This window comes from Sutterella wadsworthensis (assembly GCF_003315195.1).
In the GTDB taxonomy this organism is placed as follows: domain Bacteria; phylum Pseudomonadota; class Gammaproteobacteria; order Burkholderiales; family Burkholderiaceae_F; genus Sutterella; species Sutterella wadsworthensis.
Map to the genome: position 1 here is coordinate 1 of NZ_QNRV01000022.1, position 50,168 is coordinate 50,168.

The following is a 50,168-nucleotide window of genomic DNA, read 5'->3' on the forward strand; positions in this document are numbered from 1 at the left end:
GGACGAGTAGCCCGCACCGTCCATGACCTTCTTGCCTTCGAAGCGGCCGCCGTTGACGTCGACCCACACGTTGACGCCCTGAGCGCGCTGCGTGATGATGGACGTACGAGCAGCAACGGTGTCAGCCATCTGGTTGACGGCATCCATCGTCACGGCCTGAGCACCCGTCGTGGCGCCGATGGCGGCGACGTCGTTCAGGATCGTGTTGAGTGTCTGGGTGTTCCACTCATATTTGCCGTTAGAGAATTGCTGGTAGGCAGCAGAAGTCTGCGTCGACACGAGATTGCGGAAGAACACGGCATTGTCGTTGCCGACATTTTCGCCGTTTTCGTACATGGCATAGATGACGCCGAAGCCGGCGCCAGTGATACCGGACTTAGCCAAATCTGCCTGATCTTCCATTTCGAAGCTGAGGACGCCTTTTTCGAGATCAGCTTTGTTGGCACCCATCAGCAGATCGCCTTCGTGGACGAGATCTGCATTGATAGAGGTACCCGACGCGGTAGCTGTCAGACTGATCTTGTCGCCGTTCTTAACGTTGTCAACGTAGAGAACGGAGTTGGCATCCATGTAGACAGGATTTACGAAAACCGACTTCTCACCCGTAGCATCAACCTTAGTTGCATCGACCAAGAGCATCGAGTTGGTACCGATGTTGACGACGTTATTAACAGTACCCTTCGTACCGTTGCCGTCGGCCTTAACGGCGCCTTCGTACTGAACACCCTCAGCGTAGACGACGGAGTTAACGGTCTTGGTATTGATCGAATACTCCTTCTTGGAGGCACTCGTCTTGGCGAGCGTGAAGCCCGTCTTGGCGAAAGCGGCCGTACCGGCGGCGACGTCACTCGTACCGACAGAAACGATCGAGGAGCGGTCAGCTTCAACGGAGGTTCCGCTTGCAGCTTTCTTCACCGCAACAAGGGAAACCGCGGCGGCAGAGCCGTCTTCCTTCCAAGTCGGATCGGCGTAAATGCTGCCGGCAGTAAGTTCACCCACCGAGAGGGAACCGGCGCTAGCAGAGTCGCCGACATAGACGGTCTGGCCGGATAGGGTGGCAGCTTCGACGGTACCGCCCTGATTGACAAGCATATCGCCATCAAGCGTCAAAGTCTTGGCAGCAAGCTTGCCGGTGACCTTGTTGACGTTGTCGAACGAGTAAGCACCATCTGCATAGGTGGCCGTTGCCTTCGAACCAAACGTCACAGCGCTGTTGGCAGCAGCGAGTTCGCCGGAGATAAGGGCGGTAGATTCATCATTATTAGCCGCAAACCCAGTCGTAACGTCATAACCCTTGCCATCCTTATCATCGGCAATCGAGAGCTTGGCGCCGGAAGCGACTTCAAGACTGTTAATCGTAACGGAACCATTGGCAGTCAGGTCGCCAGACTTGACGTAGAGGGAGCCTTTCGTAGCATCACTGCCATCACCAATCTGACCGATCTGAGCGCCTTCACCGGTGGTGACGAGTTCGGAGTCAGCGTCAGTAAACGTAATGTTGCTGAGCTTTGTGACCTTCGGATTGACTTTCGTGTCCGTGTAGGAAACGAGGTTGCCCGTACCAGTCAGCGTAAGACTGACGCCGTCGATTGTGAGGGTCTTCGCTGTCGTGCTTTCGTCCTGATCGATAGCGCCGTAGATAGCGTCGTGACCTGAGACAGTATCACCACTCTTCACAGTAAGTGACTTGATGGTGTCGTTGGTCAGACCAGCAACAAGAGCTGTTGAGTCGATCTTGCCGTTTGTAATGGCTGTCTCAACTTCGGTGATCTTGGTTGCGCCGATGTCAATAAGACCCTTAGAGGAAGTCGCAACTTTACCAGTCAACTCGCCGATCTTGTCCTTTGACACTTCCGTGACGGAACCAAGATCAAGGTCAAGGAGACTGGATGTCTTAAGGACAATCGAACCGGTTGTAACCTTACCAGCACCTGTGGTTGTCGTATCGGCACCGATAGTCTTGGTAGTAGCGTCGTACTTCAGACCGAGACCGGTAAGCGAAGTTGCGAGCGTGCCATCTTCGACGGTGACGGTGTTGGTCGCGGCTGCAGTCTTAAGCGTCGTGACGTTGAGCGTGCCGCCATTGACTTTAGCCGTACCGGCGTCCTTCACATCGAGGACCGAGAGGGTGACGTCGGCGTCATCGGTTGCGAATGCACCAGCCTTAACCTGCACGGTGTTGAAGGTCTTATCGGCCTCCTTAATGGTGAACGCACCACCCGTAGCATTGACGATGTAGTTCTGGACTTCAGCGCCGGCAGCAGTGATCTTGCCTTCGAGGGTGATCGTCTTGGCGATCTCGAGAGCGTCAGCAGGCTTCTGATCAGCAACCGCGACACCGTCAAGACGAGCGTTAAGCGAAGTCTGGAGTTCGCCAGCAGTATTGATCGTCGTCGTGGTGACGTTGTAGGTCGCGGCATCCAGCGCGGTCGAGAGAACGCCGTCAACTTCAACAGCGGCGGCCGTGATGGTGCCGGCATTTACTGCAGGAGTCCCACCAACAGCTTCAATTTTCGGCAGGTTCGTCAGCGTACCGCTAACCTTGATCTTGCCGTTTGTACCGGTGATATCACCCTGGTTCTGGAGAGAAGCGCCTTCAGCAACGACGAGGGAGGCAGTCGCGGAGTCAGCGAGATTGATCGTAGCGCCGGAAGCGTTGGAGCCTTCGCCTGTGAGGGAGAATTCACCGTCTGTGAGGGTCACCGTCCCCTGATTGGTGAGCTTGCCGACAGAGAACTTACCGGCGCCGAGCTCGAAAGTGCTAGCGTTCGTGTTCTTAACAACCGTGAGGGAAGAGGCTTCAACAGCGTTCTCGGCGTTGTTTGTCAGAGTGAAGGAACCTGCATCCGTTTCCTTTTCTTTTGTGCTGCCAACGGTAATGTCGCCGAGGGTGACGACGGCGAACTTCTTGTTGCCGGCATCTTCGTCCGAAACCGTAAGTCCGCCCTTTTTACCAGCACCGATGGTGGTAGTAGCAGCCTTCAGGGCACCCTTGACGGTAGTAACTTCATCTTCAACCGTGAGAGCCTTGACGTCAACAGTGCTGCCGTAGGCGATGGTGTTGGAAGTGCTACCCGTGATAACGACCTGATTGGTTTCCTTGGCCGTATCCGAATCCGTAATGCGAGTACCGAACTTCAAAGAATCAGCAGTGATATTGCCGCTAATAGTATTGTCGGCGGATTCGATGAAGAGGCGGCCGGCGGAAGCGGTGTAGTCGGCCTTAAAGTCAACTTTCGCATCATCTTTGAAGGTCAGGTCACCCGTATTGGCGATCGAGACCTCTTTCCCAACGGTCACGCCGGTCTTGCCGGTAACCGTCATCGTGCCGGCATTGGTGATCGTACCCTTGTTGAACGCAACGGTCTCTTTAGCCGTTACATTGAGCGTAACATCAGCGGCATTGTCGAAATCGTAAGCAAAACCAGGGTTGGTGACACTGGTTTCTCCCTTGTCGCCGACAGGGTCAGGAGCAACGCCGAATGCGAGATTCTTGCCGGTGATCGTAGCGGTACCGGCCACCTTATTGGCAGCGGTGCTGGAGCCTTCGATGGTACCGGTCTTAAGCGTGCCTTCCTTGATCGTGAGATCATTCGAGTCGGCGCCGATCGTCACGTCGCCCTTCGTGCCGTTAGATGCAGCGTTGTAGATGTTGAGGTTCAGGTCGAGCTTGGAGAAGGTTCCTGCAATCGCTGTGTAGGAGGCGCCGTTTACGGTACCCGATTTTGCAACGCTGTTGAGAGTAATCGTACCGTTGGCCTTCTTGGCATCGGTATCAGCGGCAATCGTCCCGTTAAAGGTCGTACCGTTGATGATCAGTTCGCCGCCGCTAAGCGTATAGGCTCCGGTAACGGTATCGTCCTTCGTCAGCGTACCGGTCGTGTCATCAGACTTCGTACCGACAACACCAGACGGTGTGTTGCCGTCAGCATTCACTGTCAAAGAAGCACCAGAGCCGATTTCAGCGGAAACATACTCCGCAGCCGAAGCCACGCCTGCGCCGAGAGAGAGCGCAGCGACGGCGGCGGCGATAACGGTCTTTGTACCCTTAGCCTGGACGCTGGATGTGGCTTCGTTAACCACCATCAGCGCACCACGTGCTTTAGAGAAGACCACCTTGAAATTACGATTCATTCTTTTACTCCAAGAATAATGAGGTTCTTTCTGCATCAGCGTTTACGCGCCATAAACGGAACAAGTGCGCGAAGCACTGACGGGAGTGTAGGAATGGATGTGTCAACATCATGGGGGGGGGTAAACCCTATGATGAATTTTTGAAAACGTTCTAAATGCGTAAACTTTAATGATTGGAATGGGTAGTGTTAACGCTTAAATAATGCAGTTTGCTCATATGCAACACTCAGATAAAACGTTGTAAACATGTGACTGCTGTATGCGATTTCTTACTTCGGGGCATGCCTTTGCAATGTAAACAAACCGGAGCTCCTCAAGCTAGGGAAGTCTCCACAAAATAATCGTAAACGCCCCATCGCTTCATGCTGGCGGCAAAACAATGGGGCGATTTGCATAAAACCGCCCGCTGTGAGCCTCGCTGATCCGCTTCTATGCTTACTCGTACTGGTTACGTTCTGCACAATTCCTCGGGAGCCATGTCGCAAAGTCAAAGTCTTCAAAGACTTCGATGAGGTGAGGAGAAAAGGTCCCATCGTTTTGCCGCCTGTTTTCATGCAGTGCACGAAAAGGTCAGCAAAAAATACTTTTCTTGCTGCTCCCCAGGTTTGTGCTTCCAAGATCTTCCTCAACTGAGCAATTCACCTACACTACAATGCGGTTCAGATATGTTTCCATCCATATAGAGGCATCCATGACGCATTCGCTTCGTCTCTTCTCTGCAGCGGCGCTTACAGCAGCCGTCTGTGCTGTCGGCATCGCATCAGCTTCGTCGGCCGCAGCGGCCGCGGAACTCAAAATTGGTGTCGTCAATATGGAACGTATTCTTCGGGAGTCAAAGACTGCCATTGAAGCAAGCGACCGTTTGAATGCCGAGGGCCAGCGTCGTCAGGAAGAAATTGAAGGCATCAGCCGTCGATTTAAGAGCCGTCTCGAACGCTTTGAGAAAGATGCCCCTGCGATGGATGAGACGACTCGCCTGCAGGAGCGTCGGGCACTCGCGGAAATGGAGCGCGACGTGACGCGCCGCAGTCGTGAGGCGCGTGAGGAGTTCAACCAGCGCCGCAATGAAGAAGTGCTCCTGCTGCAAAACCGTGCCGGACGCCTAGTGCAGGATCTCGCCAAACGCGAGAAGTTCGATCTTGTACTTTATGAGTACTTCTATGCCAGTGATCGGATCGACCTCACGAAGCGCGTGATTGACTTGCTCGATGCTTCATCGGACGCTCGAAAGAAATAAAACTGCAGGAGATGAGACCATAAGGGATCATCATCATCCGTCCTCGACGGGCGGCTTGGCCGTTTAGTCTCGGATTCAGAACCGGGACTTTCGACAAGTCTTCAGCCTATTTATTTGAATAAAGGATTTTCATCATCATGATGCAGACTGCCCAAATGCTGCTTTCCGAACTCGTCGACAAGGTTTCGAAGTGCTCAAAAAACCGCTTGGAAATGCAGATGGTTGGGGCGGATGTTGCGGTTTCCCGCTTTATGTCTCCCGCGGAAGCAGGCGAGGGCGATATGAGCTTTCTGACCGATCCGCGCTACGCAGAGGCCATGAAGGCGACAAAAGCCGCAGCGATTGTGCTTCGTGAACGTGATGCCAAGGCTCTTTTTGGTGAGGAGCTCCCGAACCGCACGATGCTCTTGTGCGACGATCCGTATGCCTTCTTTGCTTTTGCCTCGCAAATCTTCTATCCGGTAAAGCGCAGCCCCGGCATCCATCCGCGTGCTTTCGTGGAGGAGAGCGCCTTTGTCGATCCGACTGCTTCCATTGAGCCGATGGCAGTGGTGCAGGCTGGTGCCAAAGTAGGGGCCAACACACTCATCAGCGCTGGGGCCTATATTGGGGAAGACTGCGACATCGGCAGGGACTGCGTCATTTATCCCAATGCTGTCCTGCAGGCCGGCACAGTTGTCGGCGACGGCAGTGTCGTGCAGCCCGGCGCCGTATTGGGGGGTGACGGTTTCGGATTCGCACCCTTTAAGGGCGAGTGGATCAAGATCCCGCAGCGCGGCCGCACGGTATTGGGCGCTGACGTTGAAATCGGCGCCAACACGACGATCGATCGCGGCGCGATTGATGACACCTTTGTGGGTGAAGGCACAAAGCTTGACAATCAGATTCAGCTCGGCCACAACGTCCGCGTCGGCAAGCACTGCGTAATGGCTTCTTGCGTGGGGATCGCCGGCTCTACGACGGTGGGCGACCATGTCATGGTGGGCGGCGCCGCGATGATCAACGGCCACATTGAAATACCCTCGGGTTCAGCGGTGGGGCCGGCAACTGCCATTACGGGCTGGGGCAAGGAGCCTAAACAGTTGACGGGCTTCTTCCCGGCGCTCTCCAAGCGCGACTTCGTTCGTGCGGCGGCGCTGACTGCGCGGCTTCCCGAGATGCGCGAAGAGCTCAAAAATCTGCAAAAACAGGTCGCGCAGCTCGCCGAGCTAATCCAAAAGGCAGAAGCGGCGGATCGCTGAAAGAGCGACAATTACAGGCACTCTTTTGGCCGCGTCGGGGAAATGCACTTGTGATGTGGTATTTTCCCGCCGGTTCTGCACTAAGCTTCCCCAATTTATTCATCTACAGACCCGCAAGGAAACGTATTCATGCCGAAGAGCTTGAACATTCAGGACATCATGGAGATGCTCCCGCATCGTTTTCCGTTCCTGCTGATCGACCGGGTGGTTGAGCTCTCTGATGAACTCGACCGCGTGGTGGCGATCAAGAACGTGACGATGAACGAGCCGCAGTTCACCGGTCACTTCCCACAGGCTCCGGTCATGCCGGGGGTTCTCATTGTGGAGGCGATGGCTCAGGCCTGTGCCATCATTGCGCTTTCCCGCATTCCCGAAGAAGTGCGCAAAAAGAGCCTCTTTTATTTTGCCGGCATTGACAATGCCCGCTTCAAGCGCATCGTGCAGCCTGGCGATCAGCTCGTGATCGAAGGCAAGTTCATTCGTTCGAAGATGGGTATGGGTTGGTTTGAAGCGGTCGCCCGTGTGGACGGTCAGGTAGCCTGTCAGGCGTCGATGATGTGCGCTTGCCGTGAACCCCCCAAACATGCAAACGAATAAGGAAAGGCTCCGGCGGTAAGTTCGCCTCCAAAGGCGAGTACAGACGGAGCATTTCGATCGAGCGGCGCTGGGCAGTTTCCCAATGGAAGCTGCACTGCGCCGTTTTTCGTTTTTCTGCACTTGTGACCGATTGCAGGCCCTTCAGTTTCCCCTAGAGGCTTGTCCGTATAATCACGAGATACAGTTGTCGTGCGAAGTGTCGTGCACTCTAAGCGGCTGCAGTGCGGTCGTCGGCAGTGAACCTGAGTAATCAGGCAAACGACGCACGATTCATCCTTCCTAACCACAAAGGATTCTTTTCATGACCCAGATTCATCCGAGCGCAATCGTCGATTCTCAGGCAGAACTTGCCGAAGACGTCGTGGTCGGTCCTTTCTGTCTGGTCGGTCCCAAGGTGTGCATCGGCGCGGGTACGGTCCTGCGCAGCCATGTTGTGGTGGAGGGCTCCACTACGATCGGCGCACGCAATGTGATCTACGCGGGAGCGAGTATTGGCTGCCATCCGCAGGACAAAAAGTACCGCGGCGAGGATACGCGTCTGGTGGTGGGTGACGACAACGTGATTCGCGAAAACTGCACGATGTCGATCGGCACTATTCAGGATCAGGGCTTAACGACTGTCGGCAGCCGCAATCTCTTTATGGCCAATGCCCATGTGGCGCACGACTGTCAGGTCGGCAGCGACGTGATTTTGGCCAATAATGTGGCTTTGGGCGGTCATGTCATTGTCGGCGACCACGCCATTCTCGGCGGACAGTCCGCAGCGCATCAGTTCGTGCGCATCGGTGCTTATGCCATGGTTGGCGGCGCTGCGGGCGTGCTCCAGGATGTGCCGCCCTTTGTGATGGCTCATCTCAACCCGGCCAAAGCCGCGGGGCTCAATCTTGTGGGACTGCGCCGCGCGGGATTTACCGATGAACAGCTCCGTGCGCTGCGCAAGGCCTATGGACATTTCTATCGTGAACAGCTAACGGTGAAAGAAGCTGTGCCGCTTATTGAAGCTTTAAAGAGTGACTACCCGGGGGCGTCTGATGCGCTTCAGCTCTTTATTGACTTCGTCACAACTACCCAACGCGGCTGTGTCCGTTGAACTTCAAAGTTAAGAACACTTCCTAGGAGACCCCATTATGGGAACGAGACCGACCCCTGCGATCGACAAGAATGGCATTGCTTGGCTCGCTGGTGAAGCAAGCGGCGACTATATTGCAAGCCTCGTGCTCCCGGAAGTTGAAAAACGCTTCCCCGGCACGCCGCAGTACGGCGTGGGCGGTCCGCGCATGCGCGCTGTGAATTTTCATTCCTGGCACGATATTCGGGAGCTTTCTGTGCGCGGCTATGTGGAAGTGCTCATGCACTTGCCGCGGCTCGTGCAGCTTCGGGGCGAACTCGTGCGCAGCATTTCCGAGTCAAGCCCCCGTGTTTTTGTGGGCGTTGATGCACCGGACTTTAATCTCGGCATTGAGCAGAAACTTCGCCGCCGCGGTATTCCGACCGTGCATTTTGTGAGCCCGGCCATTTGGGCCTGGCGTCCGGAGCGCATCCACCAGATCCGCCGAGCGGTTGACCATATGCTCTTGGTCTTCCCCTTCGAGCAGGAGATTTATAAGCGCGCCGGCATTGACGCAACGTATGTCGGTCATCCCTTGGCCGGCGTAATTCCGATGAAGCCCGATACGGAAGGCGCTCGCCGTGACTATGGTCTGATGGAAGATTCGCTGCCTGTCGTGACGGTCATGCCCGGCTCGCGCATTGACGAAGTCAAAGGCTGTGCGCCGGCTTTCTTCGGCGCCATTGAAAAGCTCCTGCATCGCTTCAGCGACATGCACGTTCTTATCCCGGCAGCGGACGAGGCGGCGCGTGAGCGCATCATCTTCATTGCGGGGCAGTACGCCCGCTTGGCGCAGCGCATGATCGTGCGTGTCGGCGAAAGCCACCGCATGATCGAAGCCGCCGATGCGGTGCTCTGCGCTTCCGGGACTGCTGCGCTCGAGGCGGCGCTTTACAAGAAACCCATGGTTGTGGGCTACCTGATGCCGGCGCTTACCGGTCTCATCATGCAGAGGAAAGGGCTCATTCGCTGCGTATCGCTGCCCAATATTTTGATGGGCGAAAACGTGGTGCCGGAATTTCTGCAGTATTACTGCCGTGCAGATCAGATCTCCTGGGCGCTGCAGGATGCACTCACCAACGACGCGAAGCGTAAGGAGCTGGTTGAACGGTTTACGGCGCTCCATGAAAGTCTGAAGGCAGATACGCCCTCGCTGGTCGCTGAAGTGCTTGAATCCAGAGCGCTTCGCCGCTGGTAATGCCCACTAGCAGCAGCTCTCGCTCTGCGCGAGCTGCGGATATACCGGCGTGTCCGTCCAGATGCGCCGGTCTGATTTTATGGACTCATACTCTCTTCACTCACACACCATGCCGCGCCGCAGAGCATCTTTAGCTTCTGCTTCTCCCGAAGCTGCTCTCAGAGACAATCTTTTTTTCTGTGACGCTGAAGGTGAAGCGCATCTGCCGCTTTTAACGGCCGGCGTGGATGAAGCGGGACGCGGCCCGTTAGCCGGGCCCGTCTGCGCCGCGGCAGTGATTCTTGATCCCGAAAATCCCATTGAGGGATTGGCGGACTCAAAGAAGCTTTCGGCCAAAAAGAGAGAAGCATTGGCGCCCATCATTCGCGAACGCGCGCTGGCCTGGAGCATCGGCTGGGCCACGGTGGAAGAGATTGACCGCGTGAATATTCTCAATGCCACCTATCTCGCCATGGAGCGTGCGGTGGCGGCACTCAAGAGCCGCAGCGGGAGCGTGACGCCTGAATATATTCTGATCGACGGCAATCGCCGGCCGCCCCATCTGCCCTGCATGTCCGACACCATTGTGAAGGGAGATGACAAAGTGCCGGCTATTTCGGCCGCATCCATACTCGCGAAAACGGCTCGAGACCATTGGATGGCTGAACTCCATCAGAAGTGGCCGGCTTACGGCTTTGCCAAACATGCCGGCTACGGCACGGCTCAGCACCTCGATGCTTTGAAGCGTTTGGGACCCTGTCCCGAGCATCGAACGACTTTTGAACCCATCAAGTCCATGCTGAGCGAAAAAAAGACGCAGCATTCTTCCGATGCAGCAGCGAATCCTCTCAGCCAAGCGTGAATCATGACTTCTTCTCAGCATCTCTATATCGAAAGCGACGCCAACCCCCGGCTCAAACGCTGGAGACGGCTGGCCTTGGAGGCCAAGGCCGTCAGGCGCGAGAGCGCGACGGTTCTCGAAGGCATTCATCTCCTGCAGACCGTGCTCGAGCATCCTGAGGTGAAGATCAACGCCGTAATGCTTCCCGAAGGGCGCACGACAGCTGAAGCCAAAGCGCTCGCTGAGCGTGCGGCGCAGACTTCGGGGACTCGGCTTTATGTTTTGAGCGATCGTCTTTATGACGCCATTTCACCCGTGGAAAACGGTGTGGGCGTCATGTGCGAAATTGCTCTGCCAGCCGCGCCGGCGCCGGAAAAATGGGCCGCCGCGGATGCCCTCTTCCTTGACGGCGTTCAGGATGCCGGCAATGTCGGAACGCTGATCCGTACCGCTGCAGCTGCGGGCGTGCGAGTTGTAGTCGCGGGTCCGGGGACCGCTGGTTTGTGGACGCCGCGCGTGCTGCGCGCAGGGATGGGCGCGCACTTTGCGGTGGATTTGGCCGAAGGTATCTCGATAGAAAAATTCCGGGTGGCCTATCGCGGAAGACTCCTTGCGGCTGATGCCAGAGGCGGCGTCAACCTTTTTGAGGCGCCTGACTATACCGCCGCGGGACCGATCTGCTGGCTGATGGGGGCTGAAGGTCCGGGGCTTTCCGTGAAGGCGCTCGAGCTGGCCGACGAACGCTATTGGATTCCGATCAGCCGGTCGGTGGAGTCCTTAAATGTCGGCGCGGCTGCGGCCGTCTGCCTTTTCGATGCTGCGCGTCGTCGGCTCACTCTGCGCCATTGATATATTTCAACTGCTCTGCATTCAAGGCAAAAGGGCGCATTACGGTGAGCGCTTCGGGTTGCCGGCAAACTGTTTTCCCGTTAGCATTCCGGCCTTTCCGCAGTCTCCCAGGGCGGAGCGGTTTCACCGAATTTTTTATTAGGCGTATCAGCCGTTCACCAAGACCCACGCGTTAAGGTTCAAGATGCTCAACTTCTCCTATGCCAATCCCACCCGCCTCGTTTTCGGCCGCAGCGCTGAACATGAAGTCGGCCGCGTGATGACCTCCATCCTGGGGCGTCCGGGCAAGGTGCTGGTGCTTTTTGGCGGCGGATCGGCCCACCGCACCGGCATTCTGGGGGCAGTGGAGGACAGTCTGCAGGAATCGGGCTTCGCCGTTATTGAAATGGGCGGTGTGCAGCCCAATCCCCGGATGGGATTTGTCCGCGACACGATTGACTGGGTGCGCGATCAGGGCATTCGTGCGGTGGTCGCCGTGGGCGGCGGTTCGGTGATCGATACCGCTAAGGCTGTAGCGGCCGGTCTGGAATATGAAGGGGATGCCTGGGATTTCTTTGCCGGCCGTGCGCAGGTTGAACGGGCATTGCCGGTGTTCGCGGTATTGACTATCCCTGCGGCGGGTTCAGAGCAGTCCGTTCGAGCCGTGATCACGCATCACGGCACGAAGACCGGCATCGGTTCGGAACACATTCGCCCCAAAGCCGCCTTCATCAATCCGGAGCGTTTCTCAACGCTCCCGGCCATTCACATCAGCGCTGGCGTCTGCGACATGCTCTCGCACATCTGCGAACGTTATTTTTCCAACACCGCCGCCACTGATTTTGTGGATGGACAGGCCGAAGCGGCGCTTCGAACCATCATTAAGTTTGGTCCTAAAGTGCTTGCCGACCCTTCGAACTATGACGCCTGGTGCCAGATTGGTCTGGCCGGCTCATTTGCCCACAACGGCATCTTCGGTCTTGGACGTGAAGAAGACTGGGCGTGCCACGCGATTGAGCACGAAATCTCGGGGTGGAACGAATCCATTATCCACGGCTGCGGGCTCGCCGTTGTTATGCCGGCCTGGATGCAGCAGGTTTGCCATGTCAATCCGAAGCGCTTCGCGGATTTTGCCCGCCGAGTCATGGGCGTAGGACAGGATGCGGATGATGCCGCGGCCGCCGCGCTGGGCATTGAGGCCTTCAAAGCGTGGTTGAAGACGATGAAGCTGCCGTTAACGCTTCAGGAGCTCGGTGCGGTTGACTGTCCAATCGAAGCGCTGGCTCGCCACTGCTGCCGCAAAGGTGCGGTAGGACACTTTAAGCCGCTCGAAAAAGCGGATGTGGAAGCACTGCTGCGCGCTGCGCAGTAATCCGCTGATGGGATGATGGGAGAACGCATCATGGCGCAGCAAAATAAAGGCAAAGGCCGCTCGAGACGCAGCGGCTCGGGCAGCACGAAGGGACAAAACACCCTGCAGCACCCGGGAGCGGTGCTCGCACAGATCCTCGAAGATACGCCGACGGCGCTCGCCGCTAAATGGTTCAGTCTCAGTGAAGCGGAACTTTTGGCCGTGCTTGAAGGCCGCGCGCCGATGACTGCCGCGATGGCGCAGCAGGCCGGCGCCGTATTCGGCACGGGCTCTGCGCCGTGGTTAGAAATGCAGTCCGCATGGGATGCGGCTCATGCAGAGACAAATGCTTCGCAGCACTGATGGATTTGTCAAAAGCTGAGCGCCTTGAAAAGGATTTTCTTTCAAGGCGCTCAACTTTTACGGATACTTTGGGGTCCGAGTTTTGGGGAGCCCTCAATCAGCGCTTCAGGAGATCCGTAATCGTCATTGAAAGCAGGGGTGACGTACGCTTTTCGACTTCCGCCTGCACGAGCTTTCCGGCGAGCGATGTCAGCGTTTTTTCAAGTCCTTTCTTAGGGTCAGAGAGGAGCAGATTCATCGCCGGCTTGGGGCAGCTTTTCATGACGAGCTGCGTGAGTGTTGTCTGAGCTTTCTTCTCTACAGTCTTAATTTTGGCGGCGGGAATCGTCTGCACGGACTTAGCGGCTTCGGTGCGTCCGAGCGCTACGTAGGCCCACTGCAAAAAGGTGGTCTTGTCTTCAGCTGAAGTGTTGGCATAGAGGCAGTCGGCAAGTTCATCGGCGGCCGAAGCGGCGCAGACTGTGCCGGCGGCGCATGTCGAGAAGAGCGCGCAGAGGCAGAACTTAAAGAGAGCGGGTTGGGAACGCAGCACGAAGAAACCTCCAAAAAGCGGTTGGAATCGTTTGAGATAAGGTGCAGCGGATTATCTCGCAGCAAACCTGCCGGGAAGTATAGGCGAAGAGCGAAAGGCTACACTTCCGAGTGCATCACCGCTGCGGATCACCGTCCCGCTGTGCGCAGAGACTCCTCTTTCACTTTTCATCAAACCTGCGAACGACGCCTTTATATGTATCGCCTTATCGACAGCAGCTACACGCTTGCCGACATCGGCCGCTTTACGGAACTCTCTATCCGCCGAGGTATTCCGCTCGCTTCGGTCGTGAAGACTGAGCCCCGCGATCGCCGTGTCGTAGTGGGCGCTGCGCTGCTTTTTGTGCCAACTGTTGCATTTTCTGAGGAAACGCTCTTGCAGCGCTTTGAAGGTTTTTTGCAGGGTGCGGGCAGTTGGCTTAAGGCAGAACCGGCGGAGCTTTTGGCGTCAGCTTTGGAGGAGGGGCTCCTCGAAGCGGCCGAAGACCCTCAAGACGGTGCTCCCGCCCGATGGCGCTCGCGTCTCGAGCCGCTCCCGGGCGTTACGGCGAACCGTTTGGCCGATGAGCTTGAGGCGGCGCAGGAGATTCTCAAGCTTCGACGCGCTCGTATGCGGGAGACGCTCCAGGCTAAAAACCGCGAAGTGAATCGGCCGCCCGAACCTCCCGTTGATGCTGAGGCTGACCGTTCTTTCATGCGGATGGCGCTGGAAGAGGCACAAGAGGCCGGGATGGCCGGAGAAATTCCTGTCGGAGCCGTCGTGGTTGCAGACGGCAAGGTGATCGCCCGCGGCGGCAACGAGACGCTTCGCAGCGGAGATCCCACGGCGCATGCCGAAATCGTTGCGCTGCGTGCTGCCGCTGCCGCCCTCGCCAATCATCGGCTCACCAACACGACGCTTTACGTCACGCTTGAACCTTGTCCGATGTGTGCGGGCGCTATTGCCGAGGCACGGTGCCGCCGCATTGTCTACGGCGCAGGTGACAGCCGTCGCGGCGCTCTCGAGGGTGCCTTTCGGCTTTTTGACATTCCCGGCGTCAATCATCGTCCGATGGTGACGGGCGGCGTTATGGCTCTCGAAGGGGAAAAATTACTGACGGATTTTTTTGTCAAACGGCGCAGTGAGCAGGCAGCGCAAAAAGCTGCCGAGAGCAGCGATGCGCCGCAAAATTGCGCACAATGAGGCGGTGGTGCCGCTTTAAGGCGCTTTCATTTGCATTTTCTTGAAGTCGTTTTTTCATCATGACCACTCCTGATTTCGGTGCTTCTCATTCGCTCAACGCGCAATACGATGCTGTGCCGGAGACGAGCCTCGCGGCATACCGCGGCCGGCGGATTGTTATTCCGGCGCCCTCCTACCAATTTCTGACGAAAACGGGGGAAATCGATCATGCGCGTCGAGAAGCAGCGTTAGGGAACTTAGAGGCGCTCGGCGCAGTGCCGACGCTGATGGCAGGCGCACTCACGCAGGACGGCCGCTACGCAGGGCCTGACGAAGTGCGCGCGGCAGACTTTCAAGCGGCGCTTACCCGCGATCCGGCGGAAGCCGATCTGGTGATGCCGATTCGCGGCGGCTACGGCATGACGCGGCTCCTGCCGCTCCTTGATTGGGAGGCCATCGGACGCGCTGCCGTGCCCATGGTTGGTTTTTCCGACTTCACGGCTTTTAACCTGGCGCTTCTGGCCAAAACCGGCCGCGCCTCCTGGCATGGTCCGATGCTGGGATCTTTTGATAATCCGGACCCATACATGGTTGAGCGTTTCGCAGTGGTTTTCGGTGCCGAGCTCGATCCCATCGAATGGGAGGCTGATCCGCATCTCCTCGGAAAATGGGCTGACCAAACCGAGCAGCGCGCTGCTGGGCTCCTCTGGGGCGGGAACCTCTGCCTGATTGAAAGTCTGGTGGGCACGGCCTGGATGCCGCCCAAAGAGATGCTCGAAGGCGGCATTCTCTTTCTTGAAGACGTGGGCGAATACGCCTACCGCGTTGAACGCATGCTGCTCACGCTGCTCGACGCCGGCATTCTCGCCCGGCAGAAGGCGGTGCTCCTCGGCGCCTTTACCAATGCGGATGATTCGATCCGTTTTCCGGGCGACCATTGCCTCGCGGACTCGCTCGCATACATTCGCCGCCGGCTGCCTGCGTCCATACCGATGGTGACGGGGCTGCCCTTCGGACATATTGCCAAAAAGGCGACGCTGCCCATCGGCGTTATGGCCGAGCTCACGCTCCATGCCGGCCGCGCAGCGCTTTCTTGGAAGGAAATGCCATGACCGCAGAACCGGATCGAGATGCACGAACGACCGGTCAGACTACGACGCGGCGTTCCGTGATTTTGTTCCTAAAGACTTTTTTAAGTCTTCCGGCCTCGCGCAGCATCACGGCACATACACTGATCAAGCTCTTTCTCACCTCCATGAAGCTGATGCCGGTGGCTTTGGCCGCGCAGTGCTTCGGCATGGCTGCCATTGATGCGGTCATGAGAACCAAGCCCGAGATGTTTGAGCTGCTGCTCGTTTGGTCGTTTTTCGGCTTTGCTCAGCTCATTGCTTCGCTTGCTTTTGTTCGGAGCCTGTGGCGTGATGCACGGCGTGTGGAGCGTGTCCGTCTGTGGATTCGACGCTGGACGATCCTGGCTTCATGTGCCGGTTTGCTCTGGGGAGCGGCTGGTGCAGTCATCATGGTGCCGCTCGCGGGCGTGCAGCAGTTGGTAGCAGTAGCCGTGATCGTCGCCGTGACTTTTGCCAGCTGGCCGGTTTATTCCTGCTGGATGCCGTCGCTCACGGCTTTTACGCTTTTGTCGCTCACCCCCATGACGATTTCCGTGGCGGCGCAGTATGGCGTCAGTCAGGCGATCATGGCGCTGGTGCTGATCACCGTGACCGGCTTTATTCTCTATTCAGGCCGACGCCTCAACGAAATGCTTTTGTCGTCCATCTTGAACGACGACGAAAATCAGCGCCTCGTGCAGCGTCTGAAGGTTGAGGTGAATCGTACGGAAGCAGCGCGTTTGAAGACTCAGCACGAGAGTGAGCGACGTGCACAGTTCTTTGCGGCTGCCAATCACGACTTGCGCCAGCCCCTGCAGGCAATGGGCATCTTCCTCGAGATGCTCAAGCGCCGATCAACCCCGCAGACGCTTCCTATCGTCGAGCAGCTCGGACGCACCTCAAGCACCATCTCTACCTTGGTCGAACAGGTGCTTGAAGTCACCCGCATGGAGTTTGGCCGTCTTGAACTGCACCCGGAAGTGATCTGGCTGCCGGAATTGATGGAAGAGCTCTCACATGACTTCACGGCAATTGCTGCCGAAAAAGGACTGCGTTTTCGCGTGAAGTCCGTGCCGGCGGCGGTGTGTACGGATCCGCTCTTACTCAAGCGCGCGCTTAAAAATCTGATTACCAATGCCATCCGTTATACCGACAAACCGGGAGCGGAAGTCGTGGTCGGTGCGCGCCGGCTCGGCAGTTCACGTGTTTCGATCGGGGTTTATGACGCGGGCCCCGGGCTTACGACGGAAGACAAGGCGCGGATCTTTGAAACGTTCTATCGCGGCAGCGCCGGCAAAAAAAGCACGAGTGAAGGCTTTGGCTTAGGACTCTCCATTGTGAAGCGCATCTGCCGGCAGCTCGGCATTGAATTCTCTATGGGCTCAAAGCTGGGCCGCGGAAGTGTTTTTCGGCTGGTGCTGAATTTGACGGAGGGCGAGCAGGTTGAAATGCTCGAACGTCCGGGAGCTCCGGCTGTTATCAACAGCCGGCTCGGAGGGACAACAGCGCTTTTGGAAGACAATCCTTTTGTCAACGAGGCGCTGAGCGCAAAGCTCTCGCTTTGGGGGACAGATGTTGTCGCCGCGCCGGCATTCTCTGAAGACTTTGTCAAACGTGTGCAAGTCTCTGCCGGCAAAACCGGCCGGCTGGTATTGCTCACCGACTACAACCTCGGCGCCGGTGAATTGACGGGATTGGAGGCTTCAACGGAACTTTCTTCGCGCTTAGGGATGAACGTTCCGACCGTGCTCTTGACCGCCGTTGCCGGTGATTTGATTGAGGCAGATTGGACTCAGGCGCGAAAGAAGGGGAAGGCAGGCCGCATGCCGGAAGTGCTGCCTCAGATTCTGCAAAAGCCCGCCGACGATGTGGCGCTCAATTCAGCGTTGGTCCGAGCGGGCCGCAACGCAGCGTATTGGCGCTCTGAAGAGCCCGTTGAGAGCGATTTGGGGGCGGCTGAAGATCCTGGCGGCGACGAAGGAAAAACCGATGGCGGCGCAGCCTCTGAGGGAGCTGCATCGTCATCCTCGGGCACGCCGGAGCCTAATGAGATCGTCCGCGGCATTTGAACGCTGCGGCAAATGAACGGCAAAGGGGCGTCAGAAGCCCTAGATTCAGATGCCGCCCTCGTTAACGAGCTTCAGCAGACCGGCGTCGTCAGAGGTGCGGCTCTGATCTTTATTGGGAAGGACTCCGGCAGGGATGATCGGGACAACTTTGCCCGTTGAGCTAGGGGCAAAGAGATGCGCCAGAACACTGTGCTGCGCTACGTCTTCAAGGGTATAGGCGTTGAGCGCCTCATAAAAAACGTTCTGAGCATCGTTAAGCACCTTGATCAGTGGACAGCCGCGGCCGAAATTGCAGGGCGGATCCTTGCAGTTGATCAGACAGTCGTCACCCTCGAGCGTTCGAATCACGTTGCCCAGACGGAGCTTTCTGGCTTGGGGGTCGAGCCCCAGACCGCCGGTACGGCCGCGCTGAGTAGCGAGCCATCCTTCCTGACTCAAACGATGGACGACCTTAACGACATGATTGCGGGTCCAGCCGATGCGCTCAGCAATTTCCGTCACCGTCGTACGGTCCTGCGACGGGCGTGCGCAGAGGTACATCAGCACGCGAAGCGACAAGTCGGTGAAACGGGTAATGTGCATGGGAGGAAATGAGCTTGCAGAAAATAAAACAACGCCGTTCGGACGCAATGCCCGGAACGGCGTCGAACGCTGGGGGCGTCAGCAGACGCACCCCTGAGCGCTGAGTGTACTCGGAAAATTAATCGGCCGAGCCGGTACCGAACACTTCCGTGTGGATGCGAGCAGGGATAACACCGATGTCCTTGAGGGCCTTGGAGACATCCTGCATGAAGCCGATCGGGCCGCAGATGAAGAAGTCGGCATCCGGATCCTGGCAGAAGTTGCGGATGTTGGCGGGCGTAATACGGCCGGCAGCATCGTAGTCAACACCGAGATGGTCGGCCTGGCCCGGCTGGGTGAAGAAAATCCCCTTGGCAGCGTTGGGCATGCCCTTAATCGCGGCATCCACTTCCTTCTTGAGCGGGTAGTGCGCCAGATTCTGCGTGGTGTAGAGGAAGTGCACCTTGCGCAGCGGATTTTCAACAGCGAGCGTCTCGAGCATCGGGACCATCGGGGTGATGCCAATACCGGCGGCGATGAGAACGAGCGGGTGTTCAGACTTAGCGTCTTCAAGCGCAAAACCGCCGGTCGGAGCCGAGAGTTCGACCACATCGCCCACCTTCACGCGGTTGTGAAGGATGGAGGAGACGAGACCGTCAGGAGCACCCTGCGTGCCGAGGACAAGCTTCACGGAGATGCGCAGCATGCCGCTGCCGGCAGCCTGAGACAGCGTGTACTGACGCGGCTGGGCGATCTGCATGGCCTTCGAGAAGACGCGCACGGTCGTGTACTGACCCGGGAGATAGCTGGGAACCGGGCCGCCGTCGGTCGGACGGAAGTAGAAAGAGACGACGTCTTCGGATTCCTGAACGCGGTTGACGCATTCAAAGGGACGCCAGCCGGACCAGCCGCCTTGAGCAGCGGTCTGCTGGTTGTAGATATCCTGTTCGGCCTTGATGAGGATGTCGGCGAGCATGCCGTAGGCAGCGGTCCAGGCATCAATCAGTTCCGGCGTAGCGGCGGCACCGAGCACTTCCTTAATGGATTCAATGAGGTGGTGACCGACGATCTGATACTGCTCGGCGCGAATGCCAAGCGAGCAGTGGCGCTGAGCGATCTGCTTGACGGCGCCGAGGAGGTTTTCCGGATGCTCAATGTTCTGAGCATAAGCAAGCACGGCAGCGGCGAGCGCCTGCTGCTGCGCACCGCGAGCCTGGTGCGCCTGATTGAAGACGTTGCGCAGTTCGGGGTTCTTCGAAAGCATGCGCGCATAGAAATGCTTGGTGAGATCGACGCCGTGGGCCTGCAGAACGGGAACGGTGGCCTTGACCAGTTCGATCTGATGAGGGGTCAACATGAAAACTTCTCCTTAATTGAACGGATAATGTTGAAATTCTGGGGATTTTGGGGCTCTCGTCCTCTTGATTAGACGGGCCGCCTGATGTCTTGACGTCATAGTAGCACGCTTGCGGCGAAAAAGATGCATTTTCAATACATCTTTTTATTGCAGAATGTTTATGCCAGTTTTCAATGTATGACGCAAGAAATGAAAATTGGATTTTCGAAATGTGCAATAGGGAAGTTCCCTCAGTACATCCCTTAGGCGGTAATCGATGGGTGTATTCTTGCAATCTACTAGCGTTAACTGTATGAATAATATGTAAAAACAACATTACAATTAGAAATAATTAAATTCTGAAAGGGCTTGTGAATTCAATGTGGCGGCAGTTATACTTTCACCTGTGTTCGGACGGTTCGATCAACGTTTGGTGGTTTGGTTGATTTATCCGAACGCCGTCTGCCTAGCAGGCGAAAAATTTGGTTGATCGCGCATCGTGCGCATGCCACAGCTGGTCCCTGCGGCATGCGCTAACCGAAGGAAGACTTCGACGGTTTTCCTGAAAGCTGAAAACGGTGCGGGATAGGACGCGTTTCCGAGGGCATGCTCGAGAAATAGACGTTCCGGCTCTGAGAGGAGCTGCAAAGCCTCAGCGGCGGTTCGGGTTTTTCTCCTTTTCCCGAACCGCCGTTTTATTTGAGCGTCAGTCAAGGGTCTCCGAGAGGATGTGCTTCAAAGTCATGTTAGGCTTGGGGCGCACAACACCAACTCACTCGGAATATCTTTCATGCGGTTTTTCAGCAGGTCGGGCTGCGGCAAGTTCAGTGCTGTCATATCTGCAGGTCTTTCAGCCGCAGCACTATTGATGATCTCGGGCTGCTCAGTGGTGCAGGTCAATGGTACTGAGCGTACTGCGGATGATGCTTTATGCCTTGTGCGGCCTCAGATTGCGGACCCTGCGCTGCATAAGCTTCTGAAAGATCTGCTAGCGCGCAAACGCTTCAAAGTGACGGAACTCGCCCCGGGCACTGCACCGAACGTTTGCCGGCAGACGCTGGTGTATCGCTGGGGCGTGGAACAGTATTACATCCCGGCTCTTGTTAAACAGTATCCGGTGGCCTTTGATTTCTATGAGTCGGGCGTTAAAGTGGCCAATGCGAGCTTTGACCCGACGCGCAACCTGATTTCTCCGCACGTGAAGTTCGTGCGCAGTTCCCGCTATTGGGCGCGCACTTTGGATAAGCTTTTTCCGGGGCGGCCCCTGGTAGGCGACTAGGATCGCCGATGCGGCTGACGAGGCCGGCCTTTCATAGGCTGATAAAAAAGCGGCGCTTAGAAATGCTCTAAACGCCGCCCGCATCACGATGAATGCATCGCAATGCGCTCTGTCATGCCGCCCAGAGCTTCGGCTTCATGAGAAGTGAAGAACGGGACGGCAAATTTGTCACGCAAGACCGGTGATACGGCCGTTTTGCACGTCAATGGACATGGCCGCAGGCTTCTTGGGGAGCCCCGGCATACGCATGATGGACCCCGACATGGCCACCACGAAACCCGAACCGGCGTTGAGAATCAGACGCTCGATCGGAAGCGTAAAGCCCTTCGGAGCGCCAAGCGCCTTCGGGTCGTCAGTGAGCGAGAACGGGGTTTTGGCGACGCAGACCGGCAGTTTGCCAAAGCCGAGCTCTTCAATGCGCTTGAGATCCTTGAGCGCAGCAGGAGCAAGCTTCACGCCGTCGCCGCCGTAGGCCTTCGTGACAATAGCGTTGAGTTTGTCAACGATGGGCGCATCGGCCTCGTATGTGTGCACTAAGGGATGGAAATCTTCGGCCGCGGCAACGACTTCGCGAGCGAGCGCTTCGGCGCCTTCACCGCCCTTAGCAAAACCATCCGAGACGGCAAAGCGGACGCCGAGTTCGGCGCAGCGGGCGCGGATCACTTCGATTTCAGCTTCGGTATCCGTGTGGAAGTGGTTGAGTGCCACAACAATGTTCGGTCCGAACTGCTTGAGGTTGGCGATGTGAGCATCCAGATTGACGATGCCGCGCTTGACCGCTTCAAGGTTGGGCTCGCCGATTTCGGGAAGCGGCACGCCGCCGTGCCACTTCAGCGCTTTGGTGCTCGTAACGATGACAACCGCGGCAGGTGCGAAGCCGGCGGCGCGGCACTTGATATTAAAGAACTTCTCTGCGCCGAGATCCGAACCAAAGCCCGCTTCAGTGATGGCGTAGTCGGCAAGCTTCATCGCCGCCCGCGTGGCCGCAACCGAATTGCAGCCATGGGCGATGTTGGCAAACGGACCGCCGTGGACGAAGGCGAGGTTGCCTTCAATCGACTGCACGAGGTTGGGCTTGAAGGCTTCAAAAAGCAGAGCCAGAAGGGAGCCCGTGGCGCCTAGTTCGCCGCAGGTGTATGCCGTGCCGTCCGGGCGCAGGCCCAGAACGATGCGGTCGATGCGGCTGCGAAGATCTTCAAGGTCATTAGCGAGGCAAAGCACGGCCATCAGTTCAGAGGCTGCGGTGATGTCAAAACCGGCTTCGGTCGGAATGCCGTTGGCCGGGCCGCCAAGACCCGTGATGATGTTGCGCAGCATGCGGTCGTTCACGTCGAGGACGCGGCGCCAGTAGATTTCACGCAGCTGCACCTGACCCTGATGACGGGCGTTGTCTAAGAGCGCGGCCAGAAGATTGTTGGCTGCCGTGATGGCGTGAAGGTCACCCGTGAAGTGCAGGTTGATCGCTTCCATCGGCAGCACCTGGCTGTAGCCGCCGCCGGCGGCGCCGCCCTTCATGCCGAAGACCGGGCCCAGAGAGGGCTCGCGAAGCGCGAGCGCAGCATTTTTGCCCAAACGCTTCAGACCTTGAGCGAGGGCGATGGAGGTCGTCGTTTTGCCCGAACCGGCGGGCATGCCCGAAGTAGCGGTGACGAGGATCAGACGGCCTTTTTCCTGACGGGAAGGATCGAGCGTTACCTTCGCCTTGTCGCGGCCGTAGGGTTCGAATTCGCTGTCGGCGAGGCCGGCGGAGTGCGCGAGCTCATTGATGGGAATGAGCTTGGTTTCCTGAGCGATTTCAATATCGGTCTTCATCGAGAAAACTCCAAAAAAGTGGAAATGGATGGAATTCGATACGAGAAGGCGGCGCGCGGTGCTTACTGTCTCCATAGAGGGCGCTCGACAGCAGAGCTGGAGCAGACATCCTGCATGGTTAGCGATGAAGAGACAAGCTGTACGGCTGCACGGTCAGCGGCGTTTGATGCACCGCTGCGGGGTTGTGCGGCAGTATGCCTCAAAAGCAGAGAAAACAGGGGACGACAGGCGCCGAAAATGGAAAAAGCACCGCCAAAACAGATTGGACGGTGCCTTTGATGAATCCTCAATGCTCAGAGCGGGTCGCCCGAGAGCAGGAGGAGGCGTGCAATTTCAGCAGCGTTATGGAGTTCAAGCTTGCGGTAGGCGCTGCCGCGGTGAACCTGAACGGTTTTTTCCGAAATGCCGAATTCTGCAGCGACTTCTTTATTGGAATAACCCTGTGCCACCATGCGGATCACTTCGCGTTCGCGCTGCGTGAGCTGCTCGAGACGGGCCTTGAAATCTGCGACTTCGGCCTGATCGCGGCGGTTGGCTTTATTGCGGGCGACGGCAGCTTCAATCACATCTATGAGACGAGATTCCTTCGCGGGTTTTTCCAGGAAGTCGAAAGCGCCGTTCTTCACGGCATTCACCGCCATGTCGATGTCGGCGTGACCGGAAACAAAGACGATCGGCAGATCGCAGCCGATCTCTTTGAGTTTATTCTGAAGCTCAAGTCCGGACATGTTGGGCATGCGCACGTCGAGCAGAATGCATCCGGGACGACGGAAGTCGTTGGCCGAAAAGAACGTGTCAGCATCGCTGAATTCGACGCATTCATAGTTCTCGCCCGACAATAGGAACGACCAGGAAGAACGAACGCCGGCGTCGTCATCAATGATGCGGATAAGTGGCTTGTTGTTGTTGCTTTCCATCACGGTTGAGGCCTCGAGAGGGTCTTGGGACTGCAGATTTTCCAAACGGGGAAAACGCGGTCGGAAGTTGATTTTGAATATTCTAATATTGTGAGACCGCATAAGTGCGCAAAATTTCCAATGCGCTCAGCAAAAATCGGCTTGAATCGATCCGCGGTGAAGTTAAGGAGACCCTTGTCATGACCATTTCAGCTCAACCTCAGCGTCCCATGCGCCGTCGGGATCGAGAACTTCCCCGTGAAGAGGCGCTTCGCGCGGCCCGCGCCGCGGGTCACGCTGTGCTGAGTTTCATCCATCCCGACACCGGAGTCCCTCAGGGCGTGCCCATTAGCCCGGTGGTGACGCCTGAAGGCATTGTCTACTGGCATTCAACCAATGAAGCGAGCCTCAAGGGCGAGGGGTTAAAGAAGGATCCGCGTGCTTCGCTCACGTTTATCGCCTATGCTGAAGATCTCCCGGAGGAATATACGGTCGATTATGCGAGCACCGTCATGACCGGCCGAGCGCATATCGTCACGGATCCGCAGGAGCGGCGGCAGGCCATGCTGGAGATCTGCCGGCGGTATGCGGGTGCCGAGCGTGATGCGACATCGACGGAATATTTCGATCACGCCGGCAGCCAGATCGACGTCTGGCGCTTTGATCCCGAAATGGTTACGGGCAAGTCTCGGAGCTGGACGGAAAAGGTTTCGCACATTCTGGCCAAGCAAGGTTTCTGAGGCCTGCGCTATAGTCCGACGACAGTTCTAACGGAAGGATTTACATAGACATGATGCTCAAACGCGCTTCACTTTTTGCCGTCCTCCTTTGTGCCGGTATTGCCGCCGCAGGGTGCGCCAGTAGTCCGAAGTCGCCTGCCGAGCCGGCGGATGAGTCGGCGCAGTTTGCTCCAGTGAACTATCTCGACATCTGCCTCCTTGAAAATAATGAGGTGAAGAGCCCCAAGCTTGTTGATGCCATTGAATCGGGCTTTCGCAAGGCCGGCGCCAATGTGAAGCGCCTGCGGGCCGGTTCGGGCCCTGATGCCTGCAGCTTTGTGGTGACCTATGAGGTGCCTAACAAGCAGGGCTCCGTCAATGTGATTCGCTATCAGACCTATGAACACGGTATTCCCCGTGTAGATGCAACGGGTTCAGCCCCACAGGGCCGTGCGCTCACGGTGCAGGCTGTGGAGGCTTATTCGGCAGAGCTCTTATCGAAGCTCGCACACAAAAAAGCGGGCGTCGAAGGCGGCCAGTCCGCAGTGCCGTCTAAAGAGTGATCTTCGGACACAGCTGCCGACGGCTTTTGGCTGCGGGCGGTGCCTGCAGCCGACGGCGCCGCGGCAAAAAAGGGGGCGCCGCGCTTTGCCGCCCGCGCCCTCATCTCTCGTACAATACTGCCCGTGCGCTGGAGGTATCGAAAGCATCGGGCATGTCCCGCAGCGGCTTCGATTGAGAAACACTCCCAGAACCGGATCAAGTTCAGACTTGCGGCGGGAAGCGCTTCAACATCACTCCATTTGAGGACGAGCTGGAGGGGCCCCTAGTGCGGCCGTTCGTTCGCCCTCCGAGATGCGCACAGCTGACTTCAATTTCCTGATTAAGAAGGACCCACGCTGTGAGCACATCTTCAACTGACCCGTCTGCCCGGACTCCGATACCGCCCGTTCTTCCTGCGGAGGATTTGTCCGGTGCATCCGGTGATCTTGGTCTTTTCGCAGGGCGCCTTCCGGGCGTGCGCGAATACAGCCGATCCGCCTGCGGCGAATTAGTTCCTTTCCGTCGGGTTGATTTGGATCCGACACCCGCTTCTTTTGGCGGCGGCGTGCAGCCCGCGATTTACCTCTGCGATGTGACTGGTCCCTTTGGCGAAGGCGACGGCAGCCAAAAACCACGTCTGCGCAATCGTCCGTCTCCGGGCACACCCACGCAGTACGAGAGTGCTCGCGCGGGTGTTGTCACACCTGAAATGGCGTTTGTGGCTGAACGAGAGAATCTCAACCGCAAAGTATTTTTGGAGACGCTCGCGAAGCTCGGAAATCCCAAAGCCCGGGCGCTTTATCAGCGTGCTGCTGAGGCGCCCTTCTGGACGCCTGAAGATGTTCGTTCGCTGGTGGCCCGGCGAGAGGCGGTGATTCCGCTCAACTTCAATCATCCTGAAGCCGAGCCGATGGCCATCGGCAAGGCCTTCTCTACGAAGGTGAATGCCAATATCGGCACTTCAAGCACAAGCAAGGATTGGCATGAAGAGATCGGTAAGCTCAGAGAGTCGCTCCTTTGCGGTGCCGATACCGTGATGGATTTGTCGACGGGCAAGAGCATTGTAGAGACGCGCGAAGCGCTTTTGCGGCGTTCGCCCGTACCGCTCGGCACAGTACCGGTCTATGAGGCACTTGAGCGAGCGGGCAGTCCCGAAGCTTTGAATTGGGAAATTTTTCGGCAGACGATGGAAGATCAGGCTGCGCAGGGCGTCGATTACATGACGATTCATGCGGGCTTGCTGAAGTCTCATGTGGCGCTCACGCGAGAGCGGCTGACCGGCATCGTTTCCCGCGGCGGGGGTCTCTTGGCGCTGGCGATGAAGCTCACCGGCGAAGAGAACTTTCTTTACACGCACTTTGACGAAATTCTGGCGATTGCCAAGCACTACGACGTCACGCTTTCACTTGGCGACGGTCTGCGTTCAGGCTCTACCCATGACGGTACCGATGCCGCGCAGCTCGCCGAACTCAAAACCTTGGGAGAACTCAATCGCCGTGCGGCCAAAGCGGGCGTGCAGGTCATGATTGAAGGGCCGGGACATATCGCCATTCCGCGTATCCGGCTTAATCAAGAGCTCGAAGAAGTCTGGTGCGACAATGCGCCGTTTTATACGCTCGGGCCGCTTGTCACCGATATGGGGGCCGGCTATGACCACATCACGGCAGCCATTGGCGGCGCGATCATCGGGGCTGCGGGCACTGCCATGCTCTGTTATGTGACGCCCAAGGAGCATTTGGGGCTGCCCAATGAAGCCGACGTGCGCGAAGGCATGGCAGCCTTCAAAATTGCCGCACATGCGGCGGACCTTGCCCGCGGTATCCCCGGGGCGGATCTGCGCGATTTGGCGATCAGTGCGGCGCGCTTTGAATTCCGTTGGAACGATCAATTCCGCCTTGCCGTGGATCCGGCCAGAGCGGCGGCATTTCATGATGAAACGCTCTCGGGTTCTGGTGCGCGGGAAGCGCATTTCTGCTCCATGTGCGGACCGAAATTCTGTCCCATGAAGCTTGCTCGTGATCTTTTCGATGATGAGCCGTCTTCAGGGGCTTGAGATCTTAATGCGGCTTTGAGTCCAGTCTTGGTCACCGACAAAAATGGGTGCGGCAGCAATGCCGTACCCATGAAAACACTTCTTTCGGCCATCCGCTCATCCAACAGACGATGAGCGAGCTGCAGGCGGGCCGCGCTGTTTGTCAGTCGTTTTCGATGGTTTGGTCTGCTGCTGCGGCTTTTGCGACATCGGCCTTTGCCCGGCAGTCCTTGCAAAGCCCTTGAATAACGGAACTTTGGAAGTCGAGCTCTACGCCGTGGTCTTCGAGCAGGTGGCCGGAAAGCGCCGCCGCCATGCGTTCAATTTCGCTGCAGCGCAAATGAAAGAGCGTTCCGCAGGCGCGGCACTTGACATGGAATTCTTCGGTGTGCGGGTCGTCGAGATATTCATAGACGGCAGCAGAATTCTTATCGACCACGAATTTGCGAACCGCTCCTTCTTCGACCAATGTATCGAGATTACGGTAGATGGTGGTGAGGCCGACCGAAACGCCGAGCTTTTTCACGGCGTCAGCGACATCCTGAACACCGAGATACTGGCCGGTGCGCTCTTTGAGGCAGGCCAAAACAGCTGCTCTTTGGCGGGTCGTATAGCGAGTGGATCTCGGCATCTTGAGCTCTCCCCTCTGAAAATGCTTAGAGGTCTTTGGGCCGAATCATACAATTTCGGTGCTCTTCTTGACAGCAGCGGCCGCCGCGCAATCATGGCGGAACCGGCGAATAGCTGCTCGGCAGATGAGCACCAGCAGCAGTACGGCGACGGAGGCTAAAGCGGTTACGCCGCCGGGCGCTGCGTCAAGCAGGTAGGCGAAAATCAAACCCAAGAAGGCATCAATGATGCTGATGACGATGGCTGCGATCAGCGTTCGTTTGAAGCCCACTTTGAGCTGGAGTGCCGTAGCAGCAGGGAGCGCGATCATGGAACTCAGCACGAGTACGCCCACCATCGGAATGGCGGCGGCGACGGCAGAGGCGGTGAGCAGAGAAAAGGCGTAAGACCAGCGCCGGGTTTTGACGCCGGCCGCTCTGGCGGAATCTTCATCAAACGCGATGACGGTGAGCGTTGAGAGCCCAAAGCCTACCCAGAGCAAAGCCGCGGCGGTGATGGCGAGGATGCACCAGAGGTCGGTTTGGCTGATCGTCAGAATGCTGCCGAAGAGAAAACTCTCCGCGTTGCCTTTGACGAGTCCCATGGTGATGAGCGTGAGGGCAATGCCGACCGACAACGCCTGCACGATCGTCAGAACCAGATCTCCGTAATGACGAAAGACGCTGCGAAGCGCTTCAATCATGAGACCGCACACGGCTGTGAAGACGAAGGTCCCCACGACCGGGTTGACGCCCAAAGCCAGTGCTGCGGCTGCGCCGGCAAGCGACGAGTGACTCAGTGCGTCGCCCGTCATGGAGCTGCGCCTGAGCACCAAAAATAAGCCCATAACTGGACAGAGCAGCGACATTGCGAGTGTTGCGGCGAGCGCGCGCTGCATGAAGCTCATCTGCAGCGCCTCGAAAAGCGATTCAAACATGCTCAGCCTCCGAGCTTACGTAAGCGCGCTCCTCGGTCTCAATGCGCTTTTGGTATTCGGCCGGCGCATGGAGCGCCCATTGACCATTTTCGATTTCAAGCACGCCGGAGGAACACTTATAGACGGCTTCAAGATTGTGCTCTACGGCGATGATGGTCGTTCCGTGTTTATGGTTGAGATGCGTGAGAAGGTCATAGATTTCGTCTCTGCCTGCGCGGTCGAGCCCCGTAGACGGCTCGTCGAGCACGATGAGATCATTGTCGCCGAGGAGCGCCCGTGCAATGAGAATGCGCTGCCGCTGACCGCCGGAAAGATCGCCGAAAAGCGTATGTCTGGCGGCGCTCATGCCGACGGAGGAAAGTGCATGCTCAATCGAGTCTTTGCTGCGGATGCCGCGCATGCGCCGCCAGCTGTCGAGCACTTCTTCGGCTGTGATCGGAAAGGACGCTGCCGCAGGCGCACTCATCTGCGGCACGTATCCGACACCTTGGGCTGAAATTTCGATACGGCCTGAAGTGGGTTTGAGCAGTCCCAGCACAAGCTTGATAAAAGTGCTTTTCCCTGCGCCGTTCGGACCGACTACCGACCAGTATGCGCCGGCAGGAATATCCAGACTCAGATGATTGAGCAGATAGGGGGGCTCTTCCGTATAGGAAAAACAAAGGTCAAAAATGGAAACCATTTTCAAATTTGAAACAAAGCATGTACATCGGGTTTCCCCGTGCTTAAGAAGAGTATGCTACCACCACACTAAAAACGAAAAGCGTTTTCGTTTTCAAATTAAAGGAAGGATCATGTTGAGTCAAAAAGTTTTCGCTGCGGCAGCCAGTTCGGTGCTTTGCCTGAGTGCCGGCGCTGCTGCAGCGGCTCCGGCAGACGATCTTATCTGCAAAGATGCTGCTGCTCAGGGAAAAATTGTGGCTGCGGCGAGTTTTAATGCCATGGCGGAATTTACCCGTGCGGTGGGCGGAGATTATGTTTGTGTGGAAACGCTGATTCCGGGCGGAACGGAGCCGCATGACTTTACGCCGACGGTACGCACGGTAGAAGCGCTCAAGAAAGCGGATCTTTTGATCCTGAACGGTTTTGGGATGGAGCCCTGGGCGGAAAAAACGGCTGCGGCAGCGGCCAATGATCACCTAACGATTGTGACGGCTTCGGCCGGTGCTTCGCCCGTCAAGCTCACGGATCCAGAAGAGGTGAAGGAGCACGGGGCCAATGACCCGCATCTCTGGCTGTCGCTTTCCGGAGCGTCCTTGGAGGCTAAAAATATTGCTGCGGCGCTCGCCAAGCGCGATCCGAAGCATGCGCAGACTTATCAGCAAAATGCTGAACGCTTTGCCGCTGATCTGGACGTCCTGAAGAAACAGTTCATCAAGGAGACGGCCGATGCAAAGCGCCGTGCATTTGTGACGGGGCATGCTGCTTTCGGATATCTCGCGCGTGATTTTGGACTTGAGCAAAAGAGTATTGAGGATCTCTTTGCCGAAGGCGAACCGACGATGAAGACGCTCGCTGAACTGGCCAAATACTGCCGCAAAAACAATGTTAAGACCGTTTTTGCCGAGGAACTCGTGAGCCCGGCTGCGTCAAAGACGCTGGCTGAAGAAGCGGGCGCTAAGGTTGTGGCCATCTACACCATGGAAAGCAACGAGTCGGGGCTCTCCTATCTGGAGCGCATGAAGAGCAACCTCACGGAGATTGCAAAGAGTCTCAAGGAATGATGTGCAGCAGGTAATACCTCAGAACTGGACGCAATCGGAAGACGTACACTTTTACGCATACGTAATGATGCGGAAAATTTATCTGAAAGATTCATGATTTAATTTCTGCATCAATCCAAAAGCATTCCGTTCCTCTTTTGTGCTGCTCTTCTAGCAGTGCAAAAGAGGATTCTCCAAAGGACAAACCTCATGCAGTTGAAAAAACTCTTTGCCGCTCTCGCCGTTTCCGGCGGCCTCGTCTTTACGCTCGCCGGCTGCGGCGATAAGGCTCCGGCTGAAAAAACGGCCGCTCCGGCTCAGACCGCCGCCGTCGAATTGAAGATCGGCGTTTCGCCCGTGCCGCACGCCGACATCATCAACTTCGTCGCGCCTACGCTGGAGAAGGAAGGCGTAAAGGTCAAAGTGATTGAGTTCAACGACTACGTGCAGCCCAATCTGGCACTTGCGGAGAAGGAGCTCGATGCCAACTTCTTCCAGCATAAGCCCTATCTGGATACGTTCTCTAAGGAACACAAACTGAACCTCGCTGTACTCACCGCGGTTCACCTTGAACCGATGGGCGTTTATTCCAAGTCGATTAAGAACGTTGCAGACCTGCCTGACGGCGCAAAGATCGCCGTGCCGAACGATCCGACCAATGGCGGCCGTGCGCTGAAGGTACTTGAAACTGCTGGTATTCTGAAGGTTCGTCCGGAAGCTGGCATTCTGGCTTCGCCAGCTGACATTGTCGACAATCCCAAGCATGTGAAGATTGTTGAGGTTGAGGCTGCCCAGCTGCCGCGGGCGCTCGATGATGTGGATGCTGCCGTCATCAATTCCAACTATGCGCTTGCCGCGAAGCTCAATCCGACGAAGGATGCAATCGCTATTGAATCGAAGGATTCGCCTTACGCCAATGTGGTCGTTGTCCGCGCGGGCGACGAAAATCGTCCTGAACTGCAAAAGCTGAAGAACGCGCTTCTCACGCCTGAAGTGAAGAAGTTCCTCGAAGAGAAGTATCAGGGCGCTGTCGTTCCGGCCTTCTAATCGGCAAAGACGGGCGGGAAAATTTTTTTTCCGCTCTTCAGATGCTTTTAGCCCAGCCTTCTTTATGAAGTCTGGGCTTTATCGTACGTATTAGCCCGAAAGACCGCGGGCGTCTTTTAGGCGAAAAAGCTCGGCCGTTCCGAAGAATGCCGAGCTTTCTGATTCCGATTGACGGAAGACTTAGAAAGTCACCGTATCCGGATGGAGTCCAGAGAACGAGGTCTGCGGCATGGCCGTCAGTTCGTTGACTTCTTCGGGCGTCAGCGAGAAGTCAAAAACGTTCAGATTTTCCTGCTGATGCGCGAAAAGCGTCGACTTCGGGATCGGGGCGATGCCGCGCTCAATGCACCACCGCAGAGCGACCTGGGCAGGCGTCTTGCCGTGGGCGGCAGCGATCTTTTCGAGCAGCGCATGGCGCAGCAGCGTGCCGCGGCCGAGCGGACTCCAGGCCTGAACCTGAATGCCCTTGGCACGGCAGAAATTGACGGCGGCCGGCTGCGCATAGCCCGGATGAATTTCGAGCTGATTCACCATCGGTTTTACGCGGGCACGGGCAAGCAGCGGAACGAGGTGATGGGGGAGGAAGTTGGATACGCCGATGGCACGGACGCGCCCTTCGGTGTAAAGCTCTTCGAGCGCACGCCAGGCGCCGGCGTTCTGTGCCTGCCAGACCATGGGCTCTCCCTGAGCGGCCGGCCAATGGATGAGGAGCAGATCGAGATAGTCCGTCTGCATCTGGGTGAGGATCATCTCATAGGCTTCGCGGGCGCTCTCATAGGAGCGGTGTGAAGCCCAAATCTTGCTCGTCAGGAAGAATTCAGAGCGCGGAACATCTGACGCGCGGATCGCTTCGCCCATACGCTGAGCGTTGTTGTAAATCTGTGCGGTGTCGAACTGGCGGTAGCCGAGTTGTATCGCTGTCTGGATGGTGCTGTCAAAATTCTCGTTGATGGGAATCTGCCACGTCCCGAAGCCGATGGTCGGCATCTTGACGTCGTTGGCGAGCACGGTCGTTTCGGTAAGCGGTTGAGTCGCTGTCATTGATCTTTTTCTCCGGCCGCAGTTGGGATGCTGCGGACGTGCAGTGAAGGCAGCGGCGCAGAAAACCTGACGTCTTCAGCGGGCTGAGGGATGCTTGTTGGGAAGGAGCCGTCAGGAATGCAGTAATACTCCAAACGAACCGGCCTCAATCGTACCCGATAAAAGGCTGATCCCATTTGATCTCAGAGAAAAGATTATCGCGATGTAAAGGTTCGCAGAGGATTATCCCAATGGACAAAAAGGCTTTTTGTGTGATCTGTCCATTGTTTAACAGACACTGCTGAAGGGCATCCCCCAGCTCAACAGCATTAAGGCTCGCAGAGCACCGCTTAAAATGCGGGTGCTACTGGCAAAAGAACACTTTTAGGCGCAAGGCATGCAGCACATTGATCCGGAACTTTTCACTTGGCTCTTTATTGGGGCTGTCGGCCTCGTTGCGGGGGGTTGGGGTTTGACCCGAGCAGCGTCGCGGCGCCGCGGCGAGGCTGAGCTGAGCCGCTTGGGCAAAACGTCTGCCGCAGCGCCCCGCCGTCGGGAGCGCATTGCTGCTCGCCGTCCGGATGTGCCGAAGGCCGTTAAAAAGGAAACCGTGGAGTCCAAAGCGCCTCAGCATGGCCCTGGCCGGCCGGCTGCCTTTCTTTTGAAGTCCGCCGACGGCCGGACGATTGTTCTGCAGCGTGCGCCGGAGGCTGAGTGTCGAGAGGGGCTCGAGCGCCTTTATGCCTGCGCGGGCGACGCTGCAGCTCTCGAAGATGAGCAAAATAAACTCGACGCAGCCGCTCAGCAGCTCGCCCTTCGAGGCGGAGCGCTTGAATGGAGCGTGGATTCAGATCTCGCTCACAACGCCTTTGTTCTTTGCTGTGCAAAAACTCAAGAAGCTCCCGCCACCGCCTCTGCCGCCGCTTTGGGGACGGGCGGTCTGCTCATGGGCAACAGCTCCGCGCTCGATGGGGCGGAGCCCCTTTTCGCTGCTGTCGAAGAGGGGTTCCGGATCGCAGCCGCCCCGGAAGGCGTGCTCCTGCGAAGCCTTAATGACTGTCTCGAGAGCGCCGAGAAGCACCTGAGTCGCCTGGAGAAGCTCTCTCCTCATCGCACAGAGGATTGGCTGCAAACGGCAGACAAGATTAAAGCGCTCGGTGAAGAGGCTCAGCGCCTCACGATAAACGGGAACTGGGCAGATTGGGATACAGCGCTGACGCTCGAAGTCATTGACGCTTTGACGCAGTCGGTTGACGAGCGGATATTGAAGATTGACGCGGCGCTCGAAGCTGCCGCAGAATCTGACGCGCTGACCGCTCTTGAATCCGCTGACACTGCCTTGAAGCGCGCTTACGGACTTCTTCTCGAACGGATCAGTGCCGTATTGCTCTTAGAGGCGCTCGCGGCTTCCAATGTTCTTTATTCCACGAACTACTGCCGCGGCATGCATTCTGCCTCCCGCATCGCTTGGCGGGCGGAGGCGTTTCCCAGCACGCAAAAAATAACGAATGCGGTTCATGCATTGATTTTGCAGACGGCTGAAACCTCCGGGCGCACGATGACGCCTCAGGAGCTTGATCTTCTCGGCGCCGTCAAGCAGGATGCAAAAATGCTTGAGGCCTTGGAAAGCGCATCGAGCACTGAACTCCAAAACGGCGTAAAGGCGCTTCAGCGGGTGATGGATCGCCGCCTGCTTGCAGAGCATCCAATTGCCCGTTTAATGATCTGCATGGATGGGGACGGCGCGGCACATTTTGCCCGGCCGCTTTAGTGCCCGAAGGAGGTCACGCAGACCCCAAAAAGAAAAACCGCCGGATTCTGAATGAATTCGGCGGTTTGAGCAAGAAGCAAAAGTTAGAGCAGGTTGGCTGTGAGCTCGGCAACCATTGTGCTCGATGCGATCACGGGAACATCTACCGCTTCCGCACAGATATCGCGCAGCGTCTTGGAATAACCCATGCAGTCGAGCACGATAACCTCCGCGCCTTGATGAGCGAGCTTTCGTGCGGCTTCTTGGAGTTCTTCTTTAGAGGCCGTGTAAGGAGAGGCAGCCGCAAAGACGGGAGGCTTATCGAGTCCTTTCCATTTATTGAGTTCGCTTTGGGCTTGCTCAATGAGCGGCACCATAACGCCGACCTGCAGCGGGTTGAGGAGCGCAGCGAAAACGGGCGGAAGCAGTCTGTCGGGTTCGATGAGGCGCACTTTCTCTGTAGTCAGCCCCTCAAATTCGCCCGTGCAGAGCAGCACGATCGGGCTGCAGCCCGCTTTTTCGAGCTGATGGATCTTTTCCTGCAGAGCCTTGCGGACAGCAGACTTTCCTAAGACGACTGCGGTACCGTCAAGCATGCGTGAGGTGAGGAGTCCTTCACTTCCCACCGGAGCGAATTGCTTGTCCACTTCCGCTTTGGTCAATCCGTCGAGACATCCGGCGTGCACCACTTCTGTGCCGGCTGGCGCAATGGCATTAAATACCGGCGCCAAATCAGGGCGGGGAGCCTGACCGATGGTAAGCGTTGCGAATTTCTTCATAATTCACATCTTATTTGTGGCGAAGACCCGGAATGATGGAGGAGAAGAAGCTCAGCAGCGCGTCGCCGGCGATGAGACCGGCTGCAAGCACTTCCAGCGGACCGCGGGCATCTGGCCCCTTGATCTTAAGCACAGCGATACGAATGCCCAGACCGATCAAAACGGCCCAGCCAGCCATCGGATTGTTGATAAGAAGGCCTGTGGCCAGCAGCACGCCCATTTGACGAGACGGACCGCCGATAAACTGAATGAGGGCGCCGGGGATGGCCCAAATCAGCAGTGACTTCGCAATGTCGAAAGATACGCCAGCCTGAATAGCGGCGATATACACCTTGGCAACCGGCGGTACAAGGCCCTGCGAGAAGAAGTCCTGATAAACAAAAGCGACGACCGGGATGGCGATGAGGAAGGCCATGGAAGCAGCCAGGAACTGCTGACGGCGTCCGTCGAGTTCAAAGGCGGGGTTCTTCCCGTTGCCGCGAAGAATCCACCCGGCCTTCAGGTCATAGCCCATATCGGCAAAAGCCGGACCCGTCGCAGCGGCAAAGCCGCACAGCATGGCCAGCGCTTCCGGCGGAAAGCCGATCAGAATACCCACAAGGAGTGTAATCAGCGCTACGGCAAAGGCCGGGAACCAGCCGGAATGCATAGCGGCAAGACCGACAATCATTTCATGCACGAATGCCGCAAAAGCTGCATAGAACATGAAGGCGATGAGCCAGCCCACCGACATGTGGTGATACATGCCGCTTCCGAAAGCGATCAGGACGGAGATCAAGGCAAAACCGATGGAACCGATGCCGATCGTGCGGCCGATCTGTTCATCTTTATGTTCAGGCATTTCAACGCCATGCTTGGCGGCATGTGCCTTTTCCGCGGCTGCGCGTTCGTCGTGTGCGTCATCCTTTTTGCCGCGCATCAGGAAGATGATCTGAATCAGTGCGACCAGACCGGCGCCGGCCATGATGCCGTGCGGAATGTAGAGCGCATTGATGTCAATGCCAAAGACCGGGCTGCTGTAGCCGCGCAGGAGAAAGCCGATGCCCAGCATGCCGAGTGCCCAGACATTGCCGATAAAGGCTGTACCCAGAGCGGCCGTCGGGAACTTGAAGAAGGATCCTAAGGCGCCAAGAAAAATGCCGATGCCGAGAAGGACGGCCTGCTTGCCGCCCTGATCGCCCGCTTTAATGGACTCCGCAGCAGCAACGCCGTGCGGCCAGGCACCGGTAGCCGGGAAAAGCTTGGTATTGAAGAGCTTATAGAGCAGGAACCCGTCGAGCAGCATGGCGAGCGCGACGCCGATAAACATCGGCACGACCATGTCGGGACGGCCGAAGAGCCAGGGAATGGCAATCGGGAGCAGAAGCGAGTTGGCCGCACCGAAGGTGGCGGCAGAAGTGGCGCTCTGAGCAAGGTTTTGCACATGCACCGAGCGATAGTGGCCGAAAAACTTGAGCGGCACACGGGCCACGATCATCGCCGCCATAGCGCCGATGATGGCGGTGTTAGGCGTCACCCCGAGGCTGACGAGCAGCTGCACGCCGATGATTGCGCCGAAAACGCAAAGAATCACGAGCAGCACAAGCGTTGCAGGATCCCAGACCTTTGGGTGCTGCTGCAGCGGTGGAGTTTCTATTTCTGACATAGCTGTTCCTTAATGAGCAGTGACCGGATGCCGAATTCCGAGGTTCGGCATCCGCAATGACGGATCATTGTTGTGAATACGCCGGGCGCGGTATGGAATTAGTGTTGGCCGCTGCCCTGAAAGTGCGTCATTGAGCCGTAAAGCTTGGTGATGAGCTCAAATTCCTTCTTGTCGTAGAACGAACACTCGTTCTGCGTGAAGGCCTTGGCCACCTCAATTGAATAGCGCACGGCGTCATCGACATCGACGAGGTGTGTTGCGCCAGTGCCGCAGCCGGGGACGACGGTTTCCGTCGTGATGGCAATGCCGACGACCGGCACATGAGCAGCAACAGACGGCTGCAGGATGGAATTCATGTGGTAGAGCCCATTGCCGTAGGGCGTGATGTCCTGCTGAGTGATCGGGAAAGTGGCCGGGAGCTTCCCGGTCGTGACGCTCATAATGTAGAGGAGGTCTTCGGAAACGCGCAGGATATAGCCGTCGAGCACCGTGGGCGAGATGGCAATGCCGTTGTGGCAGATGATCTGATTGCCTTTGGTCGTGTCGATCGACAAAATGGCATCCATTGCCGGGTCAATTTCTTCCTTATTGAGAACGTCCATCGTCACAGGCGAATCCATGAAAGGAGCGGGCTTGTGCGGCAGCGTCGGCGCATCCGGACAAATGTGAGTGCCTACGATCACGTCGCCTTCGAGTTCATCACCGCGCACCGTCATGCGGGCGAGCTTGGCTGCAATGGCTGAAGCGGCAAGTGCGCCGTCGCCGTCAGACGTGAAGCCGATGCGTTCCGGGCGGGCGCCAAGGCCGCCGAGGCGGCCGACGATGCCCAGCGTGGGAGCCGTGCCGCCCTTCGTCTTGCCGTTCTTGCCCGGAATAAGGAACTTCACGAAGTCGGTGCTGCCCTTGGCGCCCGTCACCGTCGTGCAGGTGGCTTTGACATTGCCTTCGGCGGTGACATATTTGACGACATCTTCGCCGGTAACCCGGCCGTCGTCGAGAAGATCCGCGAGTTCAATGACTTGTTTGAAAGACATGATTGAATTCCTCAGGAGAAGTGTTTGATAAAAAAGTTAAAGATCAAGCGGGCCTTGTACTGACGAAACGGCAAAATACCGATCGACGGCAGCGCCGCCCGCCTCAATGGCATCAATGATTGGAACGTTCAGATCCGGGAACCAGTGAGCAATGCCCATGGTTGAGAAACCGGTGCAGGAAAACATGATGACGTCGACTTTTTTGGCGAGCTCCTCGACGCATTTCTTCGCGCCCGCACGCCCCCAGTCGGTGAGGAGGTCTCGAGTATCTTTAACGCCGTCAATGCCGACCGCTGCAACCATTCGGTCGCCGAGAATGCTGCGGGGCACGGAAGGCACGTCGCCGGCGATGAGGCTTAAAACCCCGACACGGCTGCCCATCGTGAGCGCCATGGCTGCGGCGCAGCTTCCGGCGCCGAATACGGGGATACGGCAGACCTTGCGTGCAGCTTCAACGCCCGGATCAATGGCGCAGCTCACGAGAACGGCATCTGCGCCGTCCTTTTCGGCTCGAAGGCATTGTTCGACGATGCGATCGACACAGTCCTTGGCAATCTTCTCATTGGCGATGCCTTCGGGCTGGTTGGGGATGCAATAGGTGCGGGTCGGAATGCCGTAGAGCTTTTCAATGATCTTGGCGTGCTTTTCAAGCACTTTTTGATCGGTTGAAGAAAAAACGCGGATCACGGCAAGCGTTTTGGGATGAGTCATGGCAAGCACCCTATGAAAGGATTAGGAAGCGGAAGGATTGCCGGCTGTCTGGAAGCGTTCAAGCGTGCCGTACAGACGCGTGAGAAGCGCAAATTCAGCTTCGTCAAAGAAGTGCAGCCGACCGGCGGTGAATTCTTTTGCGGCTTCAACCAAGAAGCGCACGACATCGTCAACATCTTCAACATGAGTTGCGCCGGTCGCGCAGCCCGGGACGGAGGATTCGGTCGTGATGGCCACGCCGACGACGGGAACTTTGGCGGCAAAAGCGGGCTGCACAATGGAATTCATGTGATAGAGCCCGTTGCCGTACGGTGTGATGTCCTGCTGCGTGAGCGGGAACGCAGCAGGGAGTTTCCCGGTGGTTACGCTCATCAGTGAGAGCAGATCTTCACTCATGCGCAGGATGTAGCCCTCTTTGATGGTGGGTGAGAGGGCGAAGCCGCGTTTGTTGATGATGCGGTTGCCTTTAGTGGTGTCCACCGAGAGGATGGCATCCATGGCGGGGTCGACTTCATAGCGGTTCTTAACGTATTGATCGACGCAGGAACTCATAAAGGGCACCGGCTCATGCGGACGCGTGGGGGCGTTTTCACACACTTGAGTCGTTACGATGACGTCTCCCTCGAGCCGGTCGCCGCGCGGCTGCATTTTGATGAGCTTTGCGGCGGCAGCCAGCGCGGCGAGTGCGCCGTCGCCGTCCGAAACAAAACCTTTGCGGGCCGGACGGGCGCCGACGCCGCCAAGCCGCCCGATGATGCCGAGTGTGGGGGCGGAGCCGCCGCTGATCTTCCCGCGCGTTCCAGCAATTTCACAACGAATGAAATCGGTAAAGGTGCCGGGTTTATCGCCTTCGACGCGTTTGACCGAAACCTTCGCAGAGCCAAGCGCCGAGAGATATTCGGCAACCTGCGCTCCAGTTGTTCGACCATCGTCGAGGAGCTCAAGCAAATCAATCACAGAGCGAAATGTCACGGTGTTTTCTCCATTTCAAATAAAACTAGATGCTTTTACTTACTGCAGCCCGCCAGGTGAAATTGCATCTTCCTGAGAGAGAATGAGCTTTTTGAGTAATTTTTCAAGTGTTTTCTTTTCGTTTTCAGAGAGGGTGGCAACCAGCCGTGCTTCTTTTTCGGTATGTGCTTTGTGGGCTCTTAATGCGAGGACTATTCCGTCTTTTGTGGGTTTGAGTACGGTGCCTCGACGGTCGTTGGGATCCGGCAGACGACTGATCAGTCCCTTCTCCTCAAGACGATCCAGACGACGTGTGAGTCCGCCTGAGCTCACCAGAATGCGGGTCTGAATGATCTTGGGCGTGATATCGATATGCGGATTGCGGACGAGGGCAAAAAGCACTTCGGCTTCACCGCGGTTGAGATCAAACTCGGCAAGCGTTTCGTCTACAGCGCGTGCAATGTATTCGCCCATTCGCACCAGCCGCGTTACTGACGGCACGCACTTGAAATGCATGCCTGGATAGCTCGCGTCCCACTCCAACTGAAAGGTGTCGACAAGGTCGCGTGCCTGTTCGGTCTCAGCGGTTCGGTTCTGATCAGTCATTAGATACCTCGACAGAAAGTATCTTCGTAAAAAGATACTAGGGATCAAAAAGAGTGGGATATACAAAATTACCCCACTGTTATTTCACAAAGCAAATAGTTTAAATGAACCTATTTGCGTTGCTGTTGTCGTGATTAAATGGCAAGCAATATCTGTGCCAAATTGAATAAATGAAGAACGTTCTCTGGCGATTTTGATTGTTCCCCCTTGTTTATAGATCGATTAAAAATCGAAACAAATCGCATCCCATATACGCGAAAAGAAACCGCCGAGTCCGGGAGCGATATGGACTTGGCGGCTTGGAGGGGAACTAGAGTGTCAGATTGCAGTTCGCTCGTCAGGCACCGGGGCGTTCAAAGACGAATTTTCCGTCCACCATCGTGGCATCGATCTTCGTGGAGCGCAGTTCAAGCGGGTCCATCTCAAAGATATTCTTCGAGAGCACCACAAGATCGGCGTAAAAACCGGGCTTGAGACGTCCTTTGACGCCTTCTTCAAATTCGGCGTACGCTGATTCAGCCGTGTAGGCATCAACGGCGTCATAGATGTCGACGCACTCTTCAGGATGCCAGCCGCCTTCGGGCTGACCGTCAAGACGGCGCCGCGTCACGGCGCAGTAAAGATTGTCGATCGGGTTCATATCCTCAATCGGCGAGTCCGTGCCGAAACTCATATGAATGCCGAGTTTCTTCATCGTGCCGAAAGCATAGGACGTAGAGGCCAGTGCTGCGCCGACGCGGGCGTCGACGATCTTCGTGTCGTAGTGCAGAAAGATGGGCTGCACCGCGGCCAGGATGTCGTTCTTCGTGAAGCGTTCAACGAGAGGAATGTCGGTAATCTGCACGTGATTGACGGACAGACGATAGGGATTCTTCCCCTCGGTGCAGACGGCGTCATAGGCATTGAGCACGCGTTCAATTGCCGCGTCGCCGATCGCATGAATGATCACCGAACACTTGTGATCAACGGCTTCGTTCACCAAGCCCTGAAGCTCATCCACAGTGAGTGTGGCGATGCCGCAGGTCGAAGGATCATCATGGTAGGGGCTGCGCATCAGTGCAGTGCGTGCGCCAAGACTGCCGTCAACGAAGAGCTTCAAAGGTCCGAAGCGGTTCATGGGCGAGCCTTGACCGGTAACATGGCCGGCCGCAAGGAATTCGCGGTATTCGTCAAGGTTTTGGAAGCTCGACTGATGATAGACGCGCGTGATGGGATGATCCGCTTCAACGCGGTTGAACGCTTCAAGCACCGTGGGCCAGCTCCCCGAGCGCAGATCGCAGGTCTGCACTGAAGTGACGCCGGATTCTGCAGCATGCTTCATGGCAGCACGAATAAGGTGCACATTCTGTTCAACCGTGCGGTTGCGGAAAAGCGCGGTGAGCTTGGCCCGGGCGTTTTCCGTGAAAACGCCGTTCAAATGACCGTTCGCATCCCGTTCTGCCGATCCACCTTCAGGAGGCACAAAGGTGTCGTCAATGCCGGCAAGCGCCAGAGCAGCTGAATTGGCGGTGAGCAGATGCCCGCAGGCACGCTCAAAAATGAGCGGATAGTCTGTCGAAATATCGTCGAGATCAGCACGTGTCAGGAGACGATTTTCATCGGTGAAATAGTCCTGATTCCAGCCCATGCCGTGGAGTACTGCGCCGGCAGCCGGCTGATGCTTGGCAATGTATTCACGGGCGATGCGCTTCACATCGGCAATGCCGGATGCATTCTGCAGACGAATGTCAGTGAGTGCAATGCCCGTGTTGAGCAGATGTTGGTGCGAATCATTGAAGCCGGGAACAACCAAACGACCGCGGGCGTCGTAGATTTGAGCGTCAGCAGGCGCCTGAGCCGCAACAGATTCATTCGATCCGACGGCGCGGATAATGCCGTCAACGCTGAGGAGCGCCTCTTCAAAGTGTCCGCGGTCGACATAGACGCGGGCGTTGCGGATGAGTACAGAAGACATAAGGTCAAGTCTCCAAATGCAGAAACGGTTGCCGGTCTTTTCGAAGAAAGGGTGCTGCCTTCCTTCGGCAAGGACCGGTTGATTGCAAAACACTATTGAAGGTTCTTCTTGGCGCGTTCAAGCGCATCGTGGCGGCGACGGAAGAGCAATTCGTAGATCACCAGACCAATCAAAGGAACGATCAGGCCGAGGGCGGCTGTGACCGGATCCTGCCAGATCGTATTGACGATCAGCGACAGCATGAAAATCAGTACGAGGATGATCGAGAACGGATAGAGCCAGACCTTGTAAGGACGTTCGAGCGTCGGGTACTTGCGGCGCAGGACGATGACCGAAAGGAAGGTAAGACCGTGGAAGATCAGGCCGCAGATAGCCACAAGACTCGTGAGTTCGGAAAGCGACCGGGAGCAAACGAGAATCATGGCCATCACCATGCTGGCGATCTGCGCGTTGATCGGCGTGCGGTAGGTCGGGTGGAGCTTGCCCAAGAATTCAAAGAGTGCGCCGTCACGAGCCATCGCGTAGTACATGCGCGGAAAGACCATGATGCAGCCGTTGAGGGAATTGAAGATCGCGAGCATCATGGCGGCGCCGACAATCACCATGCCCCAGGTGCCAAAGAGCGTATCGGCCGCAACCGTACCGAGGTAAAAGTTGCGTTCCGAAATCATCTTCTGGATGAGATCGTAGGGGACAACCTTGTAGACGGCAAAGTTAAAGAGGACGTAGAGAACCGCAACCCCAATGATTGAACCGATCAGCGCGAGCGGAATATTGCGCTTGGGTTCCTTGATTTCTTCGGCAATGGTGTTGAGGTTGGTCCAGCCTTCATAGGCCCAAAGCGTGGCGAGCACCGCAAAGGCCATCATGCTGAGAATCGTTCCGATGGAAGGCGTTTCTACGCCTTCGGGGAAGCTGAACCAATTGGGCGACTCATTGCCCATGGCCAGACCGCAGATGATGATGAGGGCGATCGGGAGGAGCTTAAGCACCATGAAGATGTTCTGCACCATCGAACCCTGACGAATGCCGCGGATGTTGATGAGCGTGAGGAGCAGAATGGAGCCGAGAGCGATGGCTTTTTGCGCGAGCTCTCCCATGGGCACCATGCTTGAGATGGCGGCAGCAAAGGCGAGAGCCAGTGCGGAGATGGAACCCGCTGACGACAGGAAGAAGTTCGTGATGCCGCACATGAAGGCCACACGTTCGCCGTAGGCTTCGCGCAGGTACACGTAGTAGCCGCCTGCCTTGGGCATCATGGCGCCGAGCTCCGCAAAGCAGATGCCCGAAAGGAGGGTAATCAAGCCGCCGACGGCCCATACGAGAAGCGCCAGACCGAGATTGCCGCCCGAGCGTTCGAGGACGATGCCGCCGATATAAAAGATGCCTGAGCCGATCATGATGCCGGCAAGGACGGAAATGCCGCCGAAAAGACCAACCTCGCGGCGCAGACCGATGGTTTCGGTCGAGCCGCCGGAAGCGGCGGAGGGTGTTGAGGAAGCTGCCATGATTTTTTTGTAGTGACGGATTGTTGGGGAGGGTCGAAACTGAAAAAGGCTGCGCCGCAATCGTGCGGGAGCAGCCTTCAGATCTGTAATCCGTTTGTTGCGGCGCCGCTCTTTGATAAACGCCGTACTCTGCGCGGCGTCCGTGAAAGATCGGGCGCGCGGAGACGGAAGCCGTTCATGAAGAAGCTTCGCCGCCGATAGCGCCTCCGAACGTCTGACAATGCAGCGTTCGGGAGTCATCGTCGTCTTTCGGCGATGACCAACTGACCGTCCATGCCTAGCCGGTCGTTTCGGCAGTTTGACCTTGCGACGCTCTTCCTATTTTTGGGTGCCCCCGTCGAGCGGCGTTCATTCGCACTGCGCCTCTATTCAGCATGAGTAAAAAATTACCCCCAGCGTGCGGTTCTGTCCATATTTGGTGCGGGGTAATCCAAAGAAAAGGCGCCTCTAAAAGCGCCTTTTTTTGTTTTGATCGGAGGATAGGTAGGCAAAATGCTGTACGCCGCCCCTGCGGTTATTTGCGTCCTGCTCGATTGATGCGACGCTTCCCGAAGGCGCTTTGTCCGCCGTTCTGCGCTGTCGAATTGAATTTGACGGCTAGGATGACGCCGACAAAGAATACAAAGGCCGCAAACATCAGTACGGCAGGCTGATCTTCATTGACACCGATAGCTGTCCCCATAAATCCGAGCATCCAGCAGATGGATACGGCGAATTTGGCAGCTGGGTCGAGTTTTTTGGGTTTTGCAATGACGGGTTCAGGAGCATTGGGGTTGGCCGACGACTCCATCCGCGCCAAGGCGGCTTCTCGGCTCGAATCCTGCGGCGAAGCCTTGGGCATGCCGGTTTTTCGGCGGAAGGCCGCGATCAGATCTTTGAGACTGATGCCGTCATCGGCTCGTCCGGCAGCGTTTGGCGGCAGACCGATGTGGTGATCGGCCGTCATGGGCGGCGTGATGCCGTCAAGATTTTTCTGCGAGCTGGCCTGCAGCGATTCGATGTAGTCCACAAAGTCGCCGTTTTTAGGTTCAAGGTTGAGCGGGTCTGACGGCATGCAATGAACTCCTTCCTTTGCCTTTGGCTCGACGGATGAGCGAGCCCGCGGCAGCGTTCCTACCGATGATGATAGCGGATCCGCTCTTATCGTTCGGATATTCGCGAATGCAATGCAAAAGGCAGGCTGGACGCTGCTGCCGTCCAGTCTGCCTCTGAGTTAAATAAAGGGGAAAAACAGATTTTTTAGTGTGTCAGGCAGCAGCCGTCTGAACGTGCGTCTGCGGCGCAGTGCCTGCGGCACGATCCACTTCCGCCGCCATGCGGTCGAGTTTGGGCTTCACACGCATCAGACGCATACCGTTGGCAACCACGATGAGGCAAGTGCCCGTATCGGCAAAGACAGCCATCCACATCGTCGCGAATCCGCTGATGGCGAGGATCGTGAAGATGATCTTGATGCCGAGCGCGAAAGCAATGTTCTGCACGAGCACGCTGTGGGTCATACGCGAGAGACGAACGAGCGTTGCCACCGACGAAATGCGGTCGTCCATCACGGCAATATCAGCAGCTTCAATCGCGCTGTCGGTCCCGCGAACGCCCATGGCAATGCCGATGTCGGCTTGTGCGAGCGCCGGAGCGTCGTTGATGCCGTCGCCGACCATCGCCGTAAGACCTTGTCCCTGAAGCTCACGAATGCGTGCAAGTTTGGCTTCAGGAAGCAGGTCAGCATTCACGTTCTCAAGTCCGAGCTTGCCGGCGAGCGCATGTGCGGCGCGTTCATTGTCGCCCGTGAGCAGCCAGGGCGTAATGCCTTCGGCTTTGAGCTGGGCAAGACCGCTTCGCGTATCAGCCTTGATTTCGTCAGCCATGACAAAGACTGCCAGTACGCCGAAGGTATCCGCGAGCGCTACGCTCGACATGCCGTTTTCGCTGGCTCTATTGAAGGCGTCGGCGACCTCATCCGAAGAGAGCCCGCGCTTATCAAGCGCCGCGAGGTTAAGGAGTGATGCACGTCCCGTTCCGATGCGGCCGGTGACGCCTTCGCCCGGGAGTGCCGTGAAATCAGCCACCGGCTGAATCTCAGCGTGTTCCTTCTTGGCTTCACGGACAATGGCAGCCGAAAGCGGGTGCTTATTCATGGCGCCGAGGCTGGCGGCGAGTGAAAGAACCTGTTTGCGGTCGGCGCCGCCCAAAAGCGTGATGCCGGCGACTTCAGGCTCACCCTTCGTGAGCGTGCCGGTCTTATCCAAACCGATATTGGTTAATTTGCGCGCTTCCTCAAGGAAGAGCCCGCCTTTAATCAGCAGGCCGCAGCGCGTCGCAGTAGCGAGCGCCGATACGATGGTGACCGGCGTGGAAATGACGAGTGCGCACGGGCAGGCAATAACGAGCAGGCAAAGTGCTTTGTAGAGCCAGCCGAGCCAGTCGCCGAGGAAGAGCGGCGGCACGATCGCAACGCACAAAGCCACCACGAACACAATCGGCGTATAGACCGCGGCAAACTTGTCGACAAAGCGCTGTACGGGCGACTTGGAGGACTGAGCATTTTCAACGGCTTCAATGATGCGGGCCGTCAGTGACTGGGAAGCGGCAGCCGCCACCGTGACTTCAATCGTCGACGTCAGATTCACCGTCCCGGCCCACACCGTTGCCCCCGGTCCTTTTTCTGCCGGCATGGATTCGCCCGTCACCATGGACTGGTCGAGCGTTGTAGTGCCTTCGACAATCTTGCCGTCAAGCGGAACGCGGTCGCCCGGCGCAATGCGCACCTGCGCACCAGGGCCGACGGACTCGACTTTCATCTCAACATACTTGCCGCTGCCCTGTGCGACGAGCGCCTTTTCAGGCGCAACACTCATCAGGTCGCGAATCGAACGGCGAGCTCTGGTCATGGAAAGCTGTTCAATGGCTTCGCTGATTTCAAAAAGAACGAGCACCATGGCTGCTTCCGGCCAGGCACCAATAAGGACACCGCCCGTAACGGCTACGGCCATCAGGGTGTTCATGTTGAGCGTGCCCTTCATGACACTCTGGATGCCCTTTTTGAAGGTTGTGAGTCCCACCATGAAAATGGCCAGGACGGCAAGCGCAAGGGTGATGCCTTTAACGAGGAATTCGTCAAGCGTGATGTAGCCGTTGTCGGCAGCCACCTCAAAGAATTCGCAGCCGAGCGCAATAATCAAGGCGAGGATATAGCGCTTCCAGGGGGTACGGTCTTCAAAGACAGTTTCCTGTTCACGCGCCTTCATGATGGTTGATTCATAACCGGCAGCACTGATCGCAGCCTGTGCGGCAGCCGCAGCGGCCGCTGGCACCGCAATGGTGCGGTTCATGACGTTGATTTCATAGCCCTTGATGCCGGCGGCATTGAATTCGCGTTCGATTTCGCCCGCCTCAACCGGGCAGTCCATTTCCGGAACCGAAAGGAGCGTCTGCCCTTTGGCTGTGCTCGCGGAAGCTTCGGCTTCCAGAGTGCCCTCGTATCCCGCCGCCTTCACAGCAGCCATCACGCCGTGGACGGCATCGCCGCTCGTCAGAATGCGGCGATTCATGATGTCGATTTCGTAATCGGCAATGCCGGCTTTTTTTAGTTCGCGTTCGATTTCACCGGCTTCAACGGGGCAGTCCATTTCCGGGACTGCAATGCGGACGCGATTGTCGGCTGCCGTATCCGTAGCATCGATGGAACCTTCATAGCCGGCCGAGCGGACAGCAGCCATGACGCCTGATGCAGCGGCAGGGCTCGTCAGAATGCGGCGGTTCATGATATCGATCTGATAGTCGGTGATCCCTGCTTTTTTGAGTTCGCGCTCGATTTCACCGGCTTCGACGGGGCAATCCATTTCCGGCACCGTAATGCGTACGCGGTCAAAGCTAGGATCGTCACTCCAGCCGCTCGAGGCTGCGACGTCAAAAGACTGGCCGGTCTTGCTTACTGCGGCAAGGATGGCGTTTTTTTCAAGAGGAGAGCGGTCTGGGACATTGATCTTCACGCGGCGCACGGAATAATCCGGCACGGCACGAATGTCGCTTGAGAGCGCTGCGAGGGCGTGCTCCACCGGACCGAATTCGACCGGGCAGCACATGTCGGGGAAATGCAGGGTAAGCGTTTTCATAGTTCTGACAATTGATGAGTCATCCGTATCGGACGACTGTGTTTTCCGTTTGATGAGCATTTCACACCTTGAAGTCGTTACAATGTCAAGCACTTTTTTGAAGGCAGTTTTCGACCGTGGCGCAGCGCTTCTTTTAAAGTAGTTTGCAGGCCAAGGCTGGCGAGCGCACTGTCGCTTGCACAATTACTTTCACGGAGTCCTTATGCGCATCCGAGAACTTGCAGAGTTAACGGGGAATACCCCGGAAACGATCCGCTACTACGAAAAGCAGGGGCTTTTGCCTGAACCGCGCCGTGAGTCCAATAACTATCGTCAGTACGGTCAGATTCATGTGAATCGGCTCGATTTCATCAGGCACTGCCGTAATCTCGATATCGGACTGTCTGAAATTCGAGAGCTTCTTGGAGCGCTTGATGAAGGCAGCCGAGAGGGTGCAGAACTCGCCCATAAGCTTATTCATCAGCACATGGAAGCCGTCGACAGACGCTTGAAGGACTTGCGGGAACTGCGCCGTCATCTGCTCGATCTGGAGGCGCACTGTCAGGGTAAACACTGTGATGCACGCACTTGCGGAATCCTTGCTGAACTCCAGCAGCCCGAGCCGGACTGTCCCGGACATGCAACGGCACTGCCCGGCCGACGAAACAGTGACGCGAGCGAATCGCTTCGCTGATCAGACCGTTTTTATGTTTTCTGCTTTTTTCCCCGTTTGATATGACAGAATTTTTCAACGTCCAACTTTCCTCCATGGGTATGGGCCTGATGGTGCTGATTCCCATTTTGCTGGCGCTTTTCTTTTGGGTGATCGGCCGCGTTGTGCCGCCGGCTCGTCGTCCTGCCGGACGGCCTGCAGGACTGGGCGGACTGCTTTGCGTTGTGCTGCTTATCCTTTCCGTTAAGGCGGCACTGTCGCTCTTTGAGCTCGGGCGTCAGGCGGGGGAAGCTGCCAATGTGCTTGCCGTTTCCATTGATTTTGTCGGTCCTGTTTTGAAAAGTTTGATTCCGGCGACCGTCAATGCGATTGCTATTCTGCTGGCGCTTTTCCTCTTGGCTTTCGGACGCCGTCGATTGACGCTCTTTACAGCGCTCGTCTGCGTCTGGATAGCGGGGCCAGCTTCTGACGGTCTGAATGCCGTCATCCTCGGTGTTCCTTACAACATGTCTTCAGGTTTTTACGGCATTTCATTCTTTACGATTCTGGTGACGCTTTACCTGCTCTTTTCCGAGCGTTCAGCCAATACCTACGGGCTGCATGGCCGCACAGCGCCGGAGAATCCCAAGGCCTAAGCGGCGGCCGGGCGAAAACAACGTATCTAGAAAGAATGCAGGATGCCGGCTGACGCCGGCAAGGCCTAAAATATCGGTTTTCCCGCAGAAAGCGCTTGCGGCAGTACGTCCTCATCGATCAAGAAGGATGCCTGCCGCTTCTTCATTCCCCGCTTTCACTTTATTTGACAAGAGGCACTTCACCAATGACCCAAGCCGTGCTCATCCGCAATGCGGATCTCTATGCTCCTGAACATGTCGGCATGCGTGACATTCTTATCGCCGGCGGCAAGATCATCGCCGTGGAACCGCATCTTGAAAATGTGAATATCCCCGGGATGGAAACGGTTGATGCAGCGGGTCGGCGCGTGACGCCGGGCCTGATCGACCAGCACATTCACGTCACCGGCGGCGGCGGCGAGGGCGGTTGGGCAAGCCGCTGCCCAGAGCTCAATTTCTCCTCCTTGGTCAAAGGCGGTGTGACGAGTTTCATGGGCGTGTCAGGCACCGACAGCATGTCGCGCTCAATTGAAAATTTGCTCGCCAAGGTGCGCGGACTTACCGTTGAAGGTGCTTCGGGCTGGATGTGGACGAGCAACTACGCTTATCCGCCGGCGACCATCACCGGATCGGTGAAGGGAGATCTCTTTGCCATCCCCGAATGCTTGGGCGTCAAGATTGCTATGGGCGACCATCGCTCGTCTTTCCCGACCGATCAGGAAGTCCTGCGGCTCCTTTCAGAAATCCGCGTCGCCGGCATGCTTACCGGCAAAACAGGCTTTCTGCATGTGCATTGCGGAGATTGGGGGGATGCGATTTTTGACCCGCTTGAAGCTGCGATTCCGAAGGGCATCCCGGCCAAGCATATGCGTCCGACGCATGTTGCCCGTCATCCTCAAGTATTTGAACGAGCCTGCCGCTTTGCCAAAATGGGCGGCTTTATCGATATCACCACGGGCGGCGGCTGCTGGATGGGATCCGCTGCGGACGCGCTTATCGCGGCGCTCGAAAAGGATGTTCCGCTCGACCGCATCACGTTTTCTTCGGACGGTCAGGGTTCGATGCCGCGCTTCAACGAAGCCGGCGAGATGGTGGGCTTTGGCGTTGGCTCCATTGACTGCGACTTGGAAGCGGTGCGCTCTACCGCCGAAAAGATTGGTCTTGACAAAGCGCTCCGTCCGATGACGGCAACCATTGCCGATGCACTGGGATTGACTGCCAAGGGCCGCGTACAGCCAGGCAAAGACGCCGATCTGCTGATCTTCGGTGATGAGCTTGAGCTTGCCGATGTCTTTATGAAGGGGCGCCGCATGATGCAGGACGGCAAAGTGATCGTGAAAGGTGCTTTTGAAGCGTGAGCGGCCTGCTGCAGTCCATCGTGACCGCAATAATCCGGCGTCCCAAGCGCCTTGCTTCCCGGAATCTCGGTTAACCGGTCTCTAGTCCGGGAAGCCTTCCAAACGCCCATCTCAATCTAAAGCAGCGTGAGCAATGTCACGCTGCTTTTTTATTTAAGTGCGCCCGGCAGCGCACGTGTGATTGTGTGGTGAAAGTCCACTGTCCGCCCGGTCGCGGGAAGGACTAGCAACTCGGCAGAGTCGAGGAGGCAA

The 50,168-nt window shown here is 57.0% G+C and carries 42 protein-coding genes and 1 riboswitch; of the genes, 22 read left to right on the forward strand and 20 right to left on the reverse strand.

Annotated elements, in window-relative coordinates; all coding sequences use genetic code 11:
- Positions 1–4,134 (reverse strand): beta strand repeat-containing protein (locus tag DES29_RS08890; RefSeq protein ID WP_113854774.1); only part of this gene is annotated, 4,134 nt, incomplete at its 3' end.
- Between the two features lie 691 nt (positions 4,135–4,825).
- Between DES29_RS08890 and DES29_RS08895 the strand changes: the two genes are divergently transcribed.
- From DES29_RS08895 to DES29_RS08935, 9 genes are all read left to right on the forward strand, one after another.
- Positions 4,826–5,371 carry an OmpH/Skp family outer membrane protein gene (locus DES29_RS08895; RefSeq protein WP_005430707.1) on the forward strand — a complete coding sequence of 182 codons (546 nt, stop codon included), beginning with the start codon at positions 4,826–4,828 and terminating at the stop codon, positions 5,369–5,371.
- Positions 5,372–5,508: 137 nt separating this feature from the next.
- Positions 5,509–6,612: a UDP-3-O-(3-hydroxymyristoyl)glucosamine N-acyltransferase gene (gene lpxD, locus DES29_RS08900; protein ID WP_021995257.1), complete on the forward strand. Its 1,104-nt coding sequence runs from the start codon at positions 5,509–5,511 to the stop codon at positions 6,610–6,612.
- A 129-nt stretch (positions 6,613–6,741) separates the two neighbouring features.
- Positions 6,742–7,209, forward strand: a complete 468-nt coding sequence (gene fabZ / locus DES29_RS08905) for a 3-hydroxyacyl-ACP dehydratase FabZ (RefSeq protein ID WP_005430710.1) — start codon at positions 6,742–6,744, stop codon at positions 7,207–7,209.
- Positions 7,210–7,510: 301 nt separating this feature from the next.
- A complete protein-coding gene (gene lpxA, locus DES29_RS08910; RefSeq protein WP_005430711.1) occupies positions 7,511–8,299 on the forward strand; it encodes an acyl-ACP--UDP-N-acetylglucosamine O-acyltransferase in 789 nt (262 codons plus the stop codon).
- Between the two features lie 37 nt (positions 8,300–8,336).
- Positions 8,337–9,515: a lipid-A-disaccharide synthase gene (gene lpxB / locus DES29_RS08915; protein ID WP_021995254.1), complete on the forward strand. Its 1,179-nt coding sequence runs from the start codon at positions 8,337–8,339 to the stop codon at positions 9,513–9,515.
- Positions 9,516–9,594: 79 nt separating this feature from the next.
- Complete coding sequence (gene rnhB / locus DES29_RS08920; protein ID WP_236578833.1) at positions 9,595–10,356, forward strand: ribonuclease HII; 762 nt, start codon at positions 9,595–9,597, stop codon at positions 10,354–10,356.
- A 3-nt stretch (positions 10,357–10,359) separates the two neighbouring features.
- Complete coding sequence (locus DES29_RS08925) at positions 10,360–11,184, forward strand: TrmH family RNA methyltransferase (protein ID WP_021995252.1); 825 nt, start codon at positions 10,360–10,362, stop codon at positions 11,182–11,184.
- Positions 11,185–11,368: 184 nt separating this feature from the next.
- The gene (locus DES29_RS08930) at positions 11,369–12,535 is read left to right on the forward strand and encodes an iron-containing alcohol dehydrogenase (RefSeq protein WP_021995251.1); all 1,167 of its coding nucleotides are present in this window, start codon (positions 11,369–11,371) and stop codon (positions 12,533–12,535) included.
- A 30-nt stretch (positions 12,536–12,565) separates the two neighbouring features.
- On the forward strand, positions 12,566–12,877 hold the full coding sequence (locus DES29_RS08935; RefSeq protein ID WP_021995250.1) for a helix-turn-helix transcriptional regulator: 312 nt from the start codon (positions 12,566–12,568) through the stop codon (positions 12,875–12,877).
- 97 nt (positions 12,878–12,974) lie between these two features.
- On the opposite strand, the gene DES29_RS08940 is transcribed toward DES29_RS08935, so the two are convergent.
- Positions 12,975–13,409, reverse strand: coding sequence for a hypothetical protein (locus DES29_RS08940; RefSeq protein ID WP_021995249.1), 435 nt, complete (start codon positions 13,407–13,409; stop codon positions 12,975–12,977).
- Positions 13,410–13,604: 195 nt separating this feature from the next.
- On the opposite strand from DES29_RS08940, the gene tadA reads away from it, so the two are divergent.
- From tadA to DES29_RS08955, 3 genes are read left to right on the forward strand one after another with little or no spacing between them, the layout of a single operon-like run.
- Positions 13,605–14,591: a tRNA adenosine(34) deaminase TadA gene (gene tadA / locus DES29_RS08945; RefSeq protein WP_113854775.1), complete on the forward strand. Its 987-nt coding sequence runs from the start codon at positions 13,605–13,607 to the stop codon at positions 14,589–14,591.
- A gap of 59 nt (positions 14,592–14,650) precedes the next feature.
- Positions 14,651–15,682, forward strand: coding sequence for a S66 peptidase family protein (locus tag DES29_RS08950; protein WP_021995940.1), 1,032 nt, complete (start codon positions 14,651–14,653; stop codon positions 15,680–15,682).
- The gene (locus tag DES29_RS08955; protein WP_021995941.1) at positions 15,679–17,748 is read left to right on the forward strand and encodes an ATP-binding protein; all 2,070 of its coding nucleotides are present in this window, start codon (positions 15,679–15,681) and stop codon (positions 17,746–17,748) included. The genes DES29_RS08950 and DES29_RS08955 overlap by 4 nt, the downstream gene beginning before the upstream one ends.
- 45 nt (positions 17,749–17,793) lie before the next feature.
- On the opposite strand, the gene DES29_RS08960 is transcribed toward DES29_RS08955, so the two are convergent.
- Together DES29_RS08960 and hmpA are read right to left on the reverse strand one after the other, a co-directional pair.
- Positions 17,794–18,330 carry an RrF2 family transcriptional regulator gene (locus tag DES29_RS08960; RefSeq protein ID WP_005430723.1) on the reverse strand — a complete coding sequence of 179 codons (537 nt, stop codon included), beginning with the start codon at positions 18,328–18,330 and terminating at the stop codon, positions 17,794–17,796.
- A 118-nt stretch (positions 18,331–18,448) separates the two neighbouring features.
- On the reverse strand, positions 18,449–19,666 hold the full coding sequence (gene hmpA, locus DES29_RS08965; protein WP_005430725.1) for an NO-inducible flavohemoprotein: 1,218 nt from the start codon (positions 19,664–19,666) through the stop codon (positions 18,449–18,451).
- Positions 19,667–20,435: 769 nt separating this feature from the next.
- Here hmpA and DES29_RS08970 point away from each other — a divergent pair.
- Positions 20,436–20,924 carry a hypothetical protein gene (locus DES29_RS08970; RefSeq protein ID WP_016473980.1) on the forward strand — a complete coding sequence of 163 codons (489 nt, stop codon included), beginning with the start codon at positions 20,436–20,438 and terminating at the stop codon, positions 20,922–20,924.
- A gap of 168 nt (positions 20,925–21,092) precedes the next feature.
- Here the strand turns inward: DES29_RS08970 and DES29_RS08975 are convergent, their stop codons facing one another.
- Together DES29_RS08975 and DES29_RS08980 are read right to left on the reverse strand one after the other, a co-directional pair.
- Positions 21,093–22,736 carry a formate--tetrahydrofolate ligase gene (locus DES29_RS08975; RefSeq protein ID WP_016473981.1) on the reverse strand — a complete coding sequence of 548 codons (1,644 nt, stop codon included), beginning with the start codon at positions 22,734–22,736 and terminating at the stop codon, positions 21,093–21,095.
- Positions 22,737–23,029: 293 nt separating this feature from the next.
- Positions 23,030–23,653, reverse strand: coding sequence for a response regulator transcription factor (locus DES29_RS08980; protein ID WP_005430732.1), 624 nt, complete (start codon positions 23,651–23,653; stop codon positions 23,030–23,032).
- Between the two features lie 179 nt (positions 23,654–23,832).
- On the opposite strand from DES29_RS08980, the gene DES29_RS08985 reads away from it, so the two are divergent.
- The 3 genes from DES29_RS08985 to thiC all read left to right on the forward strand — a co-directional run bounded on the left by DES29_RS08985 (position 23,833) and on the right by thiC (position 26,947).
- Positions 23,833–24,372, forward strand: a complete 540-nt coding sequence (locus tag DES29_RS08985) for a pyridoxamine 5'-phosphate oxidase family protein (protein ID WP_113854779.1) — start codon at positions 23,833–23,835, stop codon at positions 24,370–24,372.
- Between the two features lie 50 nt (positions 24,373–24,422).
- Positions 24,423–24,914 (forward strand): hypothetical protein, encoded by a 492-nt coding sequence (locus tag DES29_RS08990; RefSeq protein ID WP_005430736.1) that lies wholly within the window; start codon positions 24,423–24,425, stop codon positions 24,912–24,914.
- Positions 24,915–25,252: 338 nt separating this feature from the next.
- Positions 25,253–26,947 carry a phosphomethylpyrimidine synthase ThiC gene (thiC, locus tag DES29_RS08995; RefSeq protein ID WP_113854776.1) on the forward strand — a complete coding sequence of 565 codons (1,695 nt, stop codon included), beginning with the start codon at positions 25,253–25,255 and terminating at the stop codon, positions 26,945–26,947.
- Positions 26,948–27,089: 142 nt separating this feature from the next.
- On the opposite strand, the gene DES29_RS09000 is transcribed toward thiC, so the two are convergent.
- From DES29_RS09000 to DES29_RS09010, 3 genes are read right to left on the reverse strand one after another with little or no spacing between them, the layout of a single operon-like run.
- Positions 27,090–27,557: a Fur family transcriptional regulator gene (locus DES29_RS09000; protein ID WP_021995346.1), complete on the reverse strand. Its 468-nt coding sequence runs from the start codon at positions 27,555–27,557 to the stop codon at positions 27,090–27,092.
- 45 nt (positions 27,558–27,602) lie between these two features.
- A complete protein-coding gene (locus DES29_RS09005; RefSeq protein ID WP_005430740.1) occupies positions 27,603–28,472 on the reverse strand; it encodes a metal ABC transporter permease in 870 nt (289 codons plus the stop codon).
- Positions 28,465–29,154: a metal ABC transporter ATP-binding protein gene (locus tag DES29_RS09010; protein ID WP_046446536.1), complete on the reverse strand. Its 690-nt coding sequence runs from the start codon at positions 29,152–29,154 to the stop codon at positions 28,465–28,467. Before DES29_RS09010 ends, DES29_RS09005 begins: the two co-directional genes overlap by 8 nt.
- Before the next feature lie 112 nt (positions 29,155–29,266).
- Here DES29_RS09010 and DES29_RS09015 point away from each other — a divergent pair, with 112 nt between their 5' ends.
- Positions 29,267–30,196, forward strand: a complete 930-nt coding sequence (locus tag DES29_RS09015; protein WP_021995343.1) for a metal ABC transporter solute-binding protein, Zn/Mn family — start codon at positions 29,267–29,269, stop codon at positions 30,194–30,196.
- A gap of 189 nt (positions 30,197–30,385) precedes the next feature.
- The gene (locus DES29_RS09020; RefSeq protein ID WP_021995335.1) at positions 30,386–31,222 is read left to right on the forward strand and encodes a MetQ/NlpA family ABC transporter substrate-binding protein; all 837 of its coding nucleotides are present in this window, start codon (positions 30,386–30,388) and stop codon (positions 31,220–31,222) included.
- Between the two features lie 180 nt (positions 31,223–31,402).
- Here the strand turns inward: DES29_RS09020 and DES29_RS09025 are convergent, their stop codons facing one another.
- A complete protein-coding gene (locus DES29_RS09025; protein WP_005430744.1) occupies positions 31,403–32,263 on the reverse strand; it encodes an aldo/keto reductase in 861 nt (286 codons plus the stop codon).
- A 376-nt stretch (positions 32,264–32,639) separates the two neighbouring features.
- On the opposite strand from DES29_RS09025, the gene DES29_RS09030 reads away from it, so the two are divergent.
- The gene (locus tag DES29_RS09030) at positions 32,640–34,013 is read left to right on the forward strand and encodes a hypothetical protein (protein ID WP_113854777.1); all 1,374 of its coding nucleotides are present in this window, start codon (positions 32,640–32,642) and stop codon (positions 34,011–34,013) included.
- Between the two features lie 83 nt (positions 34,014–34,096).
- Here DES29_RS09030 and DES29_RS09035 read toward each other — a convergent pair whose 3' ends face one another.
- From DES29_RS09035 to DES29_RS09080, 10 genes are all read right to left on the reverse strand, one after another.
- The gene (locus tag DES29_RS09035; protein ID WP_005430749.1) at positions 34,097–34,771 is read right to left on the reverse strand and encodes an AroM family protein; all 675 of its coding nucleotides are present in this window, start codon (positions 34,769–34,771) and stop codon (positions 34,097–34,099) included.
- Between the two features lie 10 nt (positions 34,772–34,781).
- Positions 34,782–36,416, reverse strand: coding sequence for an OPT/YSL family transporter (locus tag DES29_RS09040; RefSeq protein ID WP_005430751.1), 1,635 nt, complete (start codon positions 36,414–36,416; stop codon positions 34,782–34,784).
- Positions 36,417–36,514: 98 nt separating this feature from the next.
- Positions 36,515–37,450, reverse strand: coding sequence for a DUF1177 domain-containing protein (locus DES29_RS09045; protein ID WP_016473990.1), 936 nt, complete (start codon positions 37,448–37,450; stop codon positions 36,515–36,517).
- A 36-nt stretch (positions 37,451–37,486) separates the two neighbouring features.
- Entirely contained in the window at positions 37,487–38,161 is a 675-nt protein-coding gene (locus tag DES29_RS09050) for an aspartate/glutamate racemase family protein (RefSeq protein ID WP_021995273.1), read from the reverse strand.
- Positions 38,162–38,182: 21 nt separating this feature from the next.
- Positions 38,183–39,133, reverse strand: a complete 951-nt coding sequence (locus tag DES29_RS09055; RefSeq protein ID WP_016473992.1) for a DUF1177 domain-containing protein — start codon at positions 39,131–39,133, stop codon at positions 38,183–38,185.
- Between the two features lie 39 nt (positions 39,134–39,172).
- On the reverse strand, positions 39,173–39,718 hold the full coding sequence (locus DES29_RS09060) for a MarR family winged helix-turn-helix transcriptional regulator (RefSeq protein WP_016473993.1): 546 nt from the start codon (positions 39,716–39,718) through the stop codon (positions 39,173–39,175).
- Between the two features lie 337 nt (positions 39,719–40,055).
- Positions 40,056–41,672: an amidohydrolase gene (locus DES29_RS09065; protein WP_021995272.1), complete on the reverse strand. Its 1,617-nt coding sequence runs from the start codon at positions 41,670–41,672 to the stop codon at positions 40,056–40,058.
- A gap of 92 nt (positions 41,673–41,764) precedes the next feature.
- A complete protein-coding gene (locus DES29_RS09070; protein ID WP_016473995.1) occupies positions 41,765–43,180 on the reverse strand; it encodes an APC family permease in 1,416 nt (471 codons plus the stop codon).
- Between the two features lie 190 nt (positions 43,181–43,370).
- A riboswitch (Lysine riboswitch) is annotated at positions 43,371–43,556 on the reverse strand.
- Positions 43,557–43,694: 138 nt separating this feature from the next.
- Positions 43,695–44,234 (reverse strand): hypothetical protein, encoded by a 540-nt coding sequence (locus DES29_RS09075; protein ID WP_005430765.1) that lies wholly within the window; start codon positions 44,232–44,234, stop codon positions 43,695–43,697.
- Positions 44,235–44,427: 193 nt separating this feature from the next.
- Positions 44,428–47,292 carry a heavy metal translocating P-type ATPase gene (locus tag DES29_RS09080; protein WP_236578832.1) on the reverse strand — a complete coding sequence of 955 codons (2,865 nt, stop codon included), beginning with the start codon at positions 47,290–47,292 and terminating at the stop codon, positions 44,428–44,430.
- A 202-nt stretch (positions 47,293–47,494) separates the two neighbouring features.
- Here DES29_RS09080 and DES29_RS09085 point away from each other — a divergent pair, with 202 nt between their 5' ends.
- The 3 genes from DES29_RS09085 (at position 47,495) to iadA (ending at position 49,916) form a co-directional block, all read left to right on the forward strand.
- The gene (locus tag DES29_RS09085; protein ID WP_005430769.1) at positions 47,495–47,965 is read left to right on the forward strand and encodes a MerR family transcriptional regulator; all 471 of its coding nucleotides are present in this window, start codon (positions 47,495–47,497) and stop codon (positions 47,963–47,965) included.
- Positions 47,966–48,006: 41 nt separating this feature from the next.
- Positions 48,007–48,579 (forward strand): hypothetical protein, encoded by a 573-nt coding sequence (locus DES29_RS09090; protein ID WP_016473997.1) that lies wholly within the window; start codon positions 48,007–48,009, stop codon positions 48,577–48,579.
- Positions 48,580–48,764: 185 nt separating this feature from the next.
- Complete coding sequence (iadA, locus tag DES29_RS09095) at positions 48,765–49,916, forward strand: beta-aspartyl-peptidase (protein WP_016473998.1); 1,152 nt, start codon at positions 48,765–48,767, stop codon at positions 49,914–49,916.
- Positions 49,917–50,168: the final 252 nt, after the last annotated feature.

Excerpts from the sequence above, each read along its gene's own strand:
- fabZ (WP_005430710.1), top strand. The coding sequence starts at position 6,742 with ATGCCGAAGAGCTTGAACATTCAGGACATCATGGAGATGCTCCCGCAT.
- DES29_RS09090 (WP_016473997.1), top strand. The coding sequence starts at position 48,007 with ATGACAGAATTTTTCAACGTCCAACTTTCCTCCATGGGTATGGGCCTG.
- DES29_RS09080 (WP_236578832.1), bottom strand. The coding sequence starts at position 47,292 with ATGAAAACGCTTACCCTGCATTTCCCCGACATGTGCTGCCCGGTCGAA.
- DES29_RS08975 (WP_016473981.1), bottom strand. The coding sequence starts at position 22,736 with ATGAAGACCGATATTGAAATCGCTCAGGAAACCAAGCTCATTCCCATC.
- iadA (WP_016473998.1), top strand. The coding sequence starts at position 48,765 with ATGACCCAAGCCGTGCTCATCCGCAATGCGGATCTCTATGCTCCTGAA.
- DES29_RS08930 (WP_021995251.1), top strand. The coding sequence starts at position 11,369 with ATGCTCAACTTCTCCTATGCCAATCCCACCCGCCTCGTTTTCGGCCGC.
- DES29_RS09050 (WP_021995273.1), bottom strand. The coding sequence starts at position 38,161 with ATGACTCATCCCAAAACGCTTGCCGTGATCCGCGTTTTTTCTTCAACC.
- DES29_RS09060 (WP_016473993.1), bottom strand. The coding sequence starts at position 39,718 with ATGACTGATCAGAACCGAACCGCTGAGACCGAACAGGCACGCGACCTT.
- DES29_RS08895 (WP_005430707.1), top strand. The coding sequence starts at position 4,826 with ATGACGCATTCGCTTCGTCTCTTCTCTGCAGCGGCGCTTACAGCAGCC.
- DES29_RS08970 (WP_016473980.1), top strand. The coding sequence starts at position 20,436 with ATGCGGTTTTTCAGCAGGTCGGGCTGCGGCAAGTTCAGTGCTGTCATA.
- DES29_RS09065 (WP_021995272.1), bottom strand. The coding sequence starts at position 41,672 with ATGTCTTCTGTACTCATCCGCAACGCCCGCGTCTATGTCGACCGCGGA.
- DES29_RS08925 (WP_021995252.1), top strand. The coding sequence starts at position 10,360 with ATGACTTCTTCTCAGCATCTCTATATCGAAAGCGACGCCAACCCCCGG.
- DES29_RS08980 (WP_005430732.1), bottom strand. The coding sequence starts at position 23,653 with ATGGAAAGCAACAACAACAAGCCACTTATCCGCATCATTGATGACGAC.
- DES29_RS09035 (WP_005430749.1), bottom strand. The coding sequence starts at position 34,771 with ATGAAGAAATTCGCAACGCTTACCATCGGTCAGGCTCCCCGCCCTGAT.
- lpxD (WP_021995257.1), top strand. The coding sequence starts at position 5,509 with ATGATGCAGACTGCCCAAATGCTGCTTTCCGAACTCGTCGACAAGGTT.
- DES29_RS09070 (WP_016473995.1), bottom strand. The coding sequence starts at position 43,180 with ATGGCAGCTTCCTCAACACCCTCCGCCGCTTCCGGCGGCTCGACCGAA.
- hmpA (WP_005430725.1), bottom strand. The coding sequence starts at position 19,666 with ATGTTGACCCCTCATCAGATCGAACTGGTCAAGGCCACCGTTCCCGTT.
- DES29_RS09030 (WP_113854777.1), top strand. The coding sequence starts at position 32,640 with ATGCAGCACATTGATCCGGAACTTTTCACTTGGCTCTTTATTGGGGCT.
- DES29_RS08985 (WP_113854779.1), top strand. The coding sequence starts at position 23,833 with ATGACCATTTCAGCTCAACCTCAGCGTCCCATGCGCCGTCGGGATCGA.
- DES29_RS09000 (WP_021995346.1), bottom strand. The coding sequence starts at position 27,557 with ATGCCGAGATCCACTCGCTATACGACCCGCCAAAGAGCAGCTGTTTTG.
- DES29_RS09025 (WP_005430744.1), bottom strand. The coding sequence starts at position 32,263 with ATGACAGCGACTCAACCGCTTACCGAAACGACCGTGCTCGCCAACGAC.
- DES29_RS09020 (WP_021995335.1), top strand. The coding sequence starts at position 30,386 with ATGCAGTTGAAAAAACTCTTTGCCGCTCTCGCCGTTTCCGGCGGCCTC.
- lpxA (WP_005430711.1), top strand. The coding sequence starts at position 7,511 with ATGACCCAGATTCATCCGAGCGCAATCGTCGATTCTCAGGCAGAACTT.
- DES29_RS09015 (WP_021995343.1), top strand. The coding sequence starts at position 29,267 with ATGTTGAGTCAAAAAGTTTTCGCTGCGGCAGCCAGTTCGGTGCTTTGC.
- rnhB (WP_236578833.1), top strand. The coding sequence starts at position 9,595 with ATGGACTCATACTCTCTTCACTCACACACCATGCCGCGCCGCAGAGCA.
- DES29_RS09005 (WP_005430740.1), bottom strand. The coding sequence starts at position 28,472 with ATGTTTGAATCGCTTTTCGAGGCGCTGCAGATGAGCTTCATGCAGCGC.
- DES29_RS09010 (WP_046446536.1), bottom strand. The coding sequence starts at position 29,154 with ATGGTTTCCATTTTTGACCTTTGTTTTTCCTATACGGAAGAGCCCCCC.
- DES29_RS08935 (WP_021995250.1), top strand. The coding sequence starts at position 12,566 with ATGGCGCAGCAAAATAAAGGCAAAGGCCGCTCGAGACGCAGCGGCTCG.
- DES29_RS09040 (WP_005430751.1), bottom strand. The coding sequence starts at position 36,416 with ATGTCAGAAATAGAAACTCCACCGCTGCAGCAGCACCCAAAGGTCTGG.
- DES29_RS09075 (WP_005430765.1), bottom strand. The coding sequence starts at position 44,234 with ATGCCGTCAGACCCGCTCAACCTTGAACCTAAAAACGGCGACTTTGTG.
- DES29_RS08990 (WP_005430736.1), top strand. The coding sequence starts at position 24,423 with ATGATGCTCAAACGCGCTTCACTTTTTGCCGTCCTCCTTTGTGCCGGT.
- DES29_RS09045 (WP_016473990.1), bottom strand. The coding sequence starts at position 37,450 with ATGTCTTTCAAACAAGTCATTGAACTCGCGGATCTTCTCGACGACGGC.
- tadA (WP_113854775.1), top strand. The coding sequence starts at position 13,605 with ATGTATCGCCTTATCGACAGCAGCTACACGCTTGCCGACATCGGCCGC.
- DES29_RS08955 (WP_021995941.1), top strand. The coding sequence starts at position 15,679 with ATGACCGCAGAACCGGATCGAGATGCACGAACGACCGGTCAGACTACG.
- lpxB (WP_021995254.1), top strand. The coding sequence starts at position 8,337 with ATGGGAACGAGACCGACCCCTGCGATCGACAAGAATGGCATTGCTTGG.
- DES29_RS08950 (WP_021995940.1), top strand. The coding sequence starts at position 14,651 with ATGACCACTCCTGATTTCGGTGCTTCTCATTCGCTCAACGCGCAATAC.
- DES29_RS08960 (WP_005430723.1), bottom strand. The coding sequence starts at position 18,330 with ATGCACATTACCCGTTTCACCGACTTGTCGCTTCGCGTGCTGATGTAC.
- DES29_RS09085 (WP_005430769.1), top strand. The coding sequence starts at position 47,495 with ATGCGCATCCGAGAACTTGCAGAGTTAACGGGGAATACCCCGGAAACG.